The organism is Agromyces zhanjiangensis, from assembly GCF_040496055.1.
GTDB lineage: Bacteria > Actinomycetota > Actinomycetes > Actinomycetales > Microbacteriaceae > Agromyces > Agromyces zhanjiangensis.
Genome location: NZ_JBEPKB010000003.1, coordinates 336533 through 392918, shown reverse-complemented (window position 1 = coordinate 392918; position 56386 = coordinate 336533). Strand labels below are relative to the sequence as shown.

General features: G+C 73.3%; 52 protein-coding genes (2 of these 52 cut by a window edge). 26 read left to right on the top strand and 26 right to left on the bottom strand.

Going from position 1 to position 56386, the window contains the following annotated elements:
- The 3 genes from ABME02_RS08125 to ABME02_RS08115 all read left to right on the top strand — a co-directional run.
- Positions 1–470: the 3' portion of a TetR/AcrR family transcriptional regulator gene (locus ABME02_RS08125; protein WP_353814774.1), read on the top strand. It extends 160 nt beyond the left edge of the window; 470 of the gene's 630 nt are visible here — the last part of the coding sequence; its start codon lies beyond the left edge, outside the window; it ends in the stop codon at positions 468–470.
- 91 nt (positions 471–561) lie between these two features.
- Complete coding sequence (locus tag ABME02_RS08120) at positions 562–3429, top strand: helix-turn-helix transcriptional regulator (protein ID WP_353814773.1); 2868 nt, start codon at positions 562–564, stop codon at positions 3427–3429.
- Positions 3430–3573: 144 nt separating this feature from the next.
- Entirely contained in the window at positions 3574–7116 is a 3543-nt protein-coding gene (locus ABME02_RS08115; protein ID WP_353814772.1) for a TM0106 family RecB-like putative nuclease, read from the top strand.
- Positions 7117–7125: 9 nt separating this feature from the next.
- Here the strand turns inward: ABME02_RS08115 and ABME02_RS08110 are convergent, their stop codons facing one another.
- Positions 7126–7563 carry a YdeI/OmpD-associated family protein gene (locus ABME02_RS08110; protein ID WP_353814771.1) on the bottom strand — a complete coding sequence of 146 codons (438 nt, stop codon included), beginning with the start codon at positions 7561–7563 and terminating at the stop codon, positions 7126–7128.
- Positions 7564–7665: 102 nt separating this feature from the next.
- On the opposite strand from ABME02_RS08110, the gene ABME02_RS08105 reads away from it, so the two are divergent.
- On the top strand, positions 7666–7953 hold the full coding sequence (locus tag ABME02_RS08105; protein WP_353814770.1) for a glutaredoxin family protein: 288 nt from the start codon (positions 7666–7668) through the stop codon (positions 7951–7953).
- A gap of 2 nt (positions 7954–7955) precedes the next feature.
- Here the strand turns inward: ABME02_RS08105 and ABME02_RS08100 are convergent, their stop codons facing one another.
- A complete protein-coding gene (locus ABME02_RS08100) occupies positions 7956–8957 on the bottom strand; it encodes an LLM class F420-dependent oxidoreductase (RefSeq protein ID WP_353814769.1) in 1002 nt (333 codons plus the stop codon).
- A 75-nt stretch (positions 8958–9032) separates the two neighbouring features.
- Here ABME02_RS08100 and ABME02_RS08095 point away from each other — a divergent pair, with 75 nt between their 5' ends.
- Positions 9033–9539: a hypothetical protein gene (locus ABME02_RS08095; protein WP_353814768.1), complete on the top strand. Its 507-nt coding sequence runs from the start codon at positions 9033–9035 to the stop codon at positions 9537–9539.
- Positions 9540–9590: 51 nt separating this feature from the next.
- Here the strand turns inward: ABME02_RS08095 and ABME02_RS08090 are convergent, their stop codons facing one another.
- The gene (locus tag ABME02_RS08090; protein ID WP_353814767.1) at positions 9591–10775 is read right to left on the bottom strand and encodes a baeRF3 domain-containing protein; all 1185 of its coding nucleotides are present in this window, start codon (positions 10773–10775) and stop codon (positions 9591–9593) included.
- Between the two features lie 151 nt (positions 10776–10926).
- Positions 10927–12402, bottom strand: a complete 1476-nt coding sequence (locus ABME02_RS08085) for an FAD-binding oxidoreductase (RefSeq protein ID WP_353814766.1) — start codon at positions 12400–12402, stop codon at positions 10927–10929.
- Positions 12403–12645: 243 nt separating this feature from the next.
- Here ABME02_RS08085 and ABME02_RS08080 point away from each other — a divergent pair, with 243 nt between their 5' ends.
- The 4 genes from ABME02_RS08080 to ABME02_RS08065 all read left to right on the top strand — a co-directional run bounded on the left by ABME02_RS08080 (position 12646) and on the right by ABME02_RS08065 (position 17273).
- Positions 12646–13695 carry an LLM class flavin-dependent oxidoreductase gene (locus ABME02_RS08080; protein ID WP_353814765.1) on the top strand — a complete coding sequence of 350 codons (1050 nt, stop codon included), beginning with the start codon at positions 12646–12648 and terminating at the stop codon, positions 13693–13695.
- A 142-nt stretch (positions 13696–13837) separates the two neighbouring features.
- Positions 13838–14515: a DUF4956 domain-containing protein gene (locus ABME02_RS08075; protein ID WP_353814764.1), complete on the top strand. Its 678-nt coding sequence runs from the start codon at positions 13838–13840 to the stop codon at positions 14513–14515.
- Positions 14512–15357, top strand: coding sequence for a polyphosphate polymerase domain-containing protein (locus ABME02_RS08070; protein ID WP_353814763.1), 846 nt, complete (start codon positions 14512–14514; stop codon positions 15355–15357). Before ABME02_RS08075 ends, ABME02_RS08070 begins: the two co-directional genes overlap by 4 nt.
- A gap of 119 nt (positions 15358–15476) precedes the next feature.
- Positions 15477–17273 carry a carbohydrate-binding domain-containing protein gene (locus tag ABME02_RS08065; protein ID WP_353814762.1) on the top strand — a complete coding sequence of 599 codons (1797 nt, stop codon included), beginning with the start codon at positions 15477–15479 and terminating at the stop codon, positions 17271–17273.
- 94 nt (positions 17274–17367) lie between these two features.
- On the opposite strand, the gene ABME02_RS08060 is transcribed toward ABME02_RS08065, so the two are convergent.
- Together ABME02_RS08060 and ABME02_RS08055 are read right to left on the bottom strand one after the other, a co-directional pair.
- Complete coding sequence (locus ABME02_RS08060) at positions 17368–19107, bottom strand: glycoside hydrolase family 13 protein (RefSeq protein ID WP_353814761.1); 1740 nt, start codon at positions 19105–19107, stop codon at positions 17368–17370.
- 137 nt (positions 19108–19244) lie between these two features.
- On the bottom strand, positions 19245–19673 hold the full coding sequence (locus ABME02_RS08055; protein ID WP_353814760.1) for a transferase: 429 nt from the start codon (positions 19671–19673) through the stop codon (positions 19245–19247).
- 138 nt (positions 19674–19811) lie between these two features.
- Here ABME02_RS08055 and ABME02_RS08050 point away from each other — a divergent pair, with 138 nt between their 5' ends.
- Positions 19812–21119 (top strand): glycosyltransferase, encoded by a 1308-nt coding sequence (locus tag ABME02_RS08050; RefSeq protein ID WP_353814759.1) that lies wholly within the window; start codon positions 19812–19814, stop codon positions 21117–21119.
- A 76-nt stretch (positions 21120–21195) separates the two neighbouring features.
- On the opposite strand, the gene ABME02_RS08045 is transcribed toward ABME02_RS08050, so the two are convergent.
- Both ABME02_RS08045 and ABME02_RS08040 read right to left on the bottom strand, forming a co-directional pair.
- Complete coding sequence (locus tag ABME02_RS08045) at positions 21196–22152, bottom strand: FKBP-type peptidyl-prolyl cis-trans isomerase (RefSeq protein WP_353814758.1); 957 nt, start codon at positions 22150–22152, stop codon at positions 21196–21198.
- A 190-nt stretch (positions 22153–22342) separates the two neighbouring features.
- Entirely contained in the window at positions 22343–23218 is an 876-nt protein-coding gene (locus tag ABME02_RS08040; protein ID WP_353814757.1) for a sulfurtransferase, read from the bottom strand.
- 131 nt (positions 23219–23349) lie between these two features.
- On the opposite strand from ABME02_RS08040, the gene ABME02_RS08035 reads away from it, so the two are divergent.
- The 7 genes from ABME02_RS08035 to ABME02_RS08005 all read left to right on the top strand — a co-directional run bounded on the left by ABME02_RS08035 (position 23350) and on the right by ABME02_RS08005 (position 30390).
- Positions 23350–26304 carry a Na+/H+ antiporter subunit A gene (locus tag ABME02_RS08035; protein WP_353814756.1) on the top strand — a complete coding sequence of 985 codons (2955 nt, stop codon included), beginning with the start codon at positions 23350–23352 and terminating at the stop codon, positions 26302–26304.
- Complete coding sequence (locus tag ABME02_RS08030) at positions 26301–26756, top strand: NADH-quinone oxidoreductase subunit K (protein ID WP_353814755.1); 456 nt, start codon at positions 26301–26303, stop codon at positions 26754–26756. The genes ABME02_RS08035 and ABME02_RS08030 overlap by 4 nt, the downstream gene beginning before the upstream one ends.
- The gene (locus ABME02_RS08025) at positions 26753–28366 is read left to right on the top strand and encodes a Na+/H+ antiporter subunit D (protein WP_353814754.1); all 1614 of its coding nucleotides are present in this window, start codon (positions 26753–26755) and stop codon (positions 28364–28366) included. Before ABME02_RS08030 ends, ABME02_RS08025 begins: the two co-directional genes overlap by 4 nt.
- Positions 28363–29055, top strand: a complete 693-nt coding sequence (locus ABME02_RS08020; protein WP_353814753.1) for a Na+/H+ antiporter subunit E — start codon at positions 28363–28365, stop codon at positions 29053–29055. Before ABME02_RS08025 ends, ABME02_RS08020 begins: the two co-directional genes overlap by 4 nt.
- Positions 29052–29324: an MrpF/PhaF family protein gene (locus ABME02_RS08015; protein ID WP_353814752.1), complete on the top strand. Its 273-nt coding sequence runs from the start codon at positions 29052–29054 to the stop codon at positions 29322–29324. Before ABME02_RS08020 ends, ABME02_RS08015 begins: the two co-directional genes overlap by 4 nt.
- Entirely contained in the window at positions 29321–29689 is a 369-nt protein-coding gene (gene mnhG / locus ABME02_RS08010; RefSeq protein ID WP_353814751.1) for a monovalent cation/H(+) antiporter subunit G, read from the top strand. Before ABME02_RS08015 ends, mnhG begins: the two co-directional genes overlap by 4 nt.
- An 80-nt stretch (positions 29690–29769) precedes the next feature.
- A complete protein-coding gene (locus ABME02_RS08005) occupies positions 29770–30390 on the top strand; it encodes a histone deacetylase (protein ID WP_353814750.1) in 621 nt (206 codons plus the stop codon).
- A 19-nt stretch (positions 30391–30409) separates the two neighbouring features.
- Here the strand turns inward: ABME02_RS08005 and ABME02_RS08000 are convergent, their stop codons facing one another.
- The 6 genes from ABME02_RS08000 to paaA form a co-directional block, all read right to left on the bottom strand.
- A complete protein-coding gene (locus ABME02_RS08000; RefSeq protein WP_353814749.1) occupies positions 30410–31183 on the bottom strand; it encodes an enoyl-CoA hydratase/isomerase family protein in 774 nt (257 codons plus the stop codon).
- A gap of 127 nt (positions 31184–31310) precedes the next feature.
- Positions 31311–32525: a 1,2-phenylacetyl-CoA epoxidase subunit PaaE gene (gene paaE, locus ABME02_RS07995; RefSeq protein ID WP_353814748.1), complete on the bottom strand. Its 1215-nt coding sequence runs from the start codon at positions 32523–32525 to the stop codon at positions 31311–31313.
- Complete coding sequence (gene paaD, locus ABME02_RS07990) at positions 32525–33025, bottom strand: 1,2-phenylacetyl-CoA epoxidase subunit PaaD (RefSeq protein WP_353814975.1); 501 nt, start codon at positions 33023–33025, stop codon at positions 32525–32527. The genes paaE and paaD overlap by 1 nt, the downstream gene beginning before the upstream one ends.
- An 86-nt stretch (positions 33026–33111) precedes the next feature.
- On the bottom strand, positions 33112–33978 hold the full coding sequence (paaC, locus tag ABME02_RS07985) for a 1,2-phenylacetyl-CoA epoxidase subunit PaaC (protein WP_353814747.1): 867 nt from the start codon (positions 33976–33978) through the stop codon (positions 33112–33114).
- Positions 33975–34280, bottom strand: coding sequence for a 1,2-phenylacetyl-CoA epoxidase subunit PaaB (gene paaB, locus ABME02_RS07980; RefSeq protein ID WP_067948099.1), 306 nt, complete (start codon positions 34278–34280; stop codon positions 33975–33977). The genes paaC and paaB overlap by 4 nt, the downstream gene beginning before the upstream one ends.
- A 61-nt stretch (positions 34281–34341) precedes the next feature.
- Positions 34342–35313, bottom strand: a complete 972-nt coding sequence (paaA, locus tag ABME02_RS07975) for a 1,2-phenylacetyl-CoA epoxidase subunit PaaA (protein WP_353814745.1) — start codon at positions 35311–35313, stop codon at positions 34342–34344.
- Between the two features lie 142 nt (positions 35314–35455).
- On the opposite strand from paaA, the gene paaI reads away from it, so the two are divergent.
- From paaI to ABME02_RS07955, 4 genes are all read left to right on the top strand, one after another.
- Positions 35456–35923, top strand: coding sequence for a hydroxyphenylacetyl-CoA thioesterase PaaI (paaI, locus tag ABME02_RS07970; RefSeq protein WP_436408247.1), 468 nt, complete (start codon positions 35456–35458; stop codon positions 35921–35923).
- Between the two features lie 114 nt (positions 35924–36037).
- The gene (gene paaK / locus ABME02_RS07965; RefSeq protein ID WP_353814974.1) at positions 36038–37300 is read left to right on the top strand and encodes a phenylacetate--CoA ligase PaaK; all 1263 of its coding nucleotides are present in this window, start codon (positions 36038–36040) and stop codon (positions 37298–37300) included.
- 118 nt (positions 37301–37418) lie between these two features.
- A complete protein-coding gene (locus ABME02_RS07960; RefSeq protein WP_353814744.1) occupies positions 37419–38036 on the top strand; it encodes a TetR/AcrR family transcriptional regulator in 618 nt (205 codons plus the stop codon).
- 63 nt (positions 38037–38099) lie between these two features.
- Positions 38100–38483, top strand: coding sequence for a SpoIIAA family protein (locus ABME02_RS07955; RefSeq protein ID WP_353814743.1), 384 nt, complete (start codon positions 38100–38102; stop codon positions 38481–38483).
- 34 nt (positions 38484–38517) lie between these two features.
- On the opposite strand, the gene ABME02_RS07950 is transcribed toward ABME02_RS07955, so the two are convergent.
- The 4 genes from ABME02_RS07950 to ABME02_RS07935 all read right to left on the bottom strand — a co-directional run bounded on the left by ABME02_RS07950 (position 38518) and on the right by ABME02_RS07935 (position 41318).
- Entirely contained in the window at positions 38518–39168 is a 651-nt protein-coding gene (locus ABME02_RS07950; protein WP_353814742.1) for a hypothetical protein, read from the bottom strand.
- Between the two features lie 88 nt (positions 39169–39256).
- Positions 39257–40024, bottom strand: a complete 768-nt coding sequence (locus ABME02_RS07945) for an ABC transporter permease (protein ID WP_353814741.1) — start codon at positions 40022–40024, stop codon at positions 39257–39259.
- Positions 40021–40758 (bottom strand): ABC transporter ATP-binding protein, encoded by a 738-nt coding sequence (locus ABME02_RS07940; protein WP_353814740.1) that lies wholly within the window; start codon positions 40756–40758, stop codon positions 40021–40023. The genes ABME02_RS07945 and ABME02_RS07940 overlap by 4 nt, the downstream gene beginning before the upstream one ends.
- On the bottom strand, positions 40755–41318 hold the full coding sequence (locus ABME02_RS07935; RefSeq protein ID WP_353814739.1) for a TetR/AcrR family transcriptional regulator: 564 nt from the start codon (positions 41316–41318) through the stop codon (positions 40755–40757). Before ABME02_RS07935 ends, ABME02_RS07940 begins: the two co-directional genes overlap by 4 nt.
- A 79-nt stretch (positions 41319–41397) precedes the next feature.
- Here ABME02_RS07935 and ABME02_RS07930 point away from each other — a divergent pair, with 79 nt between their 5' ends.
- Both ABME02_RS07930 and ABME02_RS07925 read left to right on the top strand, forming a co-directional pair.
- Positions 41398–43500 carry a RecQ family ATP-dependent DNA helicase gene (locus ABME02_RS07930; protein ID WP_353814737.1) on the top strand — a complete coding sequence of 701 codons (2103 nt, stop codon included), beginning with the start codon at positions 41398–41400 and terminating at the stop codon, positions 43498–43500.
- Between the two features lie 122 nt (positions 43501–43622).
- Entirely contained in the window at positions 43623–44093 is a 471-nt protein-coding gene (locus ABME02_RS07925) for a GNAT family N-acetyltransferase (RefSeq protein WP_353814736.1), read from the top strand.
- A gap of 58 nt (positions 44094–44151) precedes the next feature.
- Here the strand turns inward: ABME02_RS07925 and paaZ are convergent, their stop codons facing one another.
- From paaZ to ABME02_RS07890, 7 genes are all read right to left on the bottom strand, one after another.
- Complete coding sequence (paaZ, locus tag ABME02_RS07920; protein WP_353814973.1) at positions 44152–46269, bottom strand: phenylacetic acid degradation bifunctional protein PaaZ; 2118 nt, start codon at positions 46267–46269, stop codon at positions 44152–44154.
- Positions 46270–46310: 41 nt separating this feature from the next.
- Entirely contained in the window at positions 46311–47123 is an 813-nt protein-coding gene (locus ABME02_RS07915; protein ID WP_436408250.1) for a 3-hydroxyacyl-CoA dehydrogenase family protein, read from the bottom strand.
- 53 nt (positions 47124–47176) lie between these two features.
- Positions 47177–47962: an enoyl-CoA hydratase/isomerase family protein gene (locus tag ABME02_RS07910; RefSeq protein WP_353814734.1), complete on the bottom strand. Its 786-nt coding sequence runs from the start codon at positions 47960–47962 to the stop codon at positions 47177–47179.
- Positions 47959–49161, bottom strand: coding sequence for a thiolase family protein (locus tag ABME02_RS07905; RefSeq protein WP_353814733.1), 1203 nt, complete (start codon positions 49159–49161; stop codon positions 47959–47961). The genes ABME02_RS07910 and ABME02_RS07905 overlap by 4 nt, the downstream gene beginning before the upstream one ends.
- Positions 49162–49306: 145 nt before the next feature.
- Positions 49307–49696 carry a hypothetical protein gene (locus tag ABME02_RS07900; RefSeq protein WP_353814732.1) on the bottom strand — a complete coding sequence of 130 codons (390 nt, stop codon included), beginning with the start codon at positions 49694–49696 and terminating at the stop codon, positions 49307–49309.
- Positions 49697–49701: 5 nt separating this feature from the next.
- Positions 49702–50403, bottom strand: coding sequence for an FHA domain-containing protein (locus ABME02_RS07895; RefSeq protein ID WP_353814730.1), 702 nt, complete (start codon positions 50401–50403; stop codon positions 49702–49704).
- Positions 50404–50617: 214 nt separating this feature from the next.
- A complete protein-coding gene (locus ABME02_RS07890; RefSeq protein WP_353814729.1) occupies positions 50618–52693 on the bottom strand; it encodes a DEAD/DEAH box helicase in 2076 nt (691 codons plus the stop codon).
- A 292-nt stretch (positions 52694–52985) separates the two neighbouring features.
- Here ABME02_RS07890 and ABME02_RS07885 point away from each other — a divergent pair, with 292 nt between their 5' ends.
- Both ABME02_RS07885 and ABME02_RS07880 read left to right on the top strand, forming a co-directional pair.
- Positions 52986–53513, top strand: coding sequence for a GNAT family N-acetyltransferase (locus ABME02_RS07885; protein WP_353814728.1), 528 nt, complete (start codon positions 52986–52988; stop codon positions 53511–53513).
- A 105-nt stretch (positions 53514–53618) separates the two neighbouring features.
- A complete protein-coding gene (locus ABME02_RS07880) occupies positions 53619–54788 on the top strand; it encodes a hypothetical protein (protein WP_353814727.1) in 1170 nt (389 codons plus the stop codon).
- A 57-nt stretch (positions 54789–54845) separates the two neighbouring features.
- Here the strand turns inward: ABME02_RS07880 and ABME02_RS07875 are convergent, their stop codons facing one another.
- Positions 54846–55664 carry an HNH endonuclease family protein gene (locus ABME02_RS07875; protein WP_353814726.1) on the bottom strand — a complete coding sequence of 273 codons (819 nt, stop codon included), beginning with the start codon at positions 55662–55664 and terminating at the stop codon, positions 54846–54848.
- 204 nt (positions 55665–55868) lie between these two features.
- Here ABME02_RS07875 and ABME02_RS07870 point away from each other — a divergent pair, with 204 nt between their 5' ends.
- Positions 55869–56386: the 5' portion of an alpha/beta hydrolase fold domain-containing protein gene (locus ABME02_RS07870; RefSeq protein WP_353814725.1), read on the top strand. It continues 490 nt past the right edge of the window; only the first 518 of its 1008 coding nucleotides appear in the window; it begins with the start codon at positions 55869–55871; its stop codon lies off the right edge, out of view.

Genomic DNA, 56386 nt, shown 5'->3' with positions numbered 1-56386 from the left:
CGCACTACCAGCCGAGCATGGACGCGCTCGTGGCCGACACCTTCGCGACCATCGTCGCCGCCGAGGTCGACGAGGTCGCCGAGTTCCTCGCCGCCCGACCGGGGCCACGCGAACGGGTCGGCGCCCTCCTCGACACGCTCCTCGACGGCACGCGCGACGACGTGACCGTCGTCTGGGTCGAGGCGTGGGCGATGGGCCGCCGCAACGAGGCGCTCGCGGCATCCGTCCGCGAGCAGATGGACGCGTGGCAGGTCGTCGTGCAGGGCGTCATCGAGGACGGCGTGGCGAACGCCGGGTTCCGGACCGACGATGCCGGCGCCGCCGCGTGGCAGCTCCTGGGCATGATCGACGGTCTCAACGCGCAGGCGCTCGTGCGGTGGGGCGACGCGAGCGCACGCGGCTCGATGATCCACGGCGCGGTCGAGGGCATGCTCGGGCTCGAGCGCGGGGCGCTCGGCGCGCTCGGCTGAGTCCACCGACGAACGCGGGCCGTCCGCGACATCCGGAGTTCTTCCTCGATTTTCGGTGAGCAAGCCTCAGATACGTGGCAGACTGTGCCGCATGGGGGTCGTATCGCCGCGCCTCGCCGGTCGCGAGCGCGAACTCGCCGTGCTCTCGCACGAGCTCGCCGCCGTCGTCGACGGCGACGCTCGCACCGTCCTCCTCCGCGGCGAACCCGGGATCGGCAAGACCGCGCTGATGGATGCCGCGCGCCGCGGACTCGGCTCGCCGACGACCGTCCTCACCGCGAGGAACCTCCCCCTCACGACCCGCGTGCCGAACCTCGCCGTCCGTGCGCTCCTCAAGCAGGCCGGCGAGCTCGAGCGCGCCGACGCCGAGCATCGACCGCCGCCCATCGCGCTCGACGCCGCAGTCGACCGGCTCCTCCGGCGCGGTCCGGTCGTCATCGCGATCGACGACCTGCACTGGGCCGACACGAGCACGCTCGACGCACTGATGTTCCTCGCCGGCGGCCCGGAGGATCGTCGCCTCGGCATCATCGGGACGATGCGATCGGGCTCGGGCAGACCGATCGACCGCTGGCGGGCCGACCTGATGCGGCTGCCGTCGACGCGGGCGATCGAGGTCGAGTCGCTCGACCGACCGGGCATGCGCGAACTCGTCGCGGACGTGCTCGGGTCGCCGCCGCACGAGGCGCTCGTGAGCGACGTGCTCGCGCGGACGCGCGGCAACCCGTACCACGCGACACTGCTGCTCGAGGGCGTCCGGCCGTCGGCGACCACCGCACCGGCGACCGTCGCCGCCGACCTCGGCGCGGCGCTGCTGCAGGCCTGGTCGCAGCTCCCGCGCGAGACGCAGGAGCTCTGCACGATGCTCGCCCTGCACGGCAAGCCCGTCCGCGTCCGCACCCTCATGGAGGTCGACCCGACCTGGGCCGACGCCGAACGCGACCTGCGCCCCGCGCTCGCCGTGCAGGTGCTCGACACCGACGACGAGGGCCGCGTCTGGTTCCACCACCCCCTCACGGCCGAGATCCTCGTGGCCTCCGTCCCCGACCGCGAGCGCCGCGATCGGCACGCCGCGCTCGCACGGAGCACCGCGATGGCCATCGCGCACGGCGAGGACTCGCCGGAACTCCTCGTCGACCTGGCGGACCACCTCTCGGCCGCGGGCGACCCCGCGGGATGCCTCGAGGCGAGTCGGCGGGCGATCGACGCCCTCGCGCATTCGGGCGACCGGCTGACGCGGCTGAGGCTCCTGCGGCGGAGCGTCCGGATCACGGGGGACCCGTCGTTCCGTTCGGCGGACGCGGGCAGGGCAGCGCGTCCCGACGACCGCCGCCGACTCCTCGAGGAATGGGCCGCCGCCGCCGCGTCCGTCGGCGCGCCCGAGGACGAGTACGAGGCGCTCGGCGGGCTCCTCGACGAGGTGGACGCCGATGCCGAGCCGCTCCGTGCGGCCGGGCTGATGCTGCAGCGCCAGCGCCTCCAGTTCCGGATCGGCGGAGACCTCGCCGACCCCGAGCCCGCCCGTGAGGCCCTGCGCCTCGCCGCCACGTCACCGGACGGCCCGGAGTACGCCCTGGCGCTCGTGGAGCTCGCGCACGCCGAGATCCTCACGGCCGATCCCGGTTGCGTCGCGCACGTCGCCGAGGCGATCGAGCGCGCCACGAGGCTCGGCGACACCGGTGTGCTCGCCGACGCGCTGGCCGTGAGCGGGCAGCTCGCGGCGCTCACGCGCGACCTCGAGCGTGCCCGCGCCCTCGCCGCGCAGGCCCTCGACGTCGCGCTGCCGAACGGGCACTACTGGTCCGGGATGCTCGCCGCCTTCTGGGAGGCGTACGCCATGCCCGACTACCCGGCGGCCCTGCGAGCGCTGCGTCGCGCTCGCGAACGGCTGGGCGACGCCGGCGCGCCGTACCTCGTGACCGCGACGGTCGCGCTCACCGAGGCGCGGACGGCGATCACCGTGGGCGACGTGACCGACGCGCGCGCCGCACTCAGGTACGTGCGATCCGATGACCCACCCGTGTACATCGCGATGGGACTGGCCAACGTGTCGGCGATCCTGGCCGCCCAGCAGGGCCGGGCCGACGACGCCGAGGCGTACCTGCAGCGGGCCGAGGAGCAGTTCCCCGACGTGCCGTCGTACGCGGTCTCCACGCAGGCCCATTCCCGCGCCCTCGCGCACTTCGCCGAGGGCGACCCCGAGGCGGCGCTCGAGGTGCTCGAGCGCGTGCTGGCGACCGACCCCGGGGACAACTCGTGCGAGTGGCTCGTTCCGCTCGCGGCGCGCGCGCTCGCCGACCTCGCGCAGCGGGCCCGGGATCGTCACGGATCCGATGCCGAGGCCGTCGACCGCCTCGACGCCTTCGAGGACCGGCATCCGCACGTCCTCGCCCGCACGCTCGGCATCTCGTACCCGTCCGACCTCGCCGCGCTCGATGCGCTGTACGCGGCCGAACGCGCCCGGGCGCGCGACCGGCCCGAGGCCGGGGACCTCTGGTCGGCTGCGGTCGAGGAATGCGCGTCGGCACGACTGGCGTGGGAGGAGGCGTACGCGTGCCGCCGCGGCGCCGAGCACGACCTGACGAGCGACGACGGTCGGCGCGACCGCGCCGTCGCGCTGCTCCGGCGCGGGGCCGCGCTCGCCAGGCGACTGGAGGCCGATTCCCTCACGGCGGAGCTCGAGTCGCTCGCGCAGTGGTCGCGGGTCCGCCTCCACGACGACCGCTGGGCGGACGACGACGAGGCGGTCGACCGCATCGGCGACGCGGCGCTCACCCGGCGCGAACGCGAACTGCTGCCCTACATCGTCGACGGCCGCACCTACGCCGAGATCGCCGCGCTCCTCACCATCAGCGAGAAGACCGTCAGCTCGCACATCTCGAACCTCCTGCGGAAGACCGGTGCGGCCAACCGCGTCGACCTGGCTCGGATGGCGCAGGCCCGCGAACGCTCGGCGTGAGCCGACGCATCCGCTCGCCTCGACGGGCGATGCGCGCCGGGGCGGGCGACCCGGGCGACGCGTGCGACGTCGAAGCCCGTCACCCGCCGTGATGTCGGATGCCGCGGCTACGGTGGTCTCGATCGAAGCGGCGGAGGGAGCCCGATGTACCTGGCCGACGGCACGGTGGTCACGAGCGCGAGCGACCTCAAGAAGGCGTCCGACTGCGAGTTCGCCTTCCTGCGCGAACTCGACGTGAAGCTCGGGCGCGAGACCCTCTTCGAGCCCGTCGCCGATGCCATGCTCGAGCGAGCCGGGCGCATGGGCGACGCGCACGAGCTGCGCGTCCTCGACCGCTATCGCGCCGAGTTCGGCGACGGCGTCGTCGAGATCGAACGGCCCGACCTCCGCGATCCGGCGCAGCTCGAGGCCGCGGTCGCGGCCACCCGTGACGCGTTCGAGTCGGGTGCTCCCGTCGTCTTCCAGGCGACGTTCGTCGACGACGGGTTCGTCGGCTTCGCCGACTTCATCGTCCGGCAGCCAGACGGCCGCTACCTCGTCCAGGACTCGAAGCTCGCGCGGCGGGCGCGTGTGACGGCGCTGCTGCAGCTCGCGGCATACGCCGCGCAGCTCGACCGCATCGGCGTGCCGCGGGCCGACGCGGTCGAGCTGCTGCTCGGCGACGGCACGACGAGCTCGCACCGTCTGGAGGACATCGAGCCCGTGTTCCTCCTCCGGCGCGAGCGGCTCCGGCAGATCGTCGACGAACGCATCGCCGCCGACGGGCCGGTCGAGTGGGGCGACCCGCGCTACGCGCTCGACGGGCGATGCCCGACCTGCGACCTCGAGGTGCAGGCGAACCGCGACCTGCTGCTCGTCGCCGGACTCCGCATCACGCAGCGCGCCCACTTCCACGCCGCGGGCATCACGACGATCGACGAGCTCGCGGCGTCCACCGGGCCGGTCGACGGCGTGCTCGAAGCGACGCTCGAAGGCCTGCGCGTGCAGGCGCGGCTGCAGCTCGTCGCCGAGGCCGAGGCGCTCGCGGCCGAGGCATCCGGCGAGCACTCGCCCGACGACCCGCCGCTGCCGCCGCCGGTCGAGGTGCGCGAGCCGGGCGCGCTCGCGGCGATCCCCGAGCCCGACGCGGGCGACCTGTTCTTCGACTTCGAGGGCGACCCGCTCTACACCGAAGGCGCGGCCACCGAGTGGGGGCTCGACTACCTCTTCGGCATGATCGACGTCGACGAGCGGTTCACGCCGATCTGGGCGCACGGCTTCGCGGAGGAGCGCGAGGCGCTCGTGCGGTTCCTCGCGTTCGTGAAGGAGCGCCGATCGCGCCACCCGAACCTGCACATCTACCACTACGCGAGCTACGAGCGCACGCACCTCACCTCGATCGCGGCACGCCACGGCGTCGGCGAGGCCGAGGTCGACCAATTGCTCGCCGACGGCGTGCTCGTCGACCTCTACCCGATCGTCAAGCGCGCGGTGCGGGTCGGCAGCCGGTCCTACTCGATCAAGAAGCTCGAGCCCCTCTACATGGGCGAGCGGCTGCGCGAGGCCGACGTGAAGTCGGGCGGCGACTCGATCCTCGAGTACGTGCGCGCCCGCGAGCTCGCGGCGACCGGCGATGCGGAAGCCGCGCAGCTCGTGCTCGACGACCTCGCCGAGTACAACGAGTACGACTGCGTCTCGACGCTGCGCCTGCGCGACTGGCTGCTCGGCCTCGCCCGCACGCACGGGGTGGCGGCGGTGCCGGCGCTCCTGCTCGCCGAGCCGACGGTCAAGCAGTATGCGGCGAGCCCGCTCGCGACCGAGCTGTCCGCCCTCGCCGGCATCGCCGACGAGCGCCGCGACGACCCCGACCGCTCGGCGCTCGCCCTCGCGGCCGCCGCGATCGACTACCACGAGCGCGAGCTCAAGACGTTCTGGTGGGGTCACTTCTTCCGAGTCGAGCAGCCGCTCGAGGCGTGGGAGGACCATCGCGACGTGCTCGTCGTCGACCCGGCGCGCACCATCGTGCTGCACGACTGGTACCGCGAGGGCCGCCAGCAGTTCGACCGCCGCGAGCTGCTGCTCCGCGGTCGTATCGCCCCCGGTTCGCGGTTCAGCACAGGGTCCGAGCTGTACCTGCTCTACGACTGGCCGGCGCCGTTCCCGTCGTTCTCGCGGCGGCCGGGTTCCCGCGCCTGGGCGAAGGCGACCGTCCTCGAGGCGACGGCCGACGGCGTCCGCATCGAGGAGCGCTCGACCGTCGACGAGACCTGGCGCGACCTGCCGTTCGCGCTGGTGCCCGGCAACCCGCCGCCCGCCGGCCGGCAGAAGGCCGCGATCGCGGAGTGGGCCCGCCCGATCGTCGACCGGCAGCCCGCGTGGCCGAAGGACGCCGCCGTCGACCTGCTCCGCCGCATCCCGCCGCGCACGCGGACGGGCGCGCTCGCGCCCCTGCCCGACCACGAGTACGTCGGCGCGGTGGTCCGCTCGCTCGGCGACCTCGACGACTCCTACCTCGCCGTGCAGGGCCCTCCCGGCACCGGCAAGACCTACGTCGCGGCGCACGTCATCGCTCGCCTCGTCGGTCACCACGGCTGGAAGGTCGGCGTCGTGGCCCAGTCGCACGCCGTCGTCGAGCACCTGCTCGACGCCGTCGTGGCCGCAGGGCTCGACCCGCGACGCATCGCGAAGGCGCCGAAGGAGCGGGGCGACGACACTGCTCGCGGGTGGACGGCGATCGAGAAGGACGGCATGGCCGCGTTCATCGCCGCGAACCGCGACCGGGGGTTCGTCGTCGGCGGCACCGCGTGGGACTTCGCCAACGCCGACCGGGTCGGCCGTCGCGCGCTCGACGTGCTCGTCGTCGACGAGGCCGGGCAGTTCTCGCTCGCCTCCACCATCGCGGCCTCGGTCGCGGCGCGGCGCCTGCTCCTCCTCGGCGACCCCCAGCAGTTGCCGCAGGTGAGCCAGGGGACGCACCCCGAGCCCGTCGACATGTCCGCACTCGGCTGGGTCGCCGACGGCCATGACGTGCTGCCGCCCGAGTTCGGGTACTTCCTCGCCGAGAGCCGGCGCATGCACCCGGCGCTCGCGTCCTCCGTCTCGGAGCTGTCGTACGAGGGCGAACTCGCGTCGCACCCGTCCGCGGCGCTCCGCGGGATCGACGGCGTGGAGCCGGGCCTGACGCCCGTGCCGATCGCGCACGAGGGCAACACGACGGAGTCGGCGGAGGAGGCCGCCGAGGTCGTCCGCATCGTCGGGTCGCTGCTCGGGCGTGCCTTCACCGGCATCGCGCACGGCGACGGCGAACCCGTCCCCGCGACCCCCAGACCGCTCGAGCAGGGCGACGTCATCGTGGTGACGCCGTACAACGCCCAGCTCGCGGTCGTGCGCGACGCGCTCGACCGGGCGGGCTTCACCGCGGTCCCCGTCGGCACGGTCGACAAGTTCCAGGGCCAGGAGGCCGCGGTCGCGATCGTCTCGCTCGCGGCGTCATCGGCGGCCGCGGCGCCGCGCGGCGTCGAGTTCCTCCTGCTCAAGAACCGGTTGAACGTCGCGATCTCGCGCGCGCAGGTCGCCGCCTACCTCATCCACTCGCCGGGCCTCCTCGACGCGCTGCCGCGCACGCCGCAGGGCGTGGCGCAGCTCAGTGCGTTCGCGCGACTCGTCGGCGTCGAGCTGCCGGCGTGGGAGCGCGAGCCGGTCGGTTGATGAACCCCGTCACCCGCTGACGAGCTTCTCGACGGCCTTCGCGATGCGGCGCGCCCGGGTCTCGGGCGTCTTCGCGTCCACGATCGCGGTCACGTGGGCCTTCCTGTGGCTGGGTGCGAGCCGGTCGAACGCCTCGCGCGCACCCGGCGTCGAGTCGAGCGCCGCTGCGAGGTCTTCGGGCGGCTCGACCGTGCGAGGTTCGGTGTCGAGCTCGAGCTCGACCGAGATCGGGTCGCCTCCCGAGATCCCTGTCGCGGCCCGCTTGTCGGAGCTGAAGGGGATCAGGTGGCGACTGCCCATCACGGCGAGCGTGCTGCGGTACCGGTAGCCGTTGACGATCACGACGACGGGTGCACGGCGACCCCCGCCGAGCGCCTCGACGACCTCGGCCGGCACCTCGATCCCGGTGTTGTTGCCGGTCTGCCACATGGTGGTCTCGAACTGCATGGCTCCGAGCCTCGCACCGAGGGGGCCGTGCCGGAACCCCCCTCCGGGGCATCCGGTCCCACGCTGGGAATACCGCACAGGATACCCACGTACGTTATTCGCATGACCTCCCCCATGACCGACCCGAACCCTGCTGCCCGCATCACGATGTACGGCGCCGAGTGGTGCGGCGACTGCCGCCGCTCGAAGGCGCTGCTCGACCGCCGCGGCGTCGACTACGAGTACGTCGACCTCATGGTCGTCGCCGACGGCGCCGACCGCGCGAAGGCGATCTCGGGCCGCACGAACATCCCCGTCGTCGTGTTCCCCGACGGCACCCACTTCACCGAGCCCACCGACGCCGAGCTCGGCGCGAAGCTCGACGCCGTCGCCTCCGGCCCCGCCGCCTGAGCTCAGGCGAGCGCGGGCATGACCTCGCGCTCGTAGAGCTCCATGCCCGAGCGGTCGTACGCCGCCTCCGGGAAGTAGTGGATGGCGTAGCCGAGGCCGCGCTCGCGCATGTCGAGGAGCTTCTCCACGACCTGCTCGGGCGTGCCGACCGCGATGGCCGCATCGGAGCGGAAGTCGTGGATGAACTTCGCCGCCGCCTTCGGGCCGGCCGAGCCGGCCACGCGGGCCTCGACGGCCTGGAGGCGGCGTTCGACATCGGCCTCGTCGTCGCCGATGACGGTGTTGAAGTTCGCGCTGCGCACGATCGAACCGAAGTCGCGTCCGAGTCGCTCGGCGTGCCCGCGCAGCACCTCGCTCTTGTGGCTGAACTCCTCGGGGCTGCCGTAGAAGTTCGTGTACGCGGCGTACTGCGCCGCGATCTTCAGCGTCACCTTCTCGCCGCCTCCGGCGACCCACATGGGCACGCCGCCCTCCTGCAACGGCTGCGGCTGCACGATCGCGTCGTCGACCGTGTAGAACTCCCCGTCGAGCGTGGCCCGGCCCGTGGTCCACGCCTGGTGCATGATCTCGACGCCCTCGCGCAGCATGCGGAGCCGCTCGGGCGCGTGCGGGAATCCGTACCCGTAGGCGCGCCACTCGTGCTCGTACCATCCGGCGCCGATACCCATCTCGAGGCGCCCGCCCGAGATGACGTCGACGGTGGCGGCGACCTTCGCCAGGTACGCCGGGTTCCGGTAGGCCATGCACGTGCACATCTGGCCGATCCGGACCCGCGAGGTCGACGCCGCGTACGCGGACATCAGCGACCACGCCTCGTGCGTGGCCTCCGTCTCGCTCGGCACGGGGACGGTGTGGAAGTGGTCGTAGACCCAGATCGACTCCCACGGCGAGTCCTCGCGGTCGGCGAACGCGGCGAGGCCGTGCATCGTCGACCAGTGGTCGGCCGGCTCGATGCCGACGAGATCGTGGCGCCAGCCCTGGGGCACGAAGAATCCGAATCGCATCGGGCCAGCCTACGGTCGCGATCTCAGCGTCAGCACTGATGTCGTCGGTCGGTGGCATCCGTAGCGTCAGCGAACATGGCCCACACGATCGACCACGCGCACGTCCTCGTCGACGAGCTGTCCGCCGTCGCGGTCACGAGCGGCGGCGTCCGCGTCATCCACCTCTCGGGTGTCGCGACCTGCCCCAGCGAACTGTGGCACGTCGACGTCGTCGCCGCCGGGCGCCCGCCGTTCATCGGCACGCCGGCCGGCCGCCTCGCCGTCGACCTGAAGTCGGCCCAGCCGCGTCGTCGGGGTCGCTTCCGTGCGGTCCGCGTGCCGTTCGAGGCGATCATCGAGGACGAGCGCACGCACGAGGTCGAGGTGCACCTGGAGTGCCAGCCCGCGGTCGTGCTGCCCGTGCTGGAGGCCGACGACTCGTTCGGTGCCGGGGCGCGGGCGACCGCGCGCCGGCGCGCCGGCATGGCGGGTCGCGCGGTTCCGGTGGCCGCGCACGCGATGACGGATGCCGCGCAGCGTGTGCTCGGCGCCATGCGCGACCGGTTCTCCGGGTTCGCGCCGGGGCTCGCCGTCGCCGTCTGACGACCGGGTCGGCCGTGGCGCCGGCCGTCGCGACCGGCGCCTCGGCACGGATCAGGCGAGGGCGAACCGCAGCTCCGCCATGGCGGGCCCGGTCCACACCGCGTTCTCGAGGTCGTCGCCGCGCACCGTGACGACCTTGCCGCCGCGCGCGATGACGAGCATCGCGAGCTGGGGCAGGAGGTCACCGGCGTGCCGGCCGTCGGAGAGGGTCTCGCCGCTGCCGTGGTCCGTGGCGAACTCGATGGCACCCGACTCGTGGTCGAGCGTGCCGTTCACCGACGTGGTGAAGTCGAACCAGAGCCGCTCGACGGCGCCGTCGGCCGCGAGTCGACCGATCGCCGCGAGGTCGCGCTCGACTCGCCCGGCACTGCCGTCGGCGAGCCCGCTGAGCGCGGCCTTCGCCTCGTTCACGTTGAGTTGGGCGAGCTGCTGGCGCAGCGCGCCGTCGATCTCGGCGGCGCCCAGCCGGTCGGGGCCGCCCTGGACGCCGACCACCCGCCGGCCGTTGTGGGCGCGGTCGAGGAACGAGCTGAGCAGCGGCTCGGCCGCGAAGACGAACAGCGGCACCTTCGCGTCGGCGTCGTGCTCCTGCAGTTCGTGCCAGACGGCGTCGGCGACGCGCTTGGCGTAGATGTCGTGGATCTCGGGGCGGCGATCGCCCTCGTTCGTGCCGCGGTCTCCGTGACCGCCGCCCCGGCGTCGCAGGCCCTCGCCTGCCTCGCGGTTGGCGGCGTCGTCGAGGTTGCGCGGCAGCTCCGGGTCGAGCGGCATCTGCTCGGCGCGGGCGGTGGGGAGCGCGTGCCAGAGCGCCCACTCGTTCGAGGAGAGCGTGACCGCGAAGGCCTCCTGGTCCTGGCTGGGAGCCCGGAGCAGCTGCCCGAGCGCGAAGTGCGAGCCCACGTGGACGGCGTCGTCGAGACGGTTCGGCAGGACGTAGACGTCGGTGAACCCCGGGGCGACGAAGACCGCGAGCGAGCGGGAGAGGCCCGCCCAGAGCGTCCGGTCGGCGATCACGGCATCTCGCTCGGCCTTGAGCGCGTCGACCTCACCCGCTTCGGCCCCGTCGGCGCGGATGCGGTCGATGGCCTCGTCGAAGGCGCTCTTCACGGCGACCTCGGCGCGCTCGCGTTCGCTGACCACCGGCGACGTGGCCGCGTAGATCGTGATCGCGGGATGGTGCTCGCCCGCCAGCGTCGAGAAATCGGTCGTGGTGGGCAGTTCGTGGTGAACCGTCATACGTCCCTCCCCCAGGTCCGGCGACATCGTCGTCGCGTGTCCCCAGCCTAGGAACCTCGACGCGGAAGCGACAGACCCATTCGTCCCCCACCGGATGTGCGGGGTGCGGAACGGGCCCGGCGCGAACGCCGGGCCCGTTGCCGTCGCCGTGTCAGCGGCCGACGGGGTGGTTCGAGCGGATGACCCCGGTGGGGTCGACCGCATGCTTGATCGCGCGCAGCCGCGCCAGCCGGCCGTCGTCGCCGAAGAACCGCGAACCCGTCGTCTGCCGCTCGATGAAGTTCAGGTACTCGACGGGCGCGCGCCACGGCTCGATGCGCGAGAGCAGCCGTCCGAGCGAGGCGACGACGGCCTCGTGCGACTCGGGCACCGAGACGCCGACTCCGTAGACGAGGTACTCGGCCTCGAGGCCGCCGACGGCGCCGGGGATCGGCAGCCCGCGATCGGCGGCGACCTCCAGGGCGGCCGACGGCGCGAACGCCCCGCCGAGGTGCCGGATCTCGGCCGAGAGCAGCGCGGTGTCGGCGTCGGGACCGACGGCGGCGACGAACGCGCGGATCGCGTCGGCCGGAAGGTCGGCGAGCATCATGCCGTCGCCGTGCCCGGGGGTCGGGCCGGGCGGGTCCATGTGCAGCTGCAGCAGTTCGGAGGGTGCCTGCGGGTGCACGGAGTCCATCGCGGGGCCGAGCGCCCGCATCGGGGCGAGCAGGGCGTCGGCGCGATCGGGCGACTCCTGGACGACGGCCTCGACGAGGACGAACGACTGACCGGAGAGGAACGGCGGCAGCTCCGGCATCGGCGGGAACCGCAGCACGCGACCGACCGACGTGACCGTGTCGGGCACCGAGCGGGTCCACTCGGCCCACGCCTGCAGCACCTCCTCAGTGCGCTCGATCGGGAAGAACAGCGCGCCGGCGACGACCCGGTCGATCTCGAACAGGCCGAACTCGAGCGCGGTCACGACGCCGAAGTCGCCGCCGCCGCCGCGCACGGCCCAGAACAGCTCGGGGTCGTGCTGCGCGTCGACCCGACGGAACTCGCCGTCGGCGGTGACGAGCTCGACGGCAGTGACGTGGTTGGCGGCGAGGCCGTGCGCACGGCCGAGGAACGAGACGCCGCCGCCGAGCGTGTAGCCGACCACGCCGACGTCGTGCGAGGAGCCGGCGAGCGCGGCGAGGCCGTGCGGCGCGGTCGCGGCGACGACGTCGCCCCAGAGCACGCCCGGTTCGACGCGTGCGATGCGCTGCGTCGGGCGGACCTCGACCGCGCGCAGCTCGTGCGTGCGGAGGAGGATGGCGTCGGCGAGCCCGCCGCCCTCGACGAGCGGTCCGGCGTTGTGGCCGGTGGCCTGCGGCGCGACGGCGAGCCCGAGCTCGCGCGCGGCGCGGACGGTGCGGGCGACGTCGGCGACGGATGCCGCGACGACGACCGCGGCGGGACGCTGGTCGACGGCGAGGTTCCACGCGAGGCGGTCGGTGTCGTAGCCGGCCTCGCCCGGAAGGGAGAGGCGCCCGTCGAGGCGCTCGGCGAGCAGCGCGAACGATTCGCGGAGCGACATGGCGGGGGCGGGGGTCTCGGTGGCCGCCGCGGTGTCGGCCGCGACGGTGTCGGAGGCGAGCGGGTTCACTGGTGGTCCTTTCACGGGGTGATGGGTCGCGGGCCGGGCGGCGGCCGTTCACGGCCAGGTCCGACGGCCGCCCGGATCACCGGGGGCGCTCACGACGCGAGTTCCATCCAATGCGGCGGGCGGCCCCCGAGGATCAGGAGGATCCCGCCGATCCGCTCAGGGTTATCCCGAGCATCCGTCGCAGCAGGGTCCCGCTCGCAGCCGCCCGGAATAGCCCACCCGCGTGGGCGGTTGCAGCTTGGGATGCCTCCCTCGCCACGCCTCTCGGTCCTCGATCTCATCCCCGTCCGGAGCGGGCAGTCCTCGGCGGAGGCCGTCGCCGCGTCCGTCGGCCTCGCGCAGGCCGCCGACCGGCTCGGCTACACGCGCTACTGGTTCGCCGAGCACCACAACATGCCCTCGGTCGCATCGACCACGCCGCCCGTGCTCATCGCGGCGACCGCCGCGCGGACCGAGCGCATCCGCGTCGGGTCGGGAGGCGTGATGCTGCCGAACCACGCCCCCCTCGTCGTGGCCGAGCAGTTCGCCGCGCTGGAGGCGCTCGCGCCGGGCCGCATCGACCTCGGCATCGGGCGCGCGCCGGGCAGCGACCCGGTGATCACCCAGCTCCTGCGCGTGAGCGGGCCGACCGCCGACGTCGACCGCTTCCCCGACCATGTCGCCGACATCCTCAGCCTGCTCTCGCCCGACGGTGCGACGCTGCGCCTGACGAGCGGGCGCGAGTACCCGATCCAGGCGACGCCCGCGGCAAGCGCGGTGCCCGAGCTGTGGCTGCTCGGCAGCTCCGACTACTCGGCGAAGCTGGCGGCCGAGCTGGGCCTGCCGTACGTCTTCGCGAACCACTTCTCGGGCGAGGGCCTCGAGCAGGCGCTCGAGCTGTACCGCTCCGGCTACCGGCCGAGCGAGCGTCATCCGTCGCCGCAGACGATCCTCACGCTGAACGCCGTCGTCGCCGAGACGGCCGACGACGCCGAGGCGCGCGCGCTGCCGCAGCTGCGCGCGATGGCACGGCTGCGCCTCAATCGGCCGATGCGCCCGCTCGAGACCGTCGAGGAGGCGCAGGCCGCGCCGCGCGACTCCGACGCCGAGGACGTGATCGCGCGCATGCGCACCCGGTGGGTGATCGGCGGCGCGGACACCGCGGCATCCGCCGTGCGCACCCTCGCCGAACGCCACGGCATCGACGAGGTCATGGTCGCGCCGATCGCGGGTGCGCGTGCCGATGAGCCGGTCGACGCGTCGCCCGGCCGCGTGCGCACGCTCGAGCTGCTCGCGGAGGGCCTGGCCGAGTAGCGTCGCGCCACCGCGCACCCGAGTGCGCGGCGCGCTCAGGCGACCCGCACGACGCTCATAGGAACGTCATCGGATCGCCACAGGGTCCTGAACGGGGCATCCGGCTTCATGGGTACTCCCAACACACATTCGGAGCCCCCACATGGACCAGACCCTCCTCATCGTCGCCGACCTCGTCGCCGTCGCCCTGCTCACCTTCGCCCTCTACTTCCCCCGCCACCGGCGGCGCGACCTCGTCGTCGCGTACCTCACCGTGAACGTCGGGGTGCTCGCGGTGTCGCTCGTGCTCGGATCGAGCACGATCGGCGCCGGGCTCGGGCTGGGGCTGTTCGGCGTGCTGTCGATCATCCGGCTGCGGTCGAGCGAGATCGAGCAGCACGAGGTCGCGTACTACTTCGCGGCGCTCGCGATCGGGCTCCTCGGCGGGCTGGGGTCGAGCTTCGGCTGGCTGACCGTCGGCCTCATGGCCCTCGTGCTCGCGGTGCTCGCCGTGGGCGACCACCCGGGGCTGTTCCGTCGTTCGCGCCAGCAGGTGCTCGTGCTCGACCGCGCGTTCCCCGACGAGCGCGAGCTGCACGACCACCTCGGCGCCCTGCTCGGCGCTCGGATCCGCTCGGCGCGCGTCGACGAGCTCGACCTCGTCAACGACTCCACGACCGTGACAGTGCGCTTCGACGCGCCGAGGTCGAACCGGGCGGATGCCCCGGCGCAGCGCCGCGCGCGTCCCCTCGGGACCGATGCCCCCGTGGCGACGGTCGCGACCGGCGCCCCCGCGACGCGGTTCGACGGCGCGGTGCAGTTCGAGGGAGCGGGACGATGAGCGCGCGGCACGCGGCATCCGCCACCCCCGCGCCGCTGGCCCTGCTCGACTCGGTGGAGGGCATCGACCTCGGCGGGCTGAACGCCGAGGCCGAGCTGCAGACCCGCATCGACCGCAAGTACATGCTGCCGATCGGGGCGCTGCCGGGGATCCTCGCGCTGCTCCCCGGTGGGGTCCGCGTGCTCGACCTCGACGGCACCCGGGCGAGCGCGTACGAGTCGGTCTACTTCGACACCCCCGAGCTCACGAGCTTCCGCCTCGCGGCGCACGCCCGCCGGCGGCGATTCAAGATCCGCACGCGCTCCTACGTCGAGTCCGAGGCGAGCTTCCTCGAGGTGAAGACCCGCGGCGGCCGGGCGCTCACGGTGAAGGACCGCATCGCGGTCGACCCGGCGTCCACCGACGCGCTCTCCGGCGAGGCCCGCGCGTACGCCGACGAGGTGCTCGCCGAGGCCGGCATCGGCGAACTCGGCCGGGCACGCCTCGACCCCGTGCTCACGACCTCGTACCGGCGGGCCACGCTCCTGCTTCCGGCCGAGCCCGGCCGGCCCGCGAGCCGCGCCACGATCGACGTCGACCTCGCCTGGATCGACCGCGGCGTCGACGGCCGGTTCGGCCGCGTGCTCCGCACGCCCGGGTCGGCGATCGTCGAGACGAAGTCCGGCTCGCAGGCCGGCGCCGTCGATCGACTGCTCTGGTCCGCGGGGCATCGGCCGATGCGCGTCTCGAAGTACGCCACCGGGCTCGCCGCGATCCGGCCCGACCTCCCCGCCAACCGCTGGACGCGCGCGCTCGACCGGCACTTCCGCTCCGCGACCGCCACGACCGAACCGCTCGGCTGAGCGGCCCGCGCGGCCCGCCCGCGACCTCGGCCGTCGCCGCCCGCCCGGGGCGCCACGCGCCGCCGCCCCGCCACTCCCGATCCATCCCACTGTCGACCGTCCCCACGAAAGGACCTGCCATGACCCCCTTCCGCTTCCCCCGCCCCGCCGCCGCCGACGACGACCCCCGCCGTGTGGCACGCCGGCCCTGGCTCGCCGCCGCCCGCGTCGCGCCGATCGTGCTCGCCGGCACGCTCGTCTTCGCCGGCTGCACGGCGACGACCGCCGCGAGCACGAGCGACGACTCGGCGAGCGCCGACTCGACCGTGTCGCTCGCGGCCACCGCATCCGTCGATCCCGGCGTGACGGCCGCCGAGGCGATGGCGGCCAACGAGGAACCGCCGGGCGAGGACGGCGACGACACGTGGGACGCCGCGGACGAGATCGCGATCTCGCTCGACGGCGGAACCGCGACGGTCGACGACGCCTCGGGCGACGCGACCGGCGTGAGCGTCGACGGCGCCACCGTGACGATCACCGCCGCCGGCACGTACCGCCTGAGCGGTGAGCTGGCCGGCCAGGTCGTCGTCGACACGGCCGACGACGGGCTCGTGCGCCTCATCCTCGACGGCGTCGACATCTCGAGCGAGTCCACGGCGGCCCTCGCCGTCACGAGCGCCGATCGCGTGCAGGTCGTCCTCGCGGACGGCAGCGAGAACACGCTCGCCGACACGTCCGGCTACGCCGAGGACGCCGACGTCAACGCCGCGCTGTTCAGCTCGGCCGACCTCGAGATCGCCGGCACGGGCGCGCTCACCGTGCAGGGCAACGCGAACGACGGCATCGCCTCGAAGGACGGACTGCTCATCTCGGGCGGCGACCTCGCGGTCGAGGCGGTCGACGACGGCATCCGCGGCAAGGACGAGGTCGTGATCGAGGGCGGCACCGTCACTGTGACCGCCGGCGGCGACGGCCTCAAGGCCGACAACGCCGAGGAGGCCGACCGCGGCTACATCGCGATCGCGGGCGGCACCGTCACGATCGACGCCGGCGGCGACGGCCTCGACGCGGCCACCGACGTCGTGATCTGGGGCGGCACGCTCGACGTGACCGCCGGCGGCGGCGCGGGCGCCTCCGTCTCGGAGGACACCTCGACCAAGGGCGTCAAGGGCGCCGTCTCGGTCATCGTCGACGGCGGCGAGGTCTCCGTCGACGCCGCCGACGACGCCGTGCACACCGACAACACCGCGCACCTCGCGAGCGGCACGATCACGCTCGCGACCGGCGACGACGGCGTGCACGCCGAGGTCGCTCTGACGGTGTCGGGCGGCTCGCTCGACGTGACGACGTCGTACGAGGCCCTCGAGGCCGACGCCATCGTGATCGCCGGCGGCGGCATCTCGGTCACCGCCTCCGATGACGGCCTCAACGCCGGCAGCTCGCTCGAGATCTCGGGCGGCGAGCTCGTCGTCGACGCCGAGGGCGACGGACTCGACTCGAACGGCACCATCGCGATGTCGGGCGGCGACGTGGTCGTCAACGGCCCCACCGGAAACGGCGACGGCGCGCTCGACGTCGACGGCGGCTTCGACATCACTGGCGGCACGCTCGTCGCCGGCGGCTCGTCGGGCATGGCGGTCGCCCCCTCGGCGGACGCCGCGCAGGCGTCGGTGCTCGTCACCCTCTCACAGCAGGTGGCCGCGGGCACCGAGCTTCAGGTCGTCTCCTCCGACGGCACCGTCGTCACGACGTACACCGCGACGAAGACCGTCGCCTCGCTCGCGGTCTCGAACGCCGACCTCGTGAACGGCGAGACCTACACGGTCACGGCGAACGGCCAGGTAATCGGCTCGGCCGTCGCCGGCGAGCAGGTGTCCGGCATGGGCGGCCCCGGCGGCGGCATGGGCGGCGGCGGGGCTCCCACGCCCCGCGGCTGACGCCGTCCCCGACACGATTCGAGTGCGATTCCCGCGTTCGAGGGCCGGCTCCGGCGTCCTCCACCGCAGGGATCGCACTCGTTCGCGCGCGCGCTCAGCCCGCGAGCGCGGTGACCCGCGCCTCCCACGGCGCGAGCGGGGCGTCGAACGCGCCGGGCGCGTCGGGCAGCGTGTTCGTGAGCACGGGCAGCGACTCCCGCCACCGGCCGGCGACCGCCTCGTCGAAGGCCGGATCGTGCTCGACCGAGGAGAGGTTCGCGACGACCAGCAGCCGATCCTCGCCGAGGACGCGCTCGAACGCGAAGATCGCCGGGTGCCCGGCATCCACCCGCTCGAACGACCCGTGGGAGACCACGCGTCGTTCGTGTCGGAGCGCGATGAGCTGACGGTGGTACTCGAACACCGAGCCCGGGTCGCCGACCTGGGCGGCCGCGTTGACGGTGGCGTGGTTCGGGTTCACCGCGAGCCATGGGAGCCCGGTCGTGAAGCCCGCGTTCGGCGTCGCGTCCCACTGCATCGGGGTGCGCGCGTGGTCGCGGCTCATGAGGCTGAGCCCGTCGAGCGCGTCGGCGACGGCCGTGCCGCTGGCCACGGCCTCGGCGTACGCGTTCAGGGACTCGACGTCGCGGTACTCGTCGAGCGCCGCGAACGGCGCGTTCGTCATCCCGAGTTCCTGCCCCTGGTACACGTAGGGCGTCCCGCGCTGCAGGTGCAGCATGGTCGCGAGCGCGGTCGCCGACGAGTACCAGTGCTCCTCCGCATCGCCGAAGCGGCTCACCGACCGGGGCTGGTCGTGGTTCTCGAGGTAGAGGCTGTTCCAGCCGCGATCGGCGAGGCCCTCCTGCCACTTGGCAAGGGAGGCCGCGAGCTCGCCGGGCGCGAGCGGGCGCGGGTGGAACTTCGTGGCGCCGTGGTCGAGGCCGACGTGCTCGAACTGGAACACCATGTCGACCTCGCGCCGGTCGGGGTCGGTGAAGAGGATCGCCTCGTCGATCGTCACGCCGGGCGTCTCGCCGACCGTGATGAGCCCCTCGCGCCCGTCGAACACCTCGCGGTGCATCTCCTGCATGAACTCGTGCAGGCGGGGGCCGTTCGTGTACGCCGCACCGCCGTCGCCGTACCGCCGACCCGATCGCACGGGTCCGTCGGGAAGGTGCGGATGCTTCGAGATGAGGTTGATCACGTCCATCCGGAAGCCGTCGGCGCCGCGGTCGAGCCACCAGCGCATCATCTCGTACACCGCGTGCCGCACCTCGGGGTTCTCCCAGTTCAGGTCGGGCTGCTTCACGTCGAACAGGTGGAGGTAGTACTCGCCGGTCGCCTCGTCCCACTCCCAGGTCGAGCCCGAGAAGAAGGACTCCCAGTTCGTGGGCTCGGCGCCGGGCTCGCCCCCGTGCGTGCCCTCGCGCGGCGGCCGCCACCAATACCAGTCGCGCTTCGGGTTCTCGCGGCTCGAACGCGACTCGACGAACCACGCGTGCTCGTCGGACGTGTGGTTGACGACGAGGTCCATGACGAGTCGGATGCCGCGCTCGTGCATCGCCGCGACGAGCGCGTCGAAGTCCTCCAGCGTCCCGAAGGTCGGGTCGATGTCGCGGTAGTCGCTGATGTCGTACCCGTTGTCGGCCTGGGGCGACCGGTGGATCGGCGACAGCCAGACCACGTCGACGCCGAGGCGTTCGAGGTGGTCGAGGCGCTGCATGATGCCGCGGAGGTCGCCGACGCCGTCGCCGTCGGAGTCCTGGAAGCTGCGCGGATACACCTGGTAGACCACGGCGGACTTCCACCAGTCCGGGGCGGTCGACGGATGCCTGGGCTCGCGTTCGTTCGCCATGCCCCGATCCTCGCAGCACGAGCGCGTCGCGTCACCTGTCGGGCGTGCGATTCGCGCCTCGGGCGGCCCGGCTGCGCCCGCCGGACATGACGATGCCCCGGGTGCGTGCCCGGGGCATCCGTTGCTCGGTGCGCGGCTCAGGCCGCGAGGCCGAGACGCCGCAGGTCGTCGCCGGAGGCGCGGTGCTCAGACCCATCGGGCACGGTCGCCTCGCGCGGCACGCGAGCGCCGTTCTGCACTCGCGCTCCGGCACCGACGGCCGCGTACGGGCCGACGACGGCGAAGCGCCCGACGACGGCGCCGCGGCCGACGCGCGCGTTCACGCCGATCGTCGCGTTCTCGGCGACGATCGCGTCCTGTTCCACCCAGGCGCCGTGCGACAGGGTCGCGCCCCGCTGCACCTCCGCGCCGGGATCGACGTATGCGGTCGGGTCGACGAACGCCGTCGGATCCACCTTCGCGGTCGTCGCCACGAGGCCGCGACCGTTCACGTGCTTGCGGTAGCGGCGCAGGATGCCGGCATCGTCTTCGAACTCGACGTAGCTGATGCCCACTCCGTCCTCCATTCCGTCCGGCATAGGGGTGCCGGATACAGGTACAACATCCGGGCTGACCGGGGCATTCCCAAGACTCGGTGCGGACCCTGTGGGAATCCATGGATATCCCTGATCACCGGACGTATGCACGCCCGTAGCGTCGCCCGCATGTCCACCTACCTGCTCTGCGCGAGCCCCATCCAGGGCCACGCATCCCCCGTCATCGAGATCGCCCGCGACCTCGTCGCGCGCGGCCACGACGTCACCGTGCTCACCGGCTCGCGCTTCCGCGCCGCGGTCGAGGCCGCGGGCGCCTCCCACCGCTCGCTCACCGGCATCGCGGACTTCGACGACCGGGCCATCCAGGATCACCTGCCCGACCGCGACCGGCACCGCGGCATCGCGAAGCTCGAGTACGACGTCCAGCGGATCTTCGTGCTCCCCATGTCGGAGCAGTTCCGTGCGCTCGCCGAGCTCGTCGAGGAACTCGCGCCCGACGCGATCCTCCTCGAGGCCGCGTTCACTGGCGCCATCCCGCTGCTGCTCGACGACCCCGCCACGCGCCCGCCGATCATCGCCGTCGGCGTCATCCCGCTCTCCCACCGGAGCACCGACACGGCGCCGAGCGGGCTCGGCCTCCCGCCGCGCTCCGACGCCGTCGGACGCCTCCGGAACCGCGCCCTCAACGCGCTCGTCGCGAAGGGCGTGTTCCGGAGGACCCAGGCCCTCGCCGATCGCACCGTGCGCGAGCTCGGCCGACCGGGACTCGACGAGTTCCTCTTCGACTTCACCAAGCGCTGCGACCGCTTCCTGCAGCTCTCGCCCGCGGAGTTCGAGTACCCCCGCAGCGACCTCAGCCCGAACGTGCGGTTCGTCGGCACGGTCCTGCCCGGCTCGCCGGCGACCGGCGAGCTGCCCGGGTGGTGGCACGAACTCGACGGCGACCGCCCCGTCGTGCACGTCAGCCAGGGCACGATCGACAACACGGACTTCGGCCGGCTCCTCCGCCCGACCCTCGACGCGCTCGCCGGCCGCGACGTGCTCGTGGTCGCCGCCACGGGCGGCCGTCCGGTCGCCGAGCTCGGCGACCTGCCCGCGAACGCGCGCGCCGCGGAGTTCCTGCCCTACGACCTGCTGCTGCCGAAGACCGACGTCTTCGTGACGAACGCGGGCTTCGGGGGGACGCAGTACGCCTTGAGCCACGGCGTGCCGATCGTCGCCGCGGGCGATACCGAGGACAAGCCCGAGGTCGCGATGCGCATCCAGTGGTCGGGGACCGGCCTGACCCTGCGGACCGGCTCGCCGACCGCGGCGGCCGTCGGGGCTGCGGTCCACCGGCTGCTCTCGGAGCCGTCGTTCCGCGACCGCGCGCGCGAGATGGCCCGCCGGATCGCGGGGTACGACAGCGCGTCGATCATCGCCTCCGAACTCGAGCAGGCGGCGTCCCACCGCGCCGCCTCGCTGCCGGCCCGCTGAGGCCGCCGAAACCGGACGCGCCCGCGGCATCCGCCCTCGATGGGGGATGCCGCGGGCGCGGCGTCTGCGGGACGGATCAGCCGTCGGCGCGGGTCTCCGTGATCTCGACGTAGAAGACGAGCGTCTGGCCGCCGAGTCCGTTCGAGGACTCCTCCTCGCCGTAGCCGAGCGCCGGCGGGATGGTGACCAGCAGCTTCGTGCCCACGGGCTGGCCCACGAGCGCCGCACCGAAGCCGGGGATGACACCCGAGATCGAGAACGGCACCGGCGTGTTGCCGAAGCTCTGGTCGAACACCTCGCCGGTCTCCCAGACGACGCCCTGGTAGTCGACGGTCACGACGTCGTCCTCGGTGACGACCTCGCCGTCGCCCTCTTCGAGGACCTTCACGAGCAGCTCGTCGGACGGCTCGGCGTCGGGGATCGTCACCGTCGGGGCGCCGTCCTCGTCGTACTCGACGGTCGGGACGTCCTCGGTCCACTCGCCGGGGACGGGCAGCTCGACGAGCTCCTGCACGTCGGTCACGATGACGAGCGTCTCTCCCGGCGCGACGCCGATGCCCTCGTTGCCCTCGTCGCCGTAGATCGACGCGGCGGGCGCGACGGTCACGACGCGCGAGCCGACGGGCACGCAGTCGGCGCCGGCGCGGAAGCCGTCGTACAGGGTGCCCTCGATGAGCTCGAGCGTGGCGGGCTGCGAGAAGAGCTGCTCGCCGGTCGAGCCGGCGAACGCAGTGACCTGGGCGCTCACCTGGTCGCCGGGGACGGTCGTGTCGCCGTCGCCCTCGATGACGACCGTGCGCTGCAGCTCCTCCGCCTCGAGCGGGGCGTCGAACGTCGCGGTCGGCGTGGCGCCGAAGTCACCCGAGACCTCGATGGCGTCGCTCTGCTCGCCGGCCTCGACCTCGAGGCAGGCCGCAGCGGCATCCGTCGACGTGGGCTCGGGCGTCTCGCCGCCGCCCGCGCAACCGGCGAGGAGCAGGGCGGTCACGGACGCGAGCGCGATGGGCGCGCCACGACGCAGGGCACGGTTCATGGAGGGGTACTCGATTCAGGGTTCGAAGGCAGACGTGAACCTCAAGTCTGCACGGCGGATGTCTCGATTCCCTGAGTCTTCACGAATGCGCGAGACGGGGTTCGCACTCCGCGCATGGGGGACGCGGGAGTCGAGCCCGACGTCGCGGCCCGAGCCCGGGCGCGGGCCCGAGCCCGAGAGGGCGATCGGCCTACCCGTCGCCGCCGCGCGCCGCCCCCGTCGCCACCGGACGCTCCGGGTGGTTCGACCACTGGCTGAACGAGCCCGGGTACAGCGCGGCGTCGATCCCCGCGACGGCGAGCGCGGCGACCTCGTGCGCCGCGTTGACGCCCGATCCGCAGTAGGCGGCGACCGGGTGCTTCCCGTCGACCCCGAGCGCGGCGAAGCGCGCGCGCAGTGCCCCGGCCGGAAGGAACCGCCCATCGCCGTCGAGGTTGTCGGCCGCGGGTGCCGACACGGCCCCCGGGATGTGCCCTGCCCTCGGGTCGATGGGCTCGACCTCGCCGCGGTAGCGCTCGCCGGCGCGCGCGTCGAGCAGCACGCCGCCCTCGGCGACGCCGAGCGCGTCGGCCTCGTCGAGGTCGATCACCGGCATCGCGCCGAACCGCGCGGTCGCGTCGCCGGGCTCCGGCGTGACGTCGCCCTGCTCGATCGGCAGTCCCGCGGCACGCCAGGCGGCCAGGCCACCGTCGAGGATGCGGGCGTCGTCGAAGCCCGCGTGCCGGAGGAGCCACCAGGCCCGCGCCGACGACATCCCGGCCGCGTCGTCGACGACGACCGCGGTGTCGCCGTCGTGCAGCCCCCACCGTCGCATGGCGCGCTGGAACGCCGCCTCCGACGGCAGCGGATGCCGCCCCTCGCCCGTCGCCGAGTGATCGGCGAGTTCCGTGTCGAGGTCGACGTACACCGCACCGGGAACATGCCCCGAGCGGTATGCGCCGCTGCCGTCCGGCTCGGCGAGCGTCCATCGGACGTCGAGCACGCGCGTGCGGGGCGCCTCGGGGGGCGCGTCGCGGTCGGCGCGCAGCCGGGCCGCGAGGTCGATCGGATCGATGAGGATCGGCATGCGCCCATCCTCGCAGCCCTGCCGTGGCGGGGCATCCGCTCGACCGGTCTCGCGCGACGACGCGCCGGACCCCGGCTCCGGGCCTCGCCTAGACTGGTCGGACGGTCGGAACGCACTCGGGGGGAGCACGGATGATCCTCTCCCTGGTGGCGTTCGCCGCCGTGGCCCTCGTCACGCCGTTCGCCGCAGGGGTGATGGGCCGACGCGTCTTCCCGGTCATCGCGATCGTCCCGGCGATCGTGTTCGCCTGGCTGCTGACGTACGTGCCAGCCGTCGCCGGCGGCGAGGTCGTGACCGAGCGCATCGAGTGGATCCGGGCGCTCGACATCGCGCTCTCGTTCCGGCTCGACCCGCTCTCGCTCCTGCTCGCGCTGATCGTCACGGGCATCGGCGCGCTCGTGCTGCTCTACTGCACCTGGTACTTCCGCGACGACGAACCGTCGCTCGGCCGCTTCGCGGCCCTCCTGCTCGGCTTCGCGGGCGTCATGCTGGGTCTCGTCACCTCCGACGACGTGTTCGTGCTGTTCACCTTCTGGGAGGCCACGAGCGTGCTCTCCTACCTGCTGATCGGGCACGACGCGGCCAAGCGCGAGGCGCGGGGCGCAGCACTGCAGGCACTCACGGTCACGACCTTCGGCGGCCTCGCGATGCTCGTCGGCCTGGTCGTGCTCACGGTCTCGGGCGGCACGACCTCGCTCGCCGAGCTGGTCGCCGACCCGGTCACGGGCGCGGCGGCCGAGGTCGCCATCGCGCTCGTGCTCGTCGGCGCGATCTCGAAGAGCGCGCTCGTGCCGTTCCACTTCTGGCTGCCCGCCGCGATGGCGGCGCCGACCCCGGTCTCGGCCTACCTCCATGCCGCGGCGATGGTGAAGGCCGGCGTGTACCTCGTCGCGGTGCTCGCGCCGGGGTACGCCGGGCTCGCGGTGTGGCATCCGATCGTCATCGGCATCGGCGGGTTCACGATGCTCGTCGGCGGATGGCGCGCGCTCCGGCAGAACGACCTCAAGCTGGTGCTCGCCTACGGCACCGTCAGCCAGCTCGGCTTCCTGATCCTCGTCGTCGGCCAGGGCACGCGCGACGCGGCGCTCGCGGGCACCGCCCTGCTGCTCGCGCACGCCCTGTTCAAGGCCGCACTGTTCCTGACGGTCGGCATCGTCGACCACGCCGCCGGCACGCGCGACAAGCGCAGGCTGTCGGGCCTCGCGCGACGGATGCCGTGGCTCGCCGCCTTCGCCACGCTCGCCGCGGCGTCGATGGCCGGTCTCCCGCCCCTGCTCGGCTTCGTCGCGAAGGAGGCCGTCTTCACGGCGCAGCTCGAGGCCGGCGCGGCCGGCGGGCCGGAGGCGGCCTGGGCGTGGGTCGCGCTCATCGCGGCCGTGCTCGGCTCGATGCTGACGTTCGCGTACAGCGCGCGCTTCGTGTGGGGCGCGTTCGGATCGAGGCGCGACGCCGAGCCGACGCCGCTCCATCACGAGCCCGCGATGATGTCGTTCGCGCCCGGCGTCCTCGCCGCGACCTCGCTCGCGACCGCGTTCGCCCTGCCGCTCGTCGAGCCGCTCCTCGACGCCTACGCGACGGCGCTGCCGGGGCCCACCGACTACCACCTCGGGCTCTGGCACGGACTCGAGCCGGCGCTCGCGATGTCGGCACTCGTGTTCGGCGTCGGCACGCTGCTCGTCTGGAAGCGCGAGGCCGTCGCGCACGCGCAGGCCGCCATGCCGGACACGGTCGACGCCGAGCGGGGATACCTCCGCATCGTCGGCGCCGTCGACCGCGGCGCCGCACGCGTGACGACGCTGATCCAGTCGGGCGGCCTGCCCGGCTACCTGGCGGTCATCGTCGCCGTGTTCATCCTCGGCCTCGGCGGCGCGGCCGCCCTGAACGGCACGTGGCCCGACGGGGTGCGCCTCGCCGACGGCTGGGCGCAGCCCCTCGTCGGGCTCGCGATGATCATCGCCGCCTCGGCCGCCGTGGTCGTGCGCCAGCGCCTGACGGCCGTGCTCCTCGTGGGCTCGACCGGCTTCGGCATGGTGCTGGTCTTCGGCATGGCCGGCGCCCCCGACCTCGCACTCACGCAGGCGCTCGTCGAGACGATCACGATCGTCGTCGTGGTCCTCGTGCTCCGCCGCCTCCCGCGCCGGGTGACCGGGCGCCGGGCGGTCGTGCGGGCACCGCTGCGCATCGTGCTCGGTGCGCTCGCCGGCATCGTCATGGCCGTCGTCGGCGTCGTCGCGCTCGGTGCGCGCATGGAGCCGTCGATCGCCGGCGGGCTCCCCCCGCTGGCGGAGGAGGCGCACGCGAAGAACCTCGTGAACGCGCTGCTCGTCGACATCCGGGCGTGGGACACGCTCGGCGAGATCTCGGTGCTCGTCGCGGTGGCGACCGGCGTCGCGAGCCTCATCTTCGTCTCGGGCCGGCAGGGCGGCGCGCCCCGCCTCGAGGACGTCGACCGGCGCCGCAGGCTGCGACCGCTGCCCGAGCCGGCCGACAGCATGCGGGCGGCCCGCCGCCGCCTCGCCGACGTCGAGGACGAGACGGACGCCGCGGCGGAGGCGGCGGCGACCCGGCAGACGTGGCTCCTCGCCGGCCGGACGATCTCGCCGCGGAACCGCTCGATCCTCATCGAGGTGCTCGTCCGCCTCCTCTTCCACCCGGCGATCGTCGTCTCGGTCTTCCTCCTGTTCGTCGGCCACAACGCCCCCGGCGGCGGGTTCGCCGGCGGGCTCGTCGCCGGGCTCGCGCTCGTCGCGCGCTACCTCGCCGGCGGGCGGTACGAGCTCGGCGAGGCCGCCCCGGTGGATGCGGGCGTACTGCTCGGCTCGGGGCTCCTCGTCGCGGCCGGCACCGCGGCATCCTCGCTCGTCTTCGGCCTGACCGTGTTCGAGTCGAGCTGGTTCGAGACCGAGGTGCCGGTGCTCGGCACGCTCTCGATCGGGACGTCGACGCTCTTCGACATCGGCGTCTACCTGGTCGTGGTCGGGCTGGTCCTCGACATCCTCAGGACGCTCGGCGCCGAGATCGACCGGCAGCTCGACGAGGCCGGCCCCGACGCCGTCCCGGCCGACCCGGCGGAGGTGCGCGCATGACCGCATCGCTGACGCTCGTCATCGTGGCCGCCGTGCTCTTCGGCACCGGCATCACCGTCATGCTCGAGCGGAGCCTCACCCGGGTGCTGATCGGGTTCCTGCTCGTCGGCAACGGTGTGAACCTGTTCATGTTCATCATGGCGGGCACGCCCGGACTCGCCCCGATCCTCGGCGATGGCGTCGACCCGGACGCGATCTCCGACCCGCTCCCGCAGGCGTTCGTGCTCACCGCGATCGTGATCAACCTCGGCATCACCGCGTTCATGCTCGCGCTGATCTACCGCAGCTGGTGGCTCGCGCAGCTCGGCGAGCGCGGCGACCTCATCGTCGACGAGGACGAGATGGCCGAGGACGCCGAGGAGACCGCCGACCTCTACCGCAGCTCCGAGGAGGACGACCGCGCGGTGCAGGCCGTGCTCGAGGCGAGCGACGAGGACGGGGGACGCGGATGACCGACGCACTCGTACCCCTGATGGTGCTGCTGCCGCTCCTCGGCGCCGCAGTGACGCTCATGCTCGGCCGGCGCCAGCGCGCCCAGATGGCGGTGAGCACCCTGGTGCTCGCGGCCGTCGCGGCGATCGCCGCGGTGCTCCTCGCCCAGGTCGACGCGTCGGGCTCGGGCATCGCCGTGGCGGTCGGCGCCTGGCCGCCGCCGTTCGGCATCGTGCTCGTGGTCGACCGGCTGTCGGCGATCATGATCATCATCTCGGCGTTGATGCTCCTCGGCGTCCTGGTCTACGCCGTGGGCCAGGGCATCGCCGACCAGCACCGCGAGACGCCGGTCTCGATCTTCCACCCGACGTACCTGATCCTGTCGGCGGGGGTCTTCAACGCGTTCGTCGCGGGCGACCTGTTCAACCTCTACGTCGGCTTCGAGATCCTGCTGTCCGCGAGCTACGTGCTGCTGACGCTCGGCGGCACGGGCGAGCGCATCCGCGCGGGCGTCACGTACATCATCGTGAGCCTCGTCTCGTCGCTCTTCTTCCTCAGCGCGATCGCGCTCGTCTACGGCGCGACCGGCACGGCGAACATCGCGCAGCTGTCGCTGCGCCTGGCCGAGCTGCCGCAGGACGTCCAGCTGATCCTCCACCTGCTCCTGCTCATCGCGTTCGGCATCAAGGCCGCCGTCTTCCCGCTGTCGTTCTGGCTGCCCGACTCGTACCCGACCGCGCCCGCACCGGTCACGGCGGTATTCGCGGGCCTGCTCACGAAGGTCGGCGTGTACGCGCTCATCCGCACCGAGACGGTCCTCTTCCCCGAGTCCGACCTGTCGACGCTGTTCCTGGTGATCGGCGGGCTGACGCTCGCGGTCGGCATCCTCGGCGCGCTCACGCAGGCCGACATCAAGCGACTGCTCTCGTTCACGCTGGTGAGCCACATCGGCTACATGATCTTCGGCATCGGGCTCGCGAGCATCGTCGGGCTCGCGGCGACGATCTACTACGTCATCCACCACATCAGCGTGCAGACGACGCTCTTCCTCACGACCGGACTCATCGAGCGGTTCGGCGGCTCGACGTCGATCACCCGCCTCGGCGGCCTGCGTCGCGCGTCGCCGATGCTCGCCGTCCTGTTCTTCGTGCCGGCCATGAACCTCGGCGGCATCCCCCCGTTCTCGGGCTTCCTCGGCAAGGTCGGCCTCTTCACCGCCGGTGCGGATGCCGCGGGCGGCACTCCCGCGACCGAGACGCTCGGCACCTCGACCCCCGGGCCCGACTGGCTCATCTGGACGGTCGTCGCGATCGGCGCCGCGACCTCGCTCGTCACGCTCTACGCGCTCGCACGGTTCTGGAACCTCGCGTTCTGGCGTCCGAAGTCCGAGCTCGAGGGCTACCGCTCGCGGATCATCGACTCGGTGCAGGAGGCCCCCGCGGGCGCGACGGTCGTCGCCACGCGCACGACCCCCGTGCTCATGCTCGCGGCCACGGCGGCGCTCGTCGCCCTGACCCTCGCGCTCACCGTGTTCGCGGGGCCGCTGTTCGAGCTGTCCGGCCGAGCCGCCGAGAACCTGCGCGACGCCAGCGTGTACGTGTCGATCGTCTTCCCGGAGGGTGTGCGATGACGGATGCCGCGCGCGGGCCGGGCGCGACCGACCCGGCGACCACGGGCACCCCGACGCCGCCGAGGCGACCCGAGGACCTCAGCCGGTGGCAGGTGGTATGGCGGCAGCTGCCGCTGCTCGCCGCGCTCGTCGCGCTCTGGGTGTTCCTGTGGGACCACGTCGACGTGCTGACCGTGACCACCGGCGTGATCCTCGCCATCGTGGTGACGCGCGCGCTCTACCTGCCCCCGGTGCTGCTCAGCGGCCGGTTCAACCCCTGGCGCGGCCTGCTGCTCGGCCTCGTGATGATCTACGACGTCGCGGTCGCCTCGATCCAGGTCGCCGCTCGGGCCGTCTGGCCCGGCTGGCGGCCGATGAACGCGATCATCGCCGTGCAGCTGCTCACGCGGTCCGACCTGGTGACCACCCTGACGGCCGAGGCCATCACGGTCGTCCCAGGGACGGTCGTCGTCGACATCGACCGCGAGCGCGGCCTGCTGTACCTGCACGCGTTCGGCACCCGCACCGAGGCCGACCTCGACAAGGCCCGTGCGCACGTGCTCGCCACCGAGGAGCGGATCGTGCTCGCGATCGGCACGCACGAGCAGGCCGAGGCCGTTCGCGAAGCCAGACGCCAGCGGAAGCGGCAGGGCCGGCCGTCGTCGGAGACCGAGCCCGTCGAACTGCCCGACCGGAGGGATGACGCATGAGCGCGCTCGCCGTGATGGGCATCGCCGCCGGGGTCATGTTCGGCGTCGGCGCGATCGCCGCGCTGGTGCGGATCATCCGAGGCCCGACCATGCTCGACCGCGCGCTCGCGACCGACGTGCTGCTCGCGATCGCGATGTGCGGACTCGCCGCCGAGATGGCGGTCAACCGGCACACCGACACCCTGGTGGTGCTGCTCGTCCTCGCGCTCTTCGCCATCGTCGGCTCGATCGCGATCGCCCGGTTCATCGGGAAGGAGGACCACTCGTGAATCCCGTCGAGCTGGGCGTGGGCGCCCTCATCCTCCTCAGCGGCTTCCTGTCGATGGCGGCGGGCGTCGGCGCGCTGCGATTCCCCGACGTCCTGAGCCGCCTGCACGCCGCGACGAAACCGCAGGTGCTCGGCCTCGCGGTCGTGCTGCTCGCGATCGTGCTGCGCGTGCCGAGCTGGGGCGTCGTGTCGACCGTCGTGCTCATCATGACGTTCCAGCTCCTCACGCAGCCGATGACCGCGCACATGCTCGGCCGTGCGTCGTACCGCTCCGACGCGCTGCGTCACGACCTCCTCATCCGCGACGACCTCGGCCGCGACATCGCCGAGCACGAGCGCGACCGCGACGACCGCACGGCGCGCTGAGCGCGCGAGCGCGCCTTGCGGCGTCGGGCCGAGCCGCGCACAATGAGGGGCCGAGGCACCGCCCGTGCCGGGGAGGGACCGTGGATCGCGTCTGGTACGTCGCCTACGGGTCGAACCTGTCCTCCGCGCGCTTCCGCTGCTACGTCGCGGGCGGGCAGCCGGCGGGCGGCGCGCGCACCTACGTCGGCTGCCGCGATCGCCGCGCGCCCGCCGAGGACGCGCCCGTCGAGATCCCGGGCGCGGTGTACTTCGGCGGTCGCTCGCGCGTGTGGGGCGGCGGGATGGCGACGTACGACCCGCACGCCCGCGGAAGCGTGGCCGGGCGCGCGTACCTGCTCACCGTGGGCCAGCTCGCCGACGTGGTCGCGCAGGAGACCCGGACGCCCGTCGAGGCCGCCCTCGACCTCCGCCGAATCCACCCGGCCACGGGTCGCCTGCACCTGGGGCCGGGCCGATACCGCACCCTGGTCCGGGTCGGCGTGCGCCGTGGCATCCCCCTGGTCACCCTCGCCGCCGATCGCGATCACGATCGCGACGTCGCCGCGCCGTCCGCCGCCTACCTGGCGACGATGGCGACCGGTCTCGCCGAGTCGAGGGGCTGGCCGCCCGCGGTCATCGGACGGTACCTCGCCGCGCTCACGGGGGCGCGGCCGAGGTGGACGGCGTCGGCGATCGCCGAGCTCGCGCCCGCCGCGGCCTGAGCGCGCAGCGGGCGCCGCCTCACCCGCGACCCGTGAACTGCGGGGTGCGCTTCTCCTGGAACGCGGCGAATCCCTCGCGGTAGTCGTCGGTGTCGCACAGCGCCGCCTGGGCGCGGTTCTCGTCGGACATCGACGCCCAGAGCCCGTGCCGGTGGTCGCGCAGGTCGGCGACGAGCCGCTTCGAGGCGACGAAGGCCTGCGTCGGGCCGGATGCCGCCTCCCGCGCCGCGGCGCGGGTCGCCTCGAGCACCTCGTCGGCGGGGAAGGCCTGCGAGAACAGGCCCGCGGCGACCGCCTCGGCGCCCGACATCAGCCGACCGGTGACGATGAGGTCCATCGTGCGGTGTGCGCCGAGGCGTTCGACGAAGAGCGCATGTCCACCGGAGTCGAGCGTGGCACCGAGGTTCTTGAACGGCGAGCCGATCTTCGCCGTGTCGGCCACGTACACGATGTCGCTCGCGATGAGGAGGCCGAGGCCGACGCCGAGGCACGCGCCGTGTGCGACGGCGAACGTCGGCGCCGGGAAGCGCGCCATGCGCTTCAGCAGCGGCTCGACCCGGCCGCCGAGGTAGCCCTGCACGTCGTCGTCGCGCGGGTCGACGCCCGCGATGTCGCGTCCGGCGCAGAAGGCCCGGCCCTCTCCGCGCAGCACGAGGGCTCGCACGCCCGTGAACTCGGCCTGGTCGTACGCCTCGCCGAGTTCGGCGAGCGCCGCCTCGCCGAGCGCGTTGAGCTTCGCGGGCGCGTTCAGGGTGATCTCGGCCACGCCGTCGTGGATCTCGAGCTCGATCATGGTGTTCCTCTCTCCGCCGAGGGGGTCATCTCGCGACATCCCGCCGGGCTCGATGCGCGACGGATGACGCAAAGTGACCCTCCGAACGCGTGGGTGGGTGCGGATGGGTGCGGTGGCGCGAGTGGCGCTACACGTCGTAGTCGACCACGACGCGGTCGGATGTCGCGTGCGACTGGCAGGTGAGCACGTATCCGCGCTCGAGTTCCTCGGGCTCGAGGGCGTAGTTCTCGGTCATGTTCACGCTGCCGTCGACGACCCGCGCGCGGCAGGTGCCGCACACGCCGCCCGCGCACGCGAACGGCACGTCCGAGCGCACGCGGAGCGCCGCGTTGAGGATCGACTCGTTGGCGCCGACCGGGCTGTCGACGCTCGACGAGAGCCCGTCGAGCGTGAACTCGATCGCCACGGTCGGCTCGCCGCGCTCGACCGTGACCGGGCGGCCGTGCCGCGGCTCGGTCGCCCGGTCGGCGTCGGTCGTGAAGAGCTCGTACCTGACCCGTCCGACGGGCACGTCTCGGGCCTCGAGCGTGTCGCGCGCGAGCTGCACGAGCTCGAACGGCCCGCACAGGAACCACTCGTCGACCGTCGACGGCGGGATGAGCGCGTCGAGCATTCGCTCGAGCTTCTCGGCGTCGATGCGGCCCGAGAGGAGCGGCGCGGTGCGCTGCTCGCGCGAGAGCACGTGGTGCAGCGCGAGTCGGGCCGGGTAGCGGTCCTTCAGCTCGGCGAGCTCCTCGAGGAACATCACGTCGCGCGTCGACCGGTTCGTGTAGACGAGCGTGAAGCGCGCGTCGTCGGAACGGGCGAGCACGGTGTGCGCGAGCGCCATGAGCGGCGTGATGCCCGAACCCGCGGCGATGCCGACGACGTGCTTGCCGTCGAGCGAGTCGAGGCCCGAGGTGAACGTGCCCTGCGGGCTCATCACGTCGATGCAGTCGCCCGCGGCGAGCTCGCTGTTCGCCCACGTCGAGAACCGGCCGCCGAGGTCGCGCTTGATCGCGACCGACACGCTGCCGCGCACCGGCGGACGGCAGATCGAGTACGACCGGCGCAGCTCGTGCCCGTCGAAGTCGCGCCGCAGCGCGACGTACTGCCCGGGCAGGTAGGCGTAGTCGTCGGCGAGCTCGTCGGGCACCGCGAAGGTGACCTCGACCGAGTCGTCCGTCAGCGGACGCACCTCGGCGACCTCGAGCGAGTGGAACCGCGCCCGGCGGCGCTTGGGGGCGGTGTCGCCGCCGACCGCGCTCTGGAGGAACGCGTCGGCGATCGCGGCATCCGTCGTCAGCGTGCCCGCGACGTCGCGGGTGGGGGCTCCCGTGGAGCCCAGGTTGATCGCGGCCATCAGAGCACCTTGAAGTAGTCGAAGGGCTCGAGGCAGTCGCGGCACTCGTAGAGGGCCTTGCACGACGTCGAGCCGAAGCGGGCGAGTTCTCGGGTGTTGAGCGAGTCGCAGCGCGGGCACTTGACCGCCATCTGCAGGCGGATCGGCCCGGCGTCGCGCACGGGCGCGCGACCAGACGGCGCCTGGATGCCGTACTTCCGGAGCTTGTCCTTGCCCGCTTCGCTCATCCAGTCGGTGGTCCACGCAGGCGCGAGCACCATGCGCACGTCGACCTCGTCGTAGCCCGCGTGCGTGAGCGCGAGCACGACGTCGTCGCGTATCGCGTCCATCGCGGGGCATCCGCTGTAGGTCGGCGTGAGCTCGACGTGCACGACGCCGCCGTCGTCGACGGCGACCGAGCGCAGCACGCCCAGGTCCTCGATGGTGAGCACCGGCACCTCGGGATCGGTCACGGTCGCGGCGACGTCCCACGCGGCGCGCGACGCGGCGTCCTTCGGCACCGGTCGGGCGACGGATGCCTCGGCGTCCGTCTCGACGACGACGACGTCGGGGCGCAGGTCGCCGCCGGGCCGTGCCTCGGCCGCGGTCACCACGACGCCCCCGGGTGCACGCGTGCGAGCACCTGCATCTCGGCGAGCAGCGGTCCGAGGTGCTCGGTGTGCTTCCCCGCGCGACCGCGGCCGTCGACGGTGAACGCGAGCCGGCCCTCGGGGCGTGCGAGCTCCGCCTCGGCGAACACGGCGTCGATCACGGCGTCGAAGGGCTCACGGAGCGACGACGGCAGCGGCGCCACGCCCTCCTCGGCGAGCCGCACGACCACGGCGTCGTCGCGGAACAGCTCCTCGACGTAGGGCCAGGTCTGCTCGACGGCGCGGATCATGCGGCGGCGCGACTCGTCGGTGCCGCCCGCGAGCCGGAGGGTCCACTGGATCGCGTGGTCTCGGTGGTAGTCGACCTCCTTCGACGCCTTCGCCGCGATCGCGGCGAGCGTGGCGTCCGTCGACGCCTCGAGGCGCCGGTAGAGCTCGACGAGGTAGGTGGACGCGACGAGCTGGCGGGCGATGGTGTGCGCGAAGTCGCCGTTGGGCTGCTCGAACAGCCAGGCGTTGCGGAACTCGGGCTCGTCGCGGAAGTACGCGAGGTCGTCCTCGCTGCGGCCGTCGTGCGTTCCGGCGTAGTGCAGCAGCGAGCGCGCGTGGCCGAGCAGGTCGAGCGCGATGTTGCCGAGCGCGACGTCCTCCTCGAGTTCGGGCGCGCGCGTGATCCAGTCGCCGAGGCGCTGCGCGAGCACGAGCGCGTCGTCGCCGAGGCCGAGCGCGTACGCCGCGACGTCGGCGGATGCCGCGTGGCCGGCGCCCGCCGCCTCGCCGGCGAGCTCCTCGGCGAGCGCGACGCGGTCGACCGTGACGTCGCCGTGCGGGTCGAGGTCGCCGCCGTGCGTCTCGCCGCTCACAGGTGCTTCACCCCTTCGGACTTCGTGTAGTAGACCGCGTGGCGGTAGTTCTTGCCCGCGGGGCTCTCGAAGAACGCGCCCTTGGCGTCGGGGTCGCTCGTCGTCACGGCGTCGGCGGGCACGACCCAGATCGACACGCCCTCGTTGCGTCGGGTGTACAGGTCGCGGGCGTTGCGCACGGCCATGTCGGCGTCGGGTGCGTGCAGCGAGCCCACGTGCACGTGGCTCAGGCCGCGGTTGGCGCGCACGAAGACCTCCCACAGGGGCCAGGCCTCGGTGCCGGTCTCGCCGGGGGTGCTCATCTCGTCTCCTCGTCTCGGTCCGCTCCGTCGCGGGCCGTGGGTCCGGTGGTGGTGCCGCCCGTCAGGCGGCGGTCGCCGCCTTCGCGGCCTGCTTGCGGGCGTACTCGGCGGCGGCCTCGCGGACCCACGCGCCGTCCTCGTGGGCCTCGCGGCGGCGGCGGAGCCGCTCGGCGTTCGCCGGTCCGCGGCCGGCGAGCACCTCGTGGAACTCGTCCCAGTCGATCTCGCTCATGTCGTACGCCTGGCGCTCCTCGTTCCACGTCAGGTTCGGGTCGGGCAGCGACACGCCGAGCACCTCGGCCTGCGGCACGAGCATGCCGACGAAGCGCTGGCGCAGGTCGTCGTTCGAGAACCGCTTGATGTTCCACGCCATCGACTGCGCCGAGTTCGGCGACTCGTCGTCGGGCGGGCCGAACATCATGAGGCTCGGCCAGTACCAGCGGTCCACGGCGTCCTGCGCCATCCGTCGCTGCTCCTCGGTGCCCTGCATGAGCTCGAGCAGGATCTCGAAGCCCTGCCGCTGGTGGAAGGACTCCTCCTTGCAGATGCGCACCATCGCACGGCCGTAGGGCCCGTACGACGCACGGCACAGCGGCACCTGGTTGCAGATCGCGGCGCCGTCGACGAGCCAGCCGATGGCGCCCATGTCGGCCCACGTCGGGGTCGTGTAGTTGAAGATCGAGGAGTAGCGCGCGCGGCCCTCGATGAGCTGCTGCATCATCTCCTCGCGCCCGATGCCGAGCGTCTGCGCGGCCGAGTAGAGGTAGAGGCCGTGGCCGGCTTCGTCCTGCACCTTGGCCATGAGGATCGCCTTGCGCTTGAGGCTCGGCGCCCGCGAGATCCAGTTCGACTCGGGCTGCATGCCGATGATCTCGGAATGCGCGTGCTGGCTGATCTGCCGGATCAGCGTCTTGCGGTAGGCGTCGGGCATCCAGTCGCGCGGTTCGATGCGCGAGTCCTGCGCGATGAGGTCGTCGAAGCGCGCCTGCGCTTCCTGGTTCTCGACCACGGTCAGGTCGGCCGGTGCGGTCATCGTCGACTCCAATGCTCTCGGGACCGGTGGGTGCGGTGTCGGACCACTTACCAACCGATCGTTCAGTTAGTATATGCTGAGGTTCTGCGCCGGGGCAATCAGGGCCGCCGGCGACTCCCCCGCACTCGATGAGGAGCAGCGCATGACGGATGTCGCGACCGAACGCCAGGGCGCCGACCGGCCGGCCGACGAGCCGGCGGATGCCGCGGCATCCGATCGCCTCAACCGCGAGATGATGCAGCGCGACCTCGCCTCGGCCATGCTCGGCATGGTCGTCGAACGCGACGACCCCGGCCACGCGGTCGTCTCGATGCGCGTGCGGGAGGACATGACCAACGGGTTCGCCATCACCCACGGCGGGCTCGTCTTCACGCTGGCCGACACGGCCTTCGCGATCGCCTGCAACGAGGACCACCGGGTCACCGTCGCCGCGGGCGCCGACATCACCTTCCTGAAGTCCACCGTCGCCGGGCAGACGCTCACCGCCACCGCGGTGCGACGCGCCCGCAGCGGCCGCACCGGCCTCTACGACGTGACGGTCGTCGACGAGCAGGGCGACGCCGTCGCCGAGTTCCGCGGCCGTTCGATCTCCACCAACCGCACCATCTGATCCCCGGGAGCCACCGTGTCGACGACGACCCTTCCGCACAGCACCGACGAGATCCGGCCCACCGTGTCCGGCCTCGTGCCCGCCTCACCCGACGAGCTCGATCCCGAGGAGCGCATGTCGCGCGCCGAGATCGAGGCCCTCCAGCTCGAGCGGCTGCAGTGGACCGTGCGCCACGCGTACGAGAACGTGCCGCTGTACCGCCGCAAGTTCGACGAGCACGGCGTGCACCCCGACGACATCCAGACCCTGGCGGATGTCGCGAAGCTCCCCTTCACGACGAAGGACGACCTGCGGCAGACCTACCCGTTCGGCATGTTCGCCGTGCCGATGGAGCAGGTCGCCCGCATCCACGCCTCCTCCGGCACGACCGGCCGGCCCACCGTCGTCGGCTACACGCACGACGACCTCGACCGCTGGGCGACGCTCGTCGCCCGCTGCCTGCGCGCCTCCGGCGTGCGCCCCGGCATGAAGGTCCACAACGCCTACGGCTACGGCCTCTTCACGGGCGGCCTCGGCGCGCACGCCGGCATCGAGAAGCTCGGGGCGACCGTCATCCCGATGTCGGGCGGTCAGACCGCGCGCCAGGTGCAGCTCATCCGCGACTTCGAGCCCGACGCCATCATGTGCACGCCGAGCTACCTGCTGACGATCGCCGACGCGATGGAGGAGGCCGGGATCGACCCGCGCTCGACCTCGCTCAAGGTCGCGATCCTGGGCGCCGAGCCGTGGACGAACGAGATGCGCCGTCGCATCGAGGAGCGCATGGGGATCGACGCGGTCGACATCTTCGGCCTCAGCGAGGTCATGGGCCCCGGCGTCGCGAACGAGTGCATCGAGACGAAGGACGGCCCGCACGTCTGGGAGGACCACTTCCTGCCCGAGGTCATCGACGGCGAGACCGGCGAGCCGCTACCCGACGGCGAGAAGGGCGAGCTCGTCTTCACGTCGCTGACGAAGGAGGCCTTCCCGGTCATCCGCTACCGCACCCGCGACCTGACCCGCCTGCTGCCGGGCACGGCGCGCCCCGGCATGCGCCGCATGGAGAAGATCACCGGCCGCAACGACGACATGATCATCCTGCGCGGCGTGAACCTCTTCCCGACGCAGATCGAGGAGCTCGTGCTCGGCATCGAGCACCTGACGCCGCACTTCATCCTCGAGCTCACGCGCACGGGGCACATGGACGACCTGACGGTCCGCATCGAGCGCCACCCCGACCTCGAGGTCGAGGCGTGCCGGGCGGCGACGGTCGTGCTCGCCGGGCGGATCAAGGAGTTCATCGGCTCGTCGGTGACCGTTCGGCTCGAGGAGCCGGGCACGCTGCCCCGCAGCGAGGGCAAGTACAAGCGCGTCTACGACCTCCGCGAGCCGCGCTGATGCGCTCCGGCGTCGCCGGCGTCGCGCTTTGGACGCGAATGGGCGGTCGGGCGCCACTCCCGACGCCGAATCGCGTCCTTTCGCGGCGTGGGCGGGCGGGGATGCGAGACTGAAGCGGATGTCACCGAACACCACGCTCCGACGGGGACGCCCCGGGTACGACCAGCAGGGCATCCTCGAGGTCGCCGTCGCCGCCTTCAACGAGTACGGCTACGACGCGACCTCGATGGGCGTGCTCGCCGACCGCCTCGGGCTCTCGAAGTCGGCGATCTACCACCACTTCACCTCGAAGGACGAGATCCTCGACCGTGCACTCGATCAGGCGCTGGGCTCGCTCGAGGGCGTGCTCGACGGCACCGAGGCGGCGGGCGGCAGCGCCGCCGACCGGCTCGACGCCGTGCTGCGCGGCGCGGTGCGCGTGCTCGTCGACCAGCTGCCCTACGTGACGCTGCTGCTGCGCGTTCGCGGGAACACCGAGGTCGAGCGGCGGGCGCTCGCGCGGCGGCGCGCGTTCGACAAGCGGGTCACCGCGCTCGTCGCGGAGGCGCAGGCCGAGGGATCGCTGCGCTCCGACATCGACGTGCGCATCGTGGAGCGACTGCTGTTCGGCATGATCAACTCGATCGTCGAGTGGTACCGGCCCGGTGGCCGCGAGGATGCCGCGCGGCTGGCCGACGACGTCGTGGCCGTCGCGCTCGACGGGCTGCGCGTGCCCGCCGGCGCTCCGCGCGCCTGACGCCCGCGCCGTGACATCCGCCCCGAGCGGCTGCGAGACTGGCGCCGGGAGAAGGGGGACCCGATGATCGAGATGCTCGACGGCCTGCCCGAGGGCGTGATCGGCTTCCGCGCCGTCGGCACGGTGACCGCCGCCGACTACCGCGAGGTGCTCGACCCGGCGATGGACCACGCGATCGAGCGGACGGGAAAGCTCGATTTCGTGATCGTGCTCGGCGACGAGTTCGACCACTACTCGCTCGGCGCGATGGTGGAGGACGCGAAGCTCGTCGGCCGACCGCTGTCGCTGTGGGACCGCGCGGCTCTCGTGACCGACCGCGACGTGCTCATCGGCATCGCCGTCGCCTTCGGCGGGCTCGTGCCGGGGCAGTTCAGGGCGTTCCCGCTCTCGCACCTCGACGACGCCGTCGCGTGGGTCGGCGAGGGCGCGGCCGCCGCGGCGAGCTGAGTCCCATCCGAGGGGCGATCGCGCGCGGGCGCGCTCAGCGACCGCCCGCGGGGCCGGCTGCGGCGACGTCGGGATGCTCCGGCGGCAGCCCGTGCCGCTTCCCTGCCCGGAGCAGTTCGAGGTTGCGGCGCTCCCAGTCGAGCATCTCCTGGCGCACGCCCTCGAGGATCCGGCTCTCGCCGCAGGTCGGCAGGGTGCGACCGCACACGCACGATCCCGGCTTCCGAGGGTCGGGGTGGTGGAACGCCTGCAGGCGCCAGAGCGCGACCATCGCGGTGTCGACGCGCTTCGCAGTCAGCTGGGTCGCGCGCTCGGCGCGACGCACGCGGTCGTCGCGAAGCTGGTCCTGGAGCGCCGCCCCGACCTCGCTCGCGGAGTCGATGGCGCCCGCGCGCAGCTGGTCGCGCTCCGCGCTGAGCCGGGCCACGAGCGCGGCCGCCTCCGAAGCGGCCTCCGCCGCGGCCGACGACGCCGCGGCGGCCTCGCGGTCGTGCGCCTCGAGGATGCCGCGCCACAGCGCGATGTGCTCGCGGTCGCGCTGCTCCGCCCGTTCGGGGCCGAGGTGCGATCGGCAGTGGCCGCACACGACCTGGTCGGACGACGAGGCGAACCGGAAGCGCTGCACGGTGCCGCAGCAGAGGCAGGGCACGTCGACGTCGGCGTGGAGCGGATGCGGGTGGGGCATGCGGTCCAGCGTGACCGGCGGCAGGGGCGCGGTCAAGTTCGAGCGGATGTCGCCGCGGCGGACGCGCCGGCGCGCGGCACTGCACGGTTCAGCGGTCGAGCTGCAACCGCGACCACGCGAACGCGCAGAGCGCGCCGAACGCGAGCGGCACCGTCGGCACGAGGGTGAGCGCCGCGGCCGGCACCGACTCGGGCGCGATCGCCCAGAGCGCGGGCGCGACGAACGGCACCCACGCGCCGACGTCCGCGATCGCGGAGACCTGTGCGATGACGATGATGCCGACGGTCGCCGCGATGCCGGGCAGGAGCCCGCGCCCGATCGTCGCGACCCACGCGGCCGGCACGGCGATGAGCGCGGAGAGCACGACGAGCACCGGGATCCGGGCGAGCACGCCGGCGCCGGCGGCATCCGTCGCGCCGTAGCCCATCGCGAGGCCGACGATCGCGACCGCACCGGTGAGCGCCGCAGCGACCGCGACCGACCAGGCGAGGTAGACCGCGAGCTTCCCGAGCGCGATCGCGGGGCGGGACACCGGCAGGCCGAACAGCGCCGCGACGGTGCCGTCGGCGAACTCACGACCGAACATCCAGCTGAGCGCGACGCCGAACGCGAGCACCCCGGCCGCGGCCGTGATCTGCAGCACGATCCCCACGAGCCCGGCCCAGCCCGGCACGCCCGCGAGCGGGCCGAGCTTGGCGAGCACCTGGTCGTCCCCGGATGCCGCAGCCAGCAGCATCCCGAGCGCGAGCACGCCCACGCCGACCACGAGGAGCACCGTGATCGACCCCATGACGCGCGAAGCGATCGCCTTGCGCGCCTCGACGACGACGACGACGCGGAGTCCCGCGCCGCTCATGCGGCGGCCCTCCGGGTCTCGTCGTCGTGGTGGACGAGCGCGAAGAACGCGCGCTCGAGATCGAACCCGCCCGGGTCGAGCGCGCCGATGATGCGCCCGTCGTTGACGACCGTGATCCGGTCGGCGACCCGCGCGACCTCGTCGAGGTGGTGGCTCGAGACGAGGATGCCGGCGCCGGCGGCGGCGCGGCGGAGCAGCGACTCGCGGAGCACGATCACCCCGGCAGGGTCGAGGCCGTTCGTCGGCTCGTCGAGCACGATCGCCTCGGGCTCGTGCAGCAGGGCCCCCGCGATGCCGACGCGCTGGCGGTTGCCGAGTGAGAGGCGGCTCGCGCGCACGCCGGCGTAGCGCCCGAGGTCGAACTCCTCGATCGCGCGGTCGACCTCCGCCGCGACCTGTGCTCGGGCGACGCCGTGCAGCCGCGCGGCGATCTCGAGGTTCGCCCGTCCGGTGAGCTCGGCGTAGGCGAGCGGGTGCTCGACGAGGTGGCCGACGCGCACCCAGGTCGCGGCATCCGCTCGCGAGACCTCGACGCCGCGCACGCGCACCGCGCCGGCGTCGGGTCGCAGCATGCCGAGGAGCAGTCGCATGAGCGTGGTCTTGCCGGCGCCGTTCAGGCCGACGAGGGCGTGGATCTCGCCCGCGGCGACGTCGAGGTCGATGCCGTGCACGCCCGCGCCACCTCGGAACGCACGCGCGACGCCGCGCGCCTCGAAGCGGGCTGCGGTGCTCATGACTCGCCCGCCACGACGTCGAGGGCGCGCTCGATGGCCGCGCCGAGGGTGTCGACCTCGCCGTCCGCCCACGCGTAGAGGCCGGTGACGAGCGCCGCGAGCACGGCCGATGCCGCGGCGCGCGCCTCGAACGCGGGCGCCCCGTCGGCGACGAGCCGCGCGACGATCGCCTGCTCGGTGTTCCCGGTGCTCCGCCACATGGCGCCCCGCAGCGCGGGCGTGCGCGCCGCGATGCGCACTCGCCGCCGGATCTCCGGCTGCTCGGGTTCGGGCAGGGTCCGCCAAGCCGAGCGGATGCCGCGCGCGGCGCGTCGCAGCGGCGGCAGGTCGCGCGGCTGGTCGCCGATGCCCTCGGCGAGGAACGGGTCGTACGGATCCTCGAGCACGAGTTGCTCCTTCGTGGCGAAGTGCCGGAAGAACGTCATCTCGGTGACGCCCGCGGCCCGCGCGATCTCCGCGGCCGAGGTCTGGTCGTATCCCTGCCGCTCGATGAGGTCGAGCCCGTGGTCGATGAGGCGCTGCCGCGTTCGGATGCGCCGCAGCGTCGGCGTGGTGGTCACCCCTGAATGTTAGTCACTAACATGTGTGACCGCAAGCAGCGCCTGCCCGGCTGTCAGCCGCATGCGGAAGGGTGGACGCATGCCCTCCCCCGACCCGGCCAGCTCTCCCGACCTCCGCACCGAGGCGCTCGCTGCGCTCCGCGAGCTCGTCGGCCGCGACGACGCCGAATTCCACGACGGCCAGTTCGAGGCGATCGAGGCCCTCGTCGCCGGCCGCCGGCGGGCGCTCGTCGTGCAGCGGACGGGCTGGGGCAAGTCCGCCGTGTACTTCGTCGCGACGCTGCTGCTCCGCCGCCGCGGCGGGGGGCCGACCATCCTCGTGTCGCCCCTGCTCGCGCTCATGCGCGACCAGGTCGCGGCCGCCGAACGAGCGGGCGTGCGGGCGGTCTCGATCAACTCGGCCAACGCGCACGAGTGGCAGGAGGTGCTGGCACGCCTCGACGCCGACGAGGTCGACGTGCTGCTCATCTCGCCCGAGCGGCTGAACAACCCGTCGTTCCGCGAGCAGCGGCTGCCCTCGCTCGTGCGCCGGCTCGGCATGCTCGTCGTCGACGAGGCGCACTGCATCAGCGACTGGGGCCACGACTTCCGGCCCGACTACCGCCGCCTGCGCGATCTCATCGCCGAGATCCCGGCCGACGTGCCCGTGCTCGCGACGACGGCGACCGCGAACAGCCGGGTCGTGGCGGATGTCGCGGAGCAGCTCGGCACCGACGTGCTCACGATCCGCGGGCCGCTCGCCCGGTCCTCGCTCCGGCTCGGCGTGCTCCGGCTGCCCGACTCGACCGGCCGGCTCGCGTGGCTCATCGACCACCTCGACGACCTGCCCGGCTCGGGCATCGTCTACGCGCTCACCGTCTCGGCAGCGGTCGACACCGCGCGCGTGCTGCGCGAGCGCGGCCACGACGTGCGCGCCTACACCGGGCAGACCGACCCCGACGAGCGCGAGGAGTCCGAGGGCATGCTGAAGCGCAACGAGGTCAAGGCGCTCATCGCGACGAGCGCGCTCGGCATGGGCTTCGACAAGCCCGACCTCGGCTTCGTCGTGCACCTCGGCGCGCCGTCGTCGCCCGTCGCGTACTACCAGCAGGTCGGCCGCGCGGGGCGCGCCAGCGAGAACGCCGACGTGCTGCTGCTGCCCGGGCGCGAGGACCCGGCGATCTGGCACTACTTCGCGACCGCGTCGATGCCCGACGAGGAGCGCGCGCGACGCGTCATCGACGAGCTCTCCGACGTGCCGCTCTCGACACCCGCGCTCGAGGCGCGCGTCGACATCCGCCGCACCCCGCTCGAGCTCCTGCTGAAGGTGCTCGACGTCGACGGCGCGGTGCGCCGCGTGCAGGGCGGCTGGGTCGCGACCGGCGCGCCGTGGAGCTACGACGCCGAGCGCTACCGCCGCATCGCGGAGGAACGCGAGGCCGAGCAGCGCCACATGCTCGAGTACGAGCAGACCGACGGATGCCGCATGGCCTTCCTCCAGCGATCGCTCGACGACGACACGGCGGCGCCGTGCGGGCGATGCGACCGATGCGCGGGTGCCTGGTATCCGGGCGAGGTCGATGCGGATGCCTCGGCCGCCGCCGCGACCGCGCTCGACCGGGTCGGCACGCCGATCGAGCCGCGCCGCGCCTGGCCCACGGGGGCCGACCGGTTGGGCGTGCCCGTGAAGGGGCGCATCGCGCCGGGCGAGCAGGCCGCCGAGGGTCGCGCGCTCGCGCGGCTCACCGACCTCGGTTGGGGCTCGACGCTCCGAGAGCTCTTCGCGCCGAATGCGCCCGACGCCCCCGTGCCGGCGCGCGTGCTCGACGCGTGCGTGCGCGTGCTCGCCGAGTGGGGCTGGTCCGAGCGGCCGGTGGCCGTGGCATCCGTGCCCTCGCGCTCGCGCCCGCAGCTCGTCGAGTCGCTCGCACGCGGGCTCTCCGAGGTCGGTCGGCTGCCGTACCTCGGCGTGCTCGCCCCGGTCGACGGCGGCCCGACGGGTGGCCCGGGCGGCAACAGCGCGTTCCGGCTCTCCGGCGTCTGGAACCGCTTCACCGCCGACGGCCTCGACGTCCCGGCGGGCGGCGTGCTGCTCGTCGACGACCTCGCCGACAGCCGCTGGACCCTCACGATCGCCGCGCGCGAGCTCCGCCGAGCGGGCGCCGCCGAGGTACTCCCGTTCACGCTCGCCCTGCGCGGCTGAGCGCCGCCGGGCTGCGGGGCGGCCGGGCTGCGGGGCCGCCTGGCTGCGGGCCGCCGGGCTACGGGGCCGGGCTGCGGTCCCGCCCGGCCACCGGCGATCGACGTCCGCGATAGCGTCGGTGCATGGACTTCCGGGCGGCGAGACCCCATGAGGCGGACGAACTCGGCCGCCTCGTCCTCGGCGGCGTCGCCCACTGGGGCCACGACGTGAACTTCCCCGACGCGGTGGCGAGCCTCAAGGAGCACGACATGCCGACGGCCGCCTTCATCGAGGCGAACACCGTCGAGGCCCTCGTCGACGACGGCCGCGTCGTGGGGTTCTACAGCCTCGTCGACGAGCCGGAATTCGTGGACCTCGTCCACATGTTCCTCGCCGTCGACCGCATCGGGACCGGCGACGGACGACGGCTGTTCGAACGCGCGACCAGCGTGGCCCATGGCCGTGCGGACCGCATGCGCATCCTCTCCGACCCCGCGGCGACGGGCTTCTACTCGGCGATGGGTGCGAACCTCGAACGCGAGATCGAGGATGCCCCGGGCTTCATGCTCGGGCTCATGTGGTTCGACCTCGACCACCGCACCGACGCGCGCTGACCCGCCGGCAGGGCGGACCGGCGCCGGGCCGGCCTCTCGCCGAGGCCGGCCGCGGCGATCAGGCCGGCTGCGGCTGTGCGCCGGCGTCGACGACGGCCGGGGCGCCGCCCGCGGCGTCGCCCGCCTGCTCCTTCGCGACGAGCGTCAGCACGTCGTACGTCGCGACGAGCTCGTCGCGCTGGTTCTTCAGCACCGCGTCCCACCGCACCTCGCCGTACTCGTCGGTCTCGCGCGGCGTGATCTGCTTCGCCGTGAGCTCGACGCGGATCTCGTCCCCGGGCGACACCGGCGTGATGAAGCGCAGGTTCTCGAGGCCCGAGTTCGCGAGCACCGGCCCCGGCGCGGCATCCACGAAGAGCCCGGCGGCCCACGACACCAGCAGGTAGCCGTGCGCGACGCGCCCCGGGAAGAACGGGTTCGCGGCCGCGGCCGCCTCGTCCATGTGCGCGTAGAACGTGTCGCCCGTGAAGTTCGCGAACGTCTCGATGTCCTCGAGCGTCACGGTGCGCGACGGCGACACGACCTGGTCGCCGATCCGCAGCTCCGCGAGCGACTTGCGGAACGGGTGCACGTCGCCCGACTCGGCGTACGGCCGCGCCGCCGCGCCCGAGTGCCAGACGCCCGTGAGCGCGGTGAGCATCGCGGGCGAGCCCTGCACTGCCGTGCGCTGCATGTGGTGGAACACGGCGCGGATGCCGCCGAGCTCCTCGCCGCCGCCGGCGCGGCCGGGGCCGCCGTGCACGAGGTGCGGCACGGGCGAGCCGTGGCCGGTCGACGTGCGCGCGTCGTCGCGGTCGAGGAAGAGGAGGCGGCCGTTCATCGCGGCGATCCCGGACGCGAGTGCGACCGCGACGTCCGGGTCGTGGGTGGCGACGCTCGTGACGAGCGAGCCGCCTCCGCGGGCGACGAGGTCGACCGCCTGGTCGATGGTGTCGTAGGCGATGACGGATGCCACGGGGCCGAACGCCTCGACCTCGTGCACCGCGTCGGACGTGGCATCCGTGAAGGAGAGCAGCATGGGCGAGACGAACGCGCCGTCGGCGTCGACGCCCTCGGGCGCCTCGGTCGAGCCGATCACGAGCTCGCCGCCGGCCTCCTGCAGTCGGCGCACCTGGCGGAGGACCTCGTCGCGCTGTGCGAGCGACGCGAGCGGGCCCATCGTGACGCCCTCGTTCCGGGGGTCGCCGACGACGACCTTCTCGGCGAGGCGCGCGCGCACGGCGTCGACGACCGCGTCGACGGATGCCGCGGGCACGATCGCGCGGCGGATGGCCGTGCACTTCTGGCCCGCCTTCGAGGTCATCTCGACGACGAGCTGGGCGACGTACGCGTCGAACTCGGGCGTGCCGGGCACGGCGTCGGTGCCGAGCACCGAGGCGTTGATCGAGTCGGTCTCGCTCGTGAACCGGACGCCGCCGGTCTGGACCGAGTCGTGGGCCCTGAGCCGCTCGGCGGTCGACGCCGACCCGGTGAAGGCGACGAGGTCGCCCACGCGCAGGTGGTCGAACAGGTCGGGCACGCCGCCCGACACGAGCTGGAGGGAGCCCGCCGGCAGGAGGCCCGACTCGACGAGGATCCGCACGAACGCCTCGGCGAGGTAGCCGGTCGGCGTCGCGGGCTTCACGACCGTCGGCACGCCGGCGAGGAACGCGGGCGCGAACTTCTCGAGCGAGCCCCACACGGGGAAGTTGAAGGCGTTGATCTGCACGGCGACGCCGGGCAGGCGCGTGTAGACGTGGCGGCCGATGAACGAGCCGTCCTTCGAGAGCGGCTCGACGGGGCCGTCGACGACGACCTTCGCGTTCGGCAGTTCGCGGCGGCCCTTCGACGAGTAGGTGAAGAGCACGCCGATGCCGCCGTCGATGTCGACCCACGAGTCGCGCTTGGTCGCGCCGGTGCGCGCCGAGAGCTCGTAGAGCTCGGCCTTGCGCTCGGTGAGCACGAGGGCCATCTGCTTCAGCAGCACGGCGCGCTGGTGGAACGTGAGCTCGCCGAGCGAGCGCTGCCCGACGGTACGGGCGTGCTCGAGCACCGCGCCGAGGTCGAGGCCCTCGGTCGAGACGCGCGCGACGACCTCGCCGGTCGACGCGTCGCGCACCTCGGCGGCGGATGCCTCGGCCGAGGCGTCGGGCGTCCACCATGCGTCGCGGACGTAGCTGGGCAGGATGCCGGTCATCTGGGTCTCCTCGGTCGTGTCGGTCGTGTCGGCGACGCGCGTCACTGCGCGTCCCACAGGTGGAAGCCCTCGCCGGTCTTGCGACCGAGCTTGCCCTCGGCGACCATGCGTCGCAGGAGGGCGGGCGGTTCGAATCGGTCGCCGAGCTCGCCCGCGAGGTACTCGGCGATGCCGAGTCGCACGTCGAGTCCGACGAGGTCGGTGAGCCGGAGCGGGCCGACGGGGTGCTTGTAGCCGAGCACCATGGCGGTGTCGATGTCCTCGGCGGAGGCCACGCCCTCCTCGAGCATGCGGATCGCCTCGAGTCCGAGTGCGACGCCGAGCCGGCTCGAGGCGAAGCCCGGTGCGTCGTGCACGACGATCGGCGCCTTGCCGATGGCCTCGACCCACCCGCGCGCCTCCTCGACGAGCGCCCCGTCGGTGCCGGTGCCGCGCACGATCTCGACCAGCGCCGACGCGGGAACCGGGTTGAAGAAGTGCAGGCCGAGGAATCGCTCGGGTCGGTCGAGCCGCCCGGCGAGCTCGTCGATGGAGATCGACGACGTGTTCGACGCCAGCGCGGCATCCGCCCCCAGCACGGCCTCGACCCGCGTGAGCGCGTCGACCTTCAGGCCGAGGTCCTCGGGGACGGCCTCGACGACGAGGTCGGATCCGTCGAAGTCGGCGACGTCGGTCGCGACGTCGAGCCGCGCGCCCAGCGCGTCGGCGGTCTCGTCGGTCGTGCCGCGGGTGACGGATGCCTCGACCGAGTCGAGCACGCGCGTGCGGGCCGCGTCGGCGGCGTCGGTGTCGCGTTCGACCACGGTGACGCGGGAGCCCGCGAGCAGGAACGCGTGGGCGATGCCCGCGCCCATGCGGCCGCCGCCGAGGACGCCGACCCGCTCGGGTGCCGTCGTGGTGGTGTCGTTCACTTCGCGCTCCTCTTCGCCGACCGACGCTCGAGGAACGCGGTCATGCGGCGGTGCTTCTCGGGGCTCTCGAAGAGCACGGCCTGCTCCTCGAGGTCGACGTGGGGGTGCTCGGCGCGCGGCGCTCGCATGACGCGCTTGGTCGCCATGGTCGCGGCCGGGTCGTTCCTCGCGATGCGGTCGGCGATCGCGTGGGCCTCCGCGACCAGGTCGGCTGCGGGGTGGACCGCGGTGACCAGCCCGATCGAGAGCGCCTCGGCGGCGTCGACGATGCGGCCGGTCAGGAGCAGCTCCGCGGCGCGGGCCTCGCCGACGATCTCCTTCAGCCGCCAGGTCGCACCCGCGGCCGGGATGATGCCGAGGCCGGTCTCGGGGTTGCCGAACTTCGCGTCGGGCGTCGCGATGCGGATGTCGGCGGCGAACGCGAGTTCGGCGCCGCCCCCGAGCGCCCACCCGTCGACCGCGGCGATGACGGGCATCGGCAGCTCGTTGATGCGGACGAACGCGTTCGCGTTGATGCCCGCGCGCGCGTCGGCCGCGGTGCGCTCGCGCATCTGGGCGATGTCGGCGCCCGAGGCGAACACGCCGTCGGTCCCGGTGAGGATCAGGATTCGCGGCTCGGCCTCGAGCTCCGCGCAGAGCGCGTGGATCGCGTCGATCGTGGCCTGGTCGATCGCGTTGCGCTTGTCGGGCCGGTTGAGGGTCGCGATGACGCGGTCGTTGCGGCGCTCGACGAGGAGCGGCTGCGGCGCGTCCGGGGACACCGCGACATCCGGCGCGTTCATCGCACGCCCTCGACGATCAGCGCGCTGCCCTGCCCGACGCCGACGCACATCGTCGCGAGGCCGTAGCGCGAGCCCTCGCGCTCCATGCGACCGAGCAGCGTCACGACGAGGCGCGCGCCCGACGAGCCGAGCGGATGCCCCAGGGCGATGGCGCCGCCGTCGGCGTTGACCCGCTCGGGGTCGAGACCGAGTCGGCGGATCGAGGCGAGCGACTGCGTCGCGAACGCCTCGTTGAGCTCGATCGAGCCGATGTCGTCGAGCGAGACGCCGGAGCGCTCGAGCGCCTTCTCGGTCGCCGGCACCGGTCCGAGGCCCATGATCTCGGGCGCGAGTCCGGCGGAGGTTCCGACGACGACGCGGGCGCGCGGCGTGAGTCCGTAGCGCTCGACGGCCGATGCGCTCGCGACGACGATCGCCGACGCGCCGTCGTTCAGCGAGCTCGAGTTGCCGGCGGTGACCACGCTGCCGCCCCTCACGACGGGGCGGAGACCGGCGAGCACCTCGAGCGTCGTGTCGCGGCGCGGCCCCTCGTCGACGAGCACCTCGCCGCGCGCGGTCGGCACGCCGACGATCTCGGCCTCGAAACGGCCCGCGTCGATCGCGGCGGCGGCGCGCTGCTGGCTGCGGAGCGCGAACGCGTCGGCGTCCTCGCGGGTGATGCCGTCGATGCGCGCGACCTCCTCAGCGGTCTCGGGCATCGAGAACGTGGCCTTGTCGCGTGCGAGGAGCTTCGCGTTCGGGAACCGCCACCCGATCGACGTGTCGTACGCCTCGCCGGGCTTCGCCCACGGCTTCTCGGGCTTGGCCTGAACCCACGGGGCGCGGGTCATCGACTCGACGCCGCCGGCGACGATGAGGTCGGCGTCGCCCGCGCGGATCGCCTGCGCGGCCATGGTGATGGCCGACATGCCCGATGCGCAGAGGCGGTTCACCGTGATGCCCGGCACGGAATCCGGAAGACCCGCGAGCAGCACCGACATGCGCGCGACGTTGCGGTTGTCCTCGCCGGCCTGGTTCGCAGCGCCGAGGATCACCTCGTCGATCGCGCCCTCCTCGATCGCGTCGAGCTCGAGGCCGGCTCGGCGGATCGCCTCGCCGACGACGAGGCTCGCGAGGTCGTCGGGCCGCACGCTCGCGAGCGCGCCTCCGTACCGACCCACCGGGGTCCGCGCCCCGCCGACGAGATACGCCTCCGCCATGCTCTACTCCTGACCGCGCTGTCGGGACCGTCGCACGCCGCCGAGCGGCGTCCGCGTCATCCGTTCCGGCTGCATTCACAACCGACCGTTCAGTCAGTAAGTATGCCGGAGGGCCGCCCGTATCGCCAGTCGAGGGGTCGGGGCATCAGTTGAGGAGACCGAGCGCGCCCGCGGCGATCGGACCGATCCAGGTCGCGATCTTCACGATGTTCTCGAAGATCGACGTGCCGGCCTCGACCACCTCGCCGCTCTTCTTCACGGTCTCGACGACGGTATCGAGACGAGACGCGGCCTTGGCGCGATCCGGCTTCGGCCCGTCCATGTCCTTCGCCAGGCCGTCGAGCTCGGCGGCGACCCGCTCGGACGCCTGACGCGGCAGGAGCTGCTCGGCGTCCCGCCGCAGCGAGTCGATCGTGGGCCGCATCTCGTCCAGCGTCGAGTCGACCGTGATCGACTGCACCGTCATGTGCTGGTCCCCGGCGGCGATGTACTGGTCCCGGCCGGCGTGGAAGCTCGCTCCCTCGAACGCACCCATGGTCGTCATCCTCTCCCTTGTTCCCTGCGACGGCGGGCTCGCGACATCCCGGCTCCGAGCCCGGAGAGGACGACCCCGACGAAGAACATGCCGAAGGCGTACCCGATCTGGGTCGGGAATTCCGGAATGCCGGACCCACTCGCGGCCGCGGTCGAGAAGAGCGTCCACGCGAACCATCCGAACCCCCCGACGACGAAGATCAGGCCGATGATCGCGATCACCCGGCCCGGACCCCGCCCCTCGAAGATCGCGTCGGGCTGGTCGTACTCCGCGTTGACATGCACGGTCTGGTTCCACGTCTGGTTCCCGGCAGCGATGTACTGGTCGCGCTGCGAGTCGTACGAGTCTCCGCCCCGGGCCGCCGGCCGGCGGGACTCGCCCGTGGAGTGCCGCTCCGCATCGTCCTCGAAGCGGAACTGCACGGGACCGACGCCCATGCGGTCGCCATCGTGCAGCACCGTCGGCCCCACGAGACGTCGGCCGTTCACCCACGTGCCGTTCCGCGACTGCTGGTCGACGACCACGACGGCGGAGCCTGTGGCATCCAGCACGGCGTGGCGCCGGCTCACTCCCTCGTACGGCACCCGGATGTCGGCACTCTCGTCGCGTCCGATGAGCGAAGCCCGCGGCAGGACGACGATCGACTCGCCGCCACGATCGCCGACGACCACGAGACGCCGACCGCTCTCAGAAGAACGGTCGTCCATCGACCCGGACTCCGCAGTGCTCCACGACCATGATCGCCCCCTCGACCATGCGACCCGAAACGGCGACCCGAAACGGATTCGCGTCCCCGAATTCTAGGCAGTCCGGGAGGGGGCCGCATCCCCTGTTCAGGGTGTCTCGCCGCTCGACGACGACGGCCCCGACCGGGTGGTCGGGGCCGTCGTCGTGGGGGCAGGCGGATGCCGCGACGCGGCGTTACGCGCCGGGCGCGTCCTCGTCGGCCGACGCGGCGGGGGCCGCCGTGCGGATCGGGCCGAGGTCGCTGAGGAGATCGTCGCCGAGGCGGACGTCCTCGAAGTCGACCTCGATCTCGGCGCGGCCGAGGAGCTCCGACAGGCGCCGCTGCCGGTTCCGGGGGATCAGCGTGACGACGCGACCCTCGCGGCCCGCGCGCCCGGTGCGGCCCGCGCGGTGCAGGTAGGTCTTGTACTCGTCGGGCGCGTCGGCCTGGATGACGAGGTCGATGTCGTCGACGTGGATGCCACGGGCGGCGACATCCGTCGCGACGAGCACGTCGACCCGGCCGCTCGTGAGCTGCTGCAGGTTGCGCGTGCGCTTGGCCTGGTTCAGGTCGCCGTGCAGCGCGACGGCGAAGATGCCGGCGTCCTCGAGGTGCATGGTGAGGTCTTCCGCGAACGCACGGGTGCGCGAGAAGATCAGCGTCTTGCCGTTGCGGTCGGCGAGGCTCGCCACGATGTCGCGCTTGTCGCGGTTGTCGATGACGAACACGCGGTGCTCGATCGTGCCTGAGGACTGGTCCTCGCCGGCGACCTCGTGCACGGCCGGGTCGACGAGGAACTCGTCGACGAGTGCGGCCACGCCCGTGTCGAGCGTCGCCGAGAAGAGCAGCTTCTGGCTGCCCTCGGGGGTTCGGCGGAGGATGCGCTGCACCGGGTCGAGGAAGCCGAGGTCGCACATGTGGTCGGCCTCGTCGAGCACGGTGACCATGATCTCGGAGAGGTCGAGGCGACCCTGCTCGATGAGGTCCTCGATGCGGCCCGGCGTGCCGATCACGATGTCGACGCCGCGCTGCAGCGCACCGACCTGGCGGCCCTGCGGGACGCCGCCGTAGATCTGCGTCGTGAAGAGGCCGACGCTCTGCGCGATCGGCTGCACGGTGCGGTCGATCTGCAACGCGAGCTCGCGCGTCGGGGCGAGGATCAGGGCGCGGGGCTTGCGACCCATCTGGCGCTTGCCGCCCGACTTGCCCGACGCGGCCCAGTCCTGCATGAGGCGCTCGACGGTCGGCGCGCCGAACGCGATGGTCTTGCCGGAGCCGGTGCGTCCTCGGCCGAGGACGTCGCGGCCCTCGAGCACGACGGGGATGGTGGCCGCCTGGATGGGGAACGGGGACTCGGCCCCGAGGTCGCCCAGCGCGCGCACGATGTTGCCGCCGAGCCCGAGGTCGGCGAAGCGGATGCCGTCGACGGCCTCGGCCGCGATGGCGTCGGCCTCGAGGCGCTCGAGCACCACGTCGTCGGCCGGCTCGAAACGCTCGGCCCGGTCGTTCGAGGGGTAGAACGACGACGGACGGCGCTCGGAGTCGCGGAAGCCGGGGCGGTCGAACTCGCGGCCGCGGCGCGCGCCGCGGTCGTCACGGTCGTACGAACGAGCGGGGCGCTCGTCGCGGTCGAACCGGCGCGGGGCGCGCTCGTCCCGATCGAACCGGCGCGGTCCGCGGTCGTCACGATCGAACGAACGAGCCGGGCGCTCGTCCCGATCGAACCGGCGCGTGCCACGGGCGTCACGATCGAGCGAACGAGCCGGGCGCTCGTCGCGGTCGAACCGACGCGGGGCGCCCTCGTCCCGGTCGAACCGGCGCGGGGCGCGCTCGTCCCGGTCGAACCGGCGCGTGCCACGGTCATCCCGATCGAACGAGCGCGGCGCGCGCTCATCCCGATCGAACCGACGCGAGCCACGGTCATCCCGATCGAACGAACGAGCCGGGCGCTCGTCCCGGTCGTACCGGCGCGGCGCACGCTCGTCCCGGCTGTACGACCGACCGGCACGGTCGTCGCGGGCGGGGCGCTCGTCACGCCCGGGGCGATCGGCGCGGTGCGGCGTGCGCCCCTGAGCCACGCGCTCCTCGCGCGACCAGCGCGCCTTGGGGGCCTCGACCTCCTCAGGGCGGTAGCCCCGGTGGCCCGGGCTGCGCGACCCGGGCTTCTGCGAGCCGCCGGCGCGCGGGGTGCTGCGGCGCGAGCTCTTCGCGTACGACGGGTCGAAGTTCTTGGCGGGGCGTCCGCCGGCGGGCTTCTTGTTCTTGGGCATGGGGGCTTCCTGGGTTTCGTTGCGTGTACATGGCAACCGGCCGCGCGATCGCGCAGCACGCTTGAGAACCCGGGAGCATCGTCGACCGGGGCCGTTCACATACGGTGACTATCCGCGCGCGGACTGCGCGTGGAACCGGCCCTCAGGACTCACAAACCCATCCGTGCGACGTGCACGGTGTCCAGAACCGACCTCCCCACGATACCGGACACCCTCCTGTGAATCCGCCCCACGTCGCATTCCGCCGCAGGAACGTCACGAGACGGTAACGCGACTGCCGTACGCTCTCGTCGTGACCACACCGCCGTCGATCTCCATGGAGCCGCCGCACGCGGCCGGAGTGCCGCGCCTGCTCCAAGCCGGCTCCGAGTACTCGCGCGCGCTGTACCCCGCCGGTGGCGGGTGCGTGCAACTCGATTCGGCGGAACTCGCACGCCCCGGCGTGAGCGTCTACGTCGCCCGCGTCGATGACGGCACGCCCGTGGGCATGATCGCCCTGATCGACGACGGCTCGCACGGCGCCGGGCGCGCGGAGATCGCTCGCATGTTCGTCGACGAGCCGTGGCGCGGCACCGGGATCGCGGGTCTCCTGCTCGACCACGTCGAGACGGATGCGTGCGCCCGGGGCATCCGGGAGCTCGTGCTCCAGACCGGAACGCAGCACCTGCCCGCGCAGGCGCTCTACGCCAAGCACGGCTATCGGCGGGTCGAGCCCTTCGGCCGCTACGTCGGCGTGCCCGCGAGCATCTGCATGGCGAAGTCCCTCGTCGGCTTCGGAGCCGACCTGCTCGACGACTGCCCGCTCGCCGTCGGCGAGTAGGAACGGCACGCGGCGCCGTCGCGGCCGCCTGCCCTCCGATCTGGTGGGTGCGCGACCGCGCCCCGACCGGGCATGCTGATCGGACCACGTACCCGGAGGTCCGGCATGCTCGCGCTCCTCGCCGCCGTCGCCGCGGGCGTCACGGTGGGCGGCGTGCTGGGCGCGATCGCGACCGGCGACCCGCGCTACATCATCCTCTGGTCGTTCGCCCTGCCGGTCGCGATCGTCGCGGCGGTCTTCGCGGGGCTCCGCAGTGCGGGAGCGTTCCATCCCGAGCGACAGCCGGGCGCGGCACCCGGCTCGCCCGCCCCCTCCGGCGCCGCCGCACTCGCCCGCGTCGAGCGCGTGCACCGCGCCGGCGCACCGAGGGGCGACCGCAGCGAGATCGACCTGACCCTGACGGTGGCTCCCGGCGACCGCGCCGCCTACTCGACCATGCTTCGCGCGGTCGTCTCACCGGCCGCGCTCGACGAGCTGCAGCCGGGCTCGATCATCGTCGTGCGCCGCCCGGATGCGGCGTCGGCCGACGTCGTGCTCGACCTCGACCCGCCGGCCGACCTCGCGGCCCGACGTGACGCCGAGCAGTTGCGGAGCGGCACCGAGCGCACGGTGCCGCTCGCTTCGGCCGTGTCGCCCTGGGTGACCGGGCCCGCCCGCTCGTCGACGCATCCCGCAGCCGCGCGAGGGCCGCGGTCGGCCCGACGCACGTTCCGGACCGCGCTGCTCTGGACCGTCGTCATCGTGACGACGGTCGCGGTGCTCGTGCCCGCGTTCGACTCGATCGGGCGCCTCACCCGCGCGCTCGCGTCCGGCGATCCGGCGTCGGCGGGCGTCGTGCTCGGCGATCGACACCAGGAGGTCGTCGACGCGCTCGCCCGCGAGACCGGCGGGACCGTCTTCATCCGGATCGGCTTCTACGTCGACTACGCCCTCGCGTCGGCGCCGAGCACCCCGGGGGCGCTCACGATCGACCGCTACGAGTACCGCTACGACCGGACCGAGCACGGCGGCCCCGACCCGATCCAGCCCGACGACGCGGCCGCCGAGCTCTTCGACGTCGACGAGGTCGACTTCTCGCGCGTGCCCGAGTTCATCGCCGCCGCCCGCGAGCACTCGGGCATCCTCGACCCGGATTCGGTGATCGTGCTGGCCGACCGCGCGACCGTGGCGGATGACTCGGGCGCGCGCCCGGTGCGGATCCTCGTGCTCCTCGACTCGCCGTACGAGAACGCCGCGGTCGTCATCGACCCGACCACGGGCGCACCGGTCGGCTGACGCCGCTGCCGACGGATCGCCCCGGGCGGCCGGGACCGACCACCGGGGCGCCGCGACTCATCCGGCCGGCCGGCACCCGTCGAGCACGCGCTCGATCGCATCGCGCTCGGGCGGCGTCACCCAGAGGCCGTGGGCCGCCTTGACGGCGACCTGGCGCGCGACGTACTCGCACCGGAAGGAACGGTTCGAGGGCAGCCACGTCGCGGCGTCGCCCGCACCCTTCTGCTGGTTCGCCGAACCGTCGACCGCGAGCAGGTTGAGCGGGTCGTTGGCGAACGCCACGCGTTCCTCGTCGGTGAACTGCTGCGCGCCGGTCACCCAGGCGTTCGCCAACGGCACGACGTGGTCGATCTGCACGAGCTGCGACGTGCCCAGACCGCGCACGAATTCGATCAGCGCGCCGGTGTACGGGTCGTCGAGGACTCCGGAGAGCACGCGGCATCCGGCGGGCCGGTCGGGGTCGTCGAGGTCGCGGGCGAGCACGTCGTTGCGCGTGTCGCATCCGTTGCGGTCGACGTCGATCCAGCCGTGGCCGAACGCGTCGCGTTCGTAGCCGGTCATCGCCGCGCGGCCCTTCACCGGCAGCGAGGCGAGCTCGGCCCGGGCCTGCTCGAGCTCGTCGGCACCGAGCCCGCCCTCGACGGCGGTCGACCCGGATCCGTCGGACCCGCCCGGGGCATCGGTCGCCGGGCTCGAGGGACCGCCCTCGAGCTCGACGACGATCGCGTCGAGGACGTCGACGAACTCGTCGGCGGTGCAGGCGGTGAGCGACAGCGCGAGCGCGGCGCCGATGGCGGCGCCCAGGGCGCGGCGAACCGGACGGGCGCGGATCGCGGCGCGGTCGATGGACGCGGGGCGTGGGCGGGGGCGGGTCACGGGTCCCTTCGGGGTCGGGTCGGGATCGGGTGCGGCCGACGTCGGAGGGGCCGGTGGGCGCGCACGACCCGTCGAGCGTATCGGCGCGCACCGACCCCGGCCGCCGCACGGCCTGCGGTCGACCGGACACCGTCAGGTCCGGTGTCGGACCGGCGCCGATCCTGGGGTAGCATCGCCTCACCCCAGGACCCGGAGCCCCCACCCATGACCCGACTCTCCGGCCTCCGCGGCAGCCGGCGTCGCCGGCCGGTGCGGATCGCCCTCGCCGTGAGCGCCGCGCTCGCGGTCGCCGCCGTGGCGTCGGCGTTCCACCAGCCGCTCCGCGAGCTGGACCCGAACGCGCGGCAGGCATCGAGCGAGGTCGCGGGCAGCGAGATCATCGGCATCCGCACGTTCGAGGCGCCGACCGACCTGCGCGTCGACGCCGACCTCGAGTACGCGGTCGCGGCCGACGGCACGATCCTGACGCTCGACGTGTGCCGCCCGGCGGCATCCGCGCTCCCCGGCACGAGTGCGGCCGTCGTCTCGGTCCACGGCGGCAGCTGGGCGCGCGGCGACAAGGCGAACGCCGACTGGCGCAACGTCTGCCTGTGGCTCGCGAGCGAGGGGTTCGTCGCGGCATCCGTCAACTACCGGCTCGTGCCCGACGCCGTCTACCCGGCGCAGCTCGACGACGTCGCGGCCGCCGTCGCCTGGCTCCGCGAGCCCGAGCAGCTCGAGCG

Bases quoted from the DNA above. Each gene is read 5' to 3' on its own strand.
- ABME02_RS08120 (WP_353814773.1), top strand. From the start codon at position 562: ATGGGGGTCGTATCGCCGCGCCTCGCCGGTCGCGAGCGCGAACTCGCC.
- ABME02_RS08115 (WP_353814772.1), top strand. From the start codon at position 3,574: ATGTACCTGGCCGACGGCACGGTGGTCACGAGCGCGAGCGACCTCAAG.
- ABME02_RS08110 (WP_353814771.1), bottom strand. From the start codon at position 7,563: ATGCAGTTCGAGACCACCATGTGGCAGACCGGCAACAACACCGGGATC.
- ABME02_RS08105 (WP_353814770.1), top strand. From the start codon at position 7,666: ATGACCTCCCCCATGACCGACCCGAACCCTGCTGCCCGCATCACGATG.
- ABME02_RS08100 (WP_353814769.1), bottom strand. From the start codon at position 8,957: ATGCGATTCGGATTCTTCGTGCCCCAGGGCTGGCGCCACGATCTCGTC.
- ABME02_RS08095 (WP_353814768.1), top strand. From the start codon at position 9,033: ATGGCCCACACGATCGACCACGCGCACGTCCTCGTCGACGAGCTGTCC.
- ABME02_RS08090 (WP_353814767.1), bottom strand. From the start codon at position 10,775: ATGACGGTTCACCACGAACTGCCCACCACGACCGATTTCTCGACGCTG.
- ABME02_RS08080 (WP_353814765.1), top strand. From the start codon at position 12,646: ATGCCTCCCTCGCCACGCCTCTCGGTCCTCGATCTCATCCCCGTCCGG.
- ABME02_RS08075 (WP_353814764.1), top strand. From the start codon at position 13,838: ATGGACCAGACCCTCCTCATCGTCGCCGACCTCGTCGCCGTCGCCCTG.
- ABME02_RS08070 (WP_353814763.1), top strand. From the start codon at position 14,512: ATGAGCGCGCGGCACGCGGCATCCGCCACCCCCGCGCCGCTGGCCCTG.
- ABME02_RS08065 (WP_353814762.1), top strand. From the start codon at position 15,477: ATGACCCCCTTCCGCTTCCCCCGCCCCGCCGCCGCCGACGACGACCCC.
- ABME02_RS08060 (WP_353814761.1), bottom strand. From the start codon at position 19,107: ATGGCGAACGAACGCGAGCCCAGGCATCCGTCGACCGCCCCGGACTGG.
- ABME02_RS08055 (WP_353814760.1), bottom strand. From the start codon at position 19,673: ATGGAGGACGGAGTGGGCATCAGCTACGTCGAGTTCGAAGACGATGCC.
- ABME02_RS08050 (WP_353814759.1), top strand. From the start codon at position 19,812: ATGTCCACCTACCTGCTCTGCGCGAGCCCCATCCAGGGCCACGCATCC.
- ABME02_RS08045 (WP_353814758.1), bottom strand. From the start codon at position 22,152: ATGAACCGTGCCCTGCGTCGTGGCGCGCCCATCGCGCTCGCGTCCGTG.
- ABME02_RS08040 (WP_353814757.1), bottom strand. From the start codon at position 23,218: ATGCCGATCCTCATCGATCCGATCGACCTCGCGGCCCGGCTGCGCGCC.
- ABME02_RS08035 (WP_353814756.1), top strand. From the start codon at position 23,350: ATGATCCTCTCCCTGGTGGCGTTCGCCGCCGTGGCCCTCGTCACGCCG.
- ABME02_RS08030 (WP_353814755.1), top strand. From the start codon at position 26,301: ATGACCGCATCGCTGACGCTCGTCATCGTGGCCGCCGTGCTCTTCGGC.
- ABME02_RS08025 (WP_353814754.1), top strand. From the start codon at position 26,753: ATGACCGACGCACTCGTACCCCTGATGGTGCTGCTGCCGCTCCTCGGC.
- ABME02_RS08020 (WP_353814753.1), top strand. From the start codon at position 28,363: ATGACGGATGCCGCGCGCGGGCCGGGCGCGACCGACCCGGCGACCACG.
- ABME02_RS08015 (WP_353814752.1), top strand. From the start codon at position 29,052: ATGAGCGCGCTCGCCGTGATGGGCATCGCCGCCGGGGTCATGTTCGGC.
- ABME02_RS08000 (WP_353814749.1), bottom strand. From the start codon at position 31,183: ATGATCGAGCTCGAGATCCACGACGGCGTGGCCGAGATCACCCTGAAC.
- paaE (WP_353814748.1), bottom strand. From the start codon at position 32,525: ATGGCCGCGATCAACCTGGGCTCCACGGGAGCCCCCACCCGCGACGTC.
- paaB (WP_067948099.1), bottom strand. From the start codon at position 34,280: ATGAGCACCCCCGGCGAGACCGGCACCGAGGCCTGGCCCCTGTGGGAG.
- paaA (WP_353814745.1), bottom strand. From the start codon at position 35,313: ATGACCGCACCGGCCGACCTGACCGTGGTCGAGAACCAGGAAGCGCAG.
- paaI (WP_436408247.1), top strand. From the start codon at position 35,456: ATGACGGATGTCGCGACCGAACGCCAGGGCGCCGACCGGCCGGCCGAC.
- paaK (WP_353814974.1), top strand. From the start codon at position 36,038: ATGTCGCGCGCCGAGATCGAGGCCCTCCAGCTCGAGCGGCTGCAGTGG.
- ABME02_RS07960 (WP_353814744.1), top strand. From the start codon at position 37,419: ATGTCACCGAACACCACGCTCCGACGGGGACGCCCCGGGTACGACCAG.
- ABME02_RS07955 (WP_353814743.1), top strand. From the start codon at position 38,100: ATGATCGAGATGCTCGACGGCCTGCCCGAGGGCGTGATCGGCTTCCGC.
- ABME02_RS07950 (WP_353814742.1), bottom strand. From the start codon at position 39,168: ATGCCCCACCCGCATCCGCTCCACGCCGACGTCGACGTGCCCTGCCTC.
- ABME02_RS07945 (WP_353814741.1), bottom strand. From the start codon at position 40,024: ATGAGCGGCGCGGGACTCCGCGTCGTCGTCGTCGTCGAGGCGCGCAAG.
- ABME02_RS07940 (WP_353814740.1), bottom strand. From the start codon at position 40,758: ATGAGCACCGCAGCCCGCTTCGAGGCGCGCGGCGTCGCGCGTGCGTTC.
- ABME02_RS07930 (WP_353814737.1), top strand. From the start codon at position 41,398: ATGCCCTCCCCCGACCCGGCCAGCTCTCCCGACCTCCGCACCGAGGCG.
- ABME02_RS07925 (WP_353814736.1), top strand. From the start codon at position 43,623: ATGGACTTCCGGGCGGCGAGACCCCATGAGGCGGACGAACTCGGCCGC.
- paaZ (WP_353814973.1), bottom strand. From the start codon at position 46,269: ATGACCGGCATCCTGCCCAGCTACGTCCGCGACGCATGGTGGACGCCC.
- ABME02_RS07915 (WP_436408250.1), bottom strand. From the start codon at position 47,123: ATGGGCGCGGGCATCGCCCACGCGTTCCTGCTCGCGGGCTCCCGCGTC.
- ABME02_RS07910 (WP_353814734.1), bottom strand. From the start codon at position 47,962: ATGAACGCGCCGGATGTCGCGGTGTCCCCGGACGCGCCGCAGCCGCTC.
- ABME02_RS07905 (WP_353814733.1), bottom strand. From the start codon at position 49,161: ATGGCGGAGGCGTATCTCGTCGGCGGGGCGCGGACCCCGGTGGGTCGG.
- ABME02_RS07900 (WP_353814732.1), bottom strand. From the start codon at position 49,696: ATGGGTGCGTTCGAGGGAGCGAGCTTCCACGCCGGCCGGGACCAGTAC.
- ABME02_RS07895 (WP_353814730.1), bottom strand. From the start codon at position 50,403: ATGGACGACCGTTCTTCTGAGAGCGGTCGGCGTCTCGTGGTCGTCGGC.
- ABME02_RS07890 (WP_353814729.1), bottom strand. From the start codon at position 52,693: ATGCCCAAGAACAAGAAGCCCGCCGGCGGACGCCCCGCCAAGAACTTC.
- ABME02_RS07880 (WP_353814727.1), top strand. From the start codon at position 53,619: ATGCTCGCGCTCCTCGCCGCCGTCGCCGCGGGCGTCACGGTGGGCGGC.